The 55,427-nt window shown below is 60.6% G+C and carries 55 protein-coding genes (1 of these 55 running past the window's edge); 31 read left to right on the plus strand and 24 right to left on the minus strand.

Annotated elements, in window-relative coordinates; genetic code table 11:
* The 3 genes from D1222_RS09655 to D1222_RS09665 all read left to right on the plus strand — a co-directional run.
* The coding region (locus tag D1222_RS09655; protein WP_119454063.1) for a ribonuclease E/G at positions 1-929 on the plus strand (929 nt) is incomplete at its 5' end.
* Positions 926-1,111 (plus strand): DNA gyrase inhibitor YacG, encoded by a 186-nt coding sequence (locus D1222_RS09660; protein WP_119454064.1) that lies wholly within the window; start codon positions 926-928, stop codon positions 1,109-1,111. The genes D1222_RS09655 and D1222_RS09660, both read left to right, overlap by 4 nt.
* A gap of 57 nt (positions 1,112-1,168) precedes the next feature.
* Entirely contained in the window at positions 1,169-1,567 is a 399-nt protein-coding gene (locus D1222_RS09665; RefSeq protein ID WP_119454065.1) for a hypothetical protein, read from the plus strand.
* 7 nt (positions 1,568-1,574) lie between these two features.
* Here D1222_RS09665 and D1222_RS09670 read toward each other — a convergent pair whose 3' ends face one another.
* Complete coding sequence (locus tag D1222_RS09670) at positions 1,575-3,251, minus strand: diguanylate cyclase domain-containing protein (protein ID WP_119454066.1); 1,677 nt, start codon at positions 3,249-3,251, stop codon at positions 1,575-1,577.
* 191 nt (positions 3,252-3,442) lie between these two features.
* On the opposite strand from D1222_RS09670, the gene D1222_RS09675 reads away from it, so the two are divergent.
* The 3 genes from D1222_RS09675 to D1222_RS09685 are packed head-to-tail and all read left to right on the plus strand — an operon-like array spanning position 3,443 to position 6,962.
* On the plus strand, positions 3,443-5,614 hold the full coding sequence (locus tag D1222_RS09675; RefSeq protein WP_119454067.1) for a TonB-dependent receptor: 2,172 nt from the start codon (positions 3,443-3,445) through the stop codon (positions 5,612-5,614).
* A 17-nt stretch (positions 5,615-5,631) separates the two neighbouring features.
* Positions 5,632-6,768: a PepSY-associated TM helix domain-containing protein gene (locus D1222_RS09680; RefSeq protein WP_119454068.1), complete on the plus strand. Its 1,137-nt coding sequence runs from the start codon at positions 5,632-5,634 to the stop codon at positions 6,766-6,768.
* Positions 6,765-6,962, plus strand: a complete 198-nt coding sequence (locus D1222_RS09685; protein WP_119454069.1) for a hypothetical protein — start codon at positions 6,765-6,767, stop codon at positions 6,960-6,962. Before D1222_RS09680 ends, D1222_RS09685 begins: the two co-directional genes overlap by 4 nt.
* Positions 6,963-6,983: 21 nt before the next feature.
* On the opposite strand, the gene D1222_RS09690 is transcribed toward D1222_RS09685, so the two are convergent.
* The 4 genes from D1222_RS09690 to D1222_RS09705 all read right to left on the minus strand — a co-directional run bounded on the left by D1222_RS09690 (position 6,984) and on the right by D1222_RS09705 (position 12,674).
* On the minus strand, positions 6,984-8,843 hold the full coding sequence (locus D1222_RS09690; protein WP_119454070.1) for a putative bifunctional diguanylate cyclase/phosphodiesterase: 1,860 nt from the start codon (positions 8,841-8,843) through the stop codon (positions 6,984-6,986).
* 93 nt (positions 8,844-8,936) lie between these two features.
* Positions 8,937-9,605, minus strand: coding sequence for a protein kinase family protein (locus D1222_RS09695; protein ID WP_147371854.1), 669 nt, complete (start codon positions 9,603-9,605; stop codon positions 8,937-8,939).
* A 121-nt stretch (positions 9,606-9,726) separates the two neighbouring features.
* The gene (locus D1222_RS09700) at positions 9,727-11,814 is read right to left on the minus strand and encodes a DEAD/DEAH box helicase (protein ID WP_119454072.1); all 2,088 of its coding nucleotides are present in this window, start codon (positions 11,812-11,814) and stop codon (positions 9,727-9,729) included.
* Positions 11,811-12,674: a HamA C-terminal domain-containing protein gene (locus D1222_RS09705; RefSeq protein ID WP_119454073.1), complete on the minus strand. Its 864-nt coding sequence runs from the start codon at positions 12,672-12,674 to the stop codon at positions 11,811-11,813. Before D1222_RS09705 ends, D1222_RS09700 begins: the two co-directional genes overlap by 4 nt.
* A gap of 293 nt (positions 12,675-12,967) precedes the next feature.
* On the opposite strand from D1222_RS09705, the gene D1222_RS09710 reads away from it, so the two are divergent.
* On the plus strand, positions 12,968-14,401 hold the full coding sequence (locus D1222_RS09710) for an amidase (RefSeq protein WP_119454074.1): 1,434 nt from the start codon (positions 12,968-12,970) through the stop codon (positions 14,399-14,401).
* Positions 14,402-14,549: 148 nt separating this feature from the next.
* Positions 14,550-15,008, plus strand: a complete 459-nt coding sequence (locus tag D1222_RS09715) for a response regulator (RefSeq protein WP_119454075.1) — start codon at positions 14,550-14,552, stop codon at positions 15,006-15,008.
* Here D1222_RS09715 and D1222_RS09720 read toward each other — a convergent pair.
* Positions 15,001-15,417 carry a response regulator gene (locus tag D1222_RS09720; RefSeq protein WP_182481942.1) on the minus strand — a complete coding sequence of 139 codons (417 nt, stop codon included), beginning with the start codon at positions 15,415-15,417 and terminating at the stop codon, positions 15,001-15,003. The genes D1222_RS09715 and D1222_RS09720 overlap by 8 nt on opposite strands.
* Positions 15,407-16,993 (minus strand): sensor histidine kinase, encoded by a 1,587-nt coding sequence (locus D1222_RS09725; protein WP_119454077.1) that lies wholly within the window; start codon positions 16,991-16,993, stop codon positions 15,407-15,409. The genes D1222_RS09720 and D1222_RS09725 overlap by 11 nt, the downstream gene beginning before the upstream one ends.
* A 148-nt stretch (positions 16,994-17,141) precedes the next feature.
* Between D1222_RS09725 and D1222_RS09730 the strand changes: the two genes are divergently transcribed.
* Together D1222_RS09730 and D1222_RS09735 are read left to right on the plus strand one after the other, a co-directional pair.
* Positions 17,142-17,429, plus strand: a complete 288-nt coding sequence (locus D1222_RS09730; RefSeq protein WP_119454078.1) for a hypothetical protein — start codon at positions 17,142-17,144, stop codon at positions 17,427-17,429.
* Between the two features lie 126 nt (positions 17,430-17,555).
* Positions 17,556-19,658, plus strand: coding sequence for an ATP-binding protein (locus tag D1222_RS09735; protein WP_119454079.1), 2,103 nt, complete (start codon positions 17,556-17,558; stop codon positions 19,656-19,658).
* Between the two features lie 19 nt (positions 19,659-19,677).
* Here the strand turns inward: D1222_RS09735 and D1222_RS09740 are convergent, their stop codons facing one another.
* On the minus strand, positions 19,678-20,874 hold the full coding sequence (locus D1222_RS09740; RefSeq protein ID WP_119454080.1) for a PrnB family protein: 1,197 nt from the start codon (positions 20,872-20,874) through the stop codon (positions 19,678-19,680).
* A 100-nt stretch (positions 20,875-20,974) separates the two neighbouring features.
* Complete coding sequence (locus tag D1222_RS09745) at positions 20,975-22,693, minus strand: M20/M25/M40 family metallo-hydrolase (protein WP_233348657.1); 1,719 nt, start codon at positions 22,691-22,693, stop codon at positions 20,975-20,977.
* A gap of 202 nt (positions 22,694-22,895) precedes the next feature.
* Here D1222_RS09745 and guaB point away from each other — a divergent pair, with 202 nt between their 5' ends.
* Positions 22,896-24,350, plus strand: coding sequence for an IMP dehydrogenase (guaB, locus tag D1222_RS09750; RefSeq protein ID WP_119454082.1), 1,455 nt, complete (start codon positions 22,896-22,898; stop codon positions 24,348-24,350).
* A 120-nt stretch (positions 24,351-24,470) separates the two neighbouring features.
* Here guaB and D1222_RS09755 read toward each other — a convergent pair whose 3' ends face one another.
* Positions 24,471-24,644 (minus strand): N-acetyltransferase, encoded by a 174-nt coding sequence (locus D1222_RS09755; RefSeq protein ID WP_119454083.1) that lies wholly within the window; start codon positions 24,642-24,644, stop codon positions 24,471-24,473.
* On the opposite strand from D1222_RS09755, the gene D1222_RS09760 reads away from it, so the two are divergent.
* From D1222_RS09760 to D1222_RS09780, 4 genes are all read left to right on the plus strand, one after another.
* Positions 24,643-25,149: a hypothetical protein gene (locus D1222_RS09760; RefSeq protein WP_147371855.1), complete on the plus strand. Its 507-nt coding sequence runs from the start codon at positions 24,643-24,645 to the stop codon at positions 25,147-25,149. The two genes, D1222_RS09755 and D1222_RS09760, sit on opposite strands and share 2 nt — an antisense overlap.
* 484 nt (positions 25,150-25,633) lie before the next feature.
* Positions 25,634-26,941, plus strand: a complete 1,308-nt coding sequence (locus D1222_RS09770; protein WP_119454086.1) for an RsmB/NOP family class I SAM-dependent RNA methyltransferase — start codon at positions 25,634-25,636, stop codon at positions 26,939-26,941.
* A 27-nt stretch (positions 26,942-26,968) separates the two neighbouring features.
* On the plus strand, positions 26,969-27,496 hold the full coding sequence (locus tag D1222_RS09775; protein ID WP_147371856.1) for a hypothetical protein: 528 nt from the start codon (positions 26,969-26,971) through the stop codon (positions 27,494-27,496).
* Complete coding sequence (locus D1222_RS09780) at positions 27,493-27,933, plus strand: hypothetical protein (RefSeq protein ID WP_147371857.1); 441 nt, start codon at positions 27,493-27,495, stop codon at positions 27,931-27,933. The genes D1222_RS09775 and D1222_RS09780 overlap by 4 nt, the downstream gene beginning before the upstream one ends.
* Here the strand turns inward: D1222_RS09780 and D1222_RS09785 are convergent.
* Positions 27,930-28,934 (minus strand): hypothetical protein, encoded by a 1,005-nt coding sequence (locus D1222_RS09785; protein WP_119454089.1) that lies wholly within the window; start codon positions 28,932-28,934, stop codon positions 27,930-27,932. The two genes, D1222_RS09780 and D1222_RS09785, sit on opposite strands and share 4 nt — an antisense overlap.
* A 135-nt stretch (positions 28,935-29,069) precedes the next feature.
* The gene (locus D1222_RS09790; protein ID WP_182481943.1) at positions 29,070-30,260 is read right to left on the minus strand and encodes an aspartyl/asparaginyl beta-hydroxylase domain-containing protein; all 1,191 of its coding nucleotides are present in this window, start codon (positions 30,258-30,260) and stop codon (positions 29,070-29,072) included.
* Between the two features lie 76 nt (positions 30,261-30,336).
* On the opposite strand from D1222_RS09790, the gene guaA reads away from it, so the two are divergent.
* On the plus strand, positions 30,337-31,920 hold the full coding sequence (gene guaA / locus D1222_RS09795; protein WP_119454091.1) for a glutamine-hydrolyzing GMP synthase: 1,584 nt from the start codon (positions 30,337-30,339) through the stop codon (positions 31,918-31,920).
* Between the two features lie 50 nt (positions 31,921-31,970).
* Positions 31,971-32,861, plus strand: a complete 891-nt coding sequence (locus D1222_RS09800; RefSeq protein ID WP_119454092.1) for a formyltransferase family protein — start codon at positions 31,971-31,973, stop codon at positions 32,859-32,861.
* Positions 32,862-32,951: 90 nt separating this feature from the next.
* Here D1222_RS09800 and D1222_RS09805 read toward each other — a convergent pair whose 3' ends face one another.
* Positions 32,952-34,394 (minus strand): amidohydrolase family protein, encoded by a 1,443-nt coding sequence (locus D1222_RS09805; protein ID WP_119454093.1) that lies wholly within the window; start codon positions 34,392-34,394, stop codon positions 32,952-32,954.
* Between the two features lie 85 nt (positions 34,395-34,479).
* Here D1222_RS09805 and D1222_RS09810 point away from each other — a divergent pair, with 85 nt between their 5' ends.
* Genes D1222_RS09810 through D1222_RS09820 form a run of 3 tightly spaced genes read left to right on the plus strand, consistent with a single transcriptional unit; the run spans position 34,480 to position 35,336 of the window.
* Entirely contained in the window at positions 34,480-34,719 is a 240-nt protein-coding gene (locus tag D1222_RS09810) for a hypothetical protein (RefSeq protein WP_119454094.1), read from the plus strand.
* 18 nt (positions 34,720-34,737) lie between these two features.
* The gene (locus D1222_RS09815) at positions 34,738-35,151 is read left to right on the plus strand and encodes a hypothetical protein (RefSeq protein ID WP_119454095.1); all 414 of its coding nucleotides are present in this window, start codon (positions 34,738-34,740) and stop codon (positions 35,149-35,151) included.
* Positions 35,152-35,159: 8 nt separating this feature from the next.
* The gene (locus D1222_RS09820) at positions 35,160-35,336 is read left to right on the plus strand and encodes a helix-turn-helix transcriptional regulator (RefSeq protein ID WP_407646740.1); all 177 of its coding nucleotides are present in this window, start codon (positions 35,160-35,162) and stop codon (positions 35,334-35,336) included.
* A 3-nt stretch (positions 35,337-35,339) separates the two neighbouring features.
* Here the strand turns inward: D1222_RS09820 and D1222_RS09825 are convergent, their stop codons facing one another.
* The gene (locus D1222_RS09825; protein ID WP_119454097.1) at positions 35,340-35,579 is read right to left on the minus strand and encodes a hypothetical protein; all 240 of its coding nucleotides are present in this window, start codon (positions 35,577-35,579) and stop codon (positions 35,340-35,342) included.
* 211 nt (positions 35,580-35,790) lie between these two features.
* Between D1222_RS09825 and D1222_RS09830 the strand changes: the two genes are divergently transcribed.
* Both D1222_RS09830 and D1222_RS09835 read left to right on the plus strand, forming a co-directional pair.
* Positions 35,791-35,985 (plus strand): hypothetical protein, encoded by a 195-nt coding sequence (locus D1222_RS09830; protein WP_119454098.1) that lies wholly within the window; start codon positions 35,791-35,793, stop codon positions 35,983-35,985.
* Positions 35,986-36,089: 104 nt separating this feature from the next.
* Entirely contained in the window at positions 36,090-36,584 is a 495-nt protein-coding gene (locus tag D1222_RS09835) for a hypothetical protein (protein ID WP_119454099.1), read from the plus strand.
* A 15-nt stretch (positions 36,585-36,599) separates the two neighbouring features.
* On the opposite strand, the gene D1222_RS09840 is transcribed toward D1222_RS09835, so the two are convergent.
* Positions 36,600-37,151, minus strand: coding sequence for a prepilin peptidase (locus D1222_RS09840; RefSeq protein ID WP_119454100.1), 552 nt, complete (start codon positions 37,149-37,151; stop codon positions 36,600-36,602).
* A gap of 158 nt (positions 37,152-37,309) precedes the next feature.
* On the opposite strand from D1222_RS09840, the gene D1222_RS09845 reads away from it, so the two are divergent.
* The gene (locus D1222_RS09845) at positions 37,310-38,290 is read left to right on the plus strand and encodes an NADPH:quinone oxidoreductase family protein (RefSeq protein WP_233348659.1); all 981 of its coding nucleotides are present in this window, start codon (positions 37,310-37,312) and stop codon (positions 38,288-38,290) included.
* Here the strand turns inward: D1222_RS09845 and D1222_RS09850 are convergent.
* Entirely contained in the window at positions 38,271-39,473 is a 1,203-nt protein-coding gene (locus D1222_RS09850; protein ID WP_119454101.1) for an FAD-dependent monooxygenase, read from the minus strand. The two genes, D1222_RS09845 and D1222_RS09850, sit on opposite strands and share 20 nt — an antisense overlap.
* 130 nt (positions 39,474-39,603) lie before the next feature.
* Between D1222_RS09850 and D1222_RS09855 the strand changes: the two genes are divergently transcribed.
* From D1222_RS09855 to D1222_RS09880, 6 genes are all read left to right on the plus strand, one after another.
* Positions 39,604-40,191, plus strand: a complete 588-nt coding sequence (locus tag D1222_RS09855) for an NnrU family protein (protein ID WP_119454102.1) — start codon at positions 39,604-39,606, stop codon at positions 40,189-40,191.
* 110 nt (positions 40,192-40,301) lie between these two features.
* On the plus strand, positions 40,302-41,147 hold the full coding sequence (gene panB / locus D1222_RS09860) for a 3-methyl-2-oxobutanoate hydroxymethyltransferase (protein ID WP_119454103.1): 846 nt from the start codon (positions 40,302-40,304) through the stop codon (positions 41,145-41,147).
* Positions 41,148-41,236: 89 nt separating this feature from the next.
* Positions 41,237-41,986, plus strand: coding sequence for a tetratricopeptide repeat protein (locus tag D1222_RS09865; RefSeq protein WP_119454104.1), 750 nt, complete (start codon positions 41,237-41,239; stop codon positions 41,984-41,986).
* A complete protein-coding gene (locus tag D1222_RS09870) occupies positions 41,983-43,326 on the plus strand; it encodes an outer membrane protein assembly factor BamB family protein (RefSeq protein ID WP_119454105.1) in 1,344 nt (447 codons plus the stop codon). Before D1222_RS09865 ends, D1222_RS09870 begins: the two co-directional genes overlap by 4 nt.
* 61 nt (positions 43,327-43,387) lie before the next feature.
* The gene (der, locus tag D1222_RS09875; RefSeq protein WP_119454106.1) at positions 43,388-44,968 is read left to right on the plus strand and encodes a ribosome biogenesis GTPase Der; all 1,581 of its coding nucleotides are present in this window, start codon (positions 43,388-43,390) and stop codon (positions 44,966-44,968) included.
* 111 nt (positions 44,969-45,079) lie between these two features.
* Positions 45,080-46,690 (plus strand): TIGR00341 family protein, encoded by a 1,611-nt coding sequence (locus D1222_RS09880; RefSeq protein WP_119454107.1) that lies wholly within the window; start codon positions 45,080-45,082, stop codon positions 46,688-46,690.
* Here D1222_RS09880 and D1222_RS09885 read toward each other — a convergent pair.
* Genes D1222_RS09885 through radA form a run of 4 tightly spaced genes read right to left on the minus strand, consistent with a single transcriptional unit; the run spans position 46,687 to position 50,811 of the window.
* Positions 46,687-47,391 carry an SDR family NAD(P)-dependent oxidoreductase gene (locus D1222_RS09885; RefSeq protein WP_119454108.1) on the minus strand — a complete coding sequence of 235 codons (705 nt, stop codon included), beginning with the start codon at positions 47,389-47,391 and terminating at the stop codon, positions 46,687-46,689. The genes D1222_RS09880 and D1222_RS09885 overlap by 4 nt on opposite strands.
* Positions 47,392-47,420: 29 nt before the next feature.
* On the minus strand, positions 47,421-48,860 hold the full coding sequence (gene purF, locus D1222_RS09890) for an amidophosphoribosyltransferase (RefSeq protein ID WP_119454109.1): 1,440 nt from the start codon (positions 48,858-48,860) through the stop codon (positions 47,421-47,423).
* Between the two features lie 53 nt (positions 48,861-48,913).
* Entirely contained in the window at positions 48,914-49,438 is a 525-nt protein-coding gene (locus D1222_RS09895; RefSeq protein ID WP_233348661.1) for a CvpA family protein, read from the minus strand.
* On the minus strand, positions 49,435-50,811 hold the full coding sequence (gene radA / locus D1222_RS09900) for a DNA repair protein RadA (RefSeq protein ID WP_119454111.1): 1,377 nt from the start codon (positions 50,809-50,811) through the stop codon (positions 49,435-49,437). Before radA ends, D1222_RS09895 begins: the two co-directional genes overlap by 4 nt.
* 162 nt (positions 50,812-50,973) lie before the next feature.
* Between radA and D1222_RS09905 the strand changes: the two genes are divergently transcribed.
* Together D1222_RS09905 and D1222_RS09910 are read left to right on the plus strand one after the other, a co-directional pair.
* Positions 50,974-51,303, plus strand: a complete 330-nt coding sequence (locus D1222_RS09905; RefSeq protein ID WP_119454112.1) for a UrcA family protein — start codon at positions 50,974-50,976, stop codon at positions 51,301-51,303.
* A 124-nt stretch (positions 51,304-51,427) separates the two neighbouring features.
* Positions 51,428-52,624: a TIGR03862 family flavoprotein gene (locus tag D1222_RS09910; protein ID WP_119454113.1), complete on the plus strand. Its 1,197-nt coding sequence runs from the start codon at positions 51,428-51,430 to the stop codon at positions 52,622-52,624.
* A 126-nt stretch (positions 52,625-52,750) separates the two neighbouring features.
* Here the strand turns inward: D1222_RS09910 and D1222_RS09915 are convergent, their stop codons facing one another.
* The 4 genes in view from D1222_RS09915 to D1222_RS09930 are tightly spaced (at most 42 nt apart) and all read right to left on the minus strand, a layout consistent with a single transcriptional unit that may run on beyond the window.
* Positions 52,751-53,515: an ABC transporter ATP-binding protein gene (locus D1222_RS09915; RefSeq protein WP_119454114.1), complete on the minus strand. Its 765-nt coding sequence runs from the start codon at positions 53,513-53,515 to the stop codon at positions 52,751-52,753.
* A complete protein-coding gene (locus tag D1222_RS09920) occupies positions 53,515-54,330 on the minus strand; it encodes an MlaE family ABC transporter permease (RefSeq protein ID WP_119454115.1) in 816 nt (271 codons plus the stop codon). Before D1222_RS09920 ends, D1222_RS09915 begins: the two co-directional genes overlap by 1 nt.
* Positions 54,308-55,369, minus strand: a complete 1,062-nt coding sequence (gene alr, locus D1222_RS09925) for an alanine racemase (RefSeq protein WP_147371858.1) — start codon at positions 55,367-55,369, stop codon at positions 54,308-54,310. Before alr ends, D1222_RS09920 begins: the two co-directional genes overlap by 23 nt.
* Positions 55,370-55,411: 42 nt before the next feature.
* Positions 55,412-55,427 carry the final stretch of a replicative DNA helicase gene (locus D1222_RS09930; protein ID WP_119454117.1) on the minus strand. 1,472 nt of this gene lie beyond the right edge of the window, so only the last 16 of its 1,488 coding nucleotides appear in the window; its start codon lies beyond the right edge, outside the window; the stop codon is at positions 55,412-55,414.

Here is a 55,427-nt window from a genome sequence, read left to right on the forward strand (position 1 = left end):
GGCTCGGCGACGTGGTCGACGCCCGCCTCCGCCGCCGCGCACCAGAGCAGGGCGGGGCGTTCTTCGAAGCTACCTCTGGTGAAGAGATCTTCGTGCGCACGGGTGACACCGGCAAGCTGACCGAAGGAGCAAGCGCCCCAGTCGAGATCGTCATGGAAGCCCGCCGCGACAAGCTCGCTCGCGGCAAGCTCAGAAAGTCGCTACCCACCGATACCGTCCCCGCAATCGATCGCTGGCGCACCTCTATCTCTGAGACCGCAACCTTCGAGACCGCAGAAACTACATCTGACTATGACCAGATCGACAGCGCCTTCGATGAAGCGCTTGCCAGCTGGTGCCTGCTACCCGGCGGCGGCAATCTCGGGATAGAGCGCACCCGCGCCCTCACCGCCATCGACATAGACACCGCAGGGCGCATCTCAAAGGGCAGCGCCGGCGCCCGCGCCTTCAGCGTCAACCGCGAAGCCGTGCAGGAAGCCGCACGCCAGCTTTCGCTGCGCAACCTTGGCGGGCTTGTCGTCCTTGACTGCGTCGGCCCCATCACGGCATCGACAGCCGACAAGCTGCGCGCAGGGCTTCACGAAAGCTTCGCGGCCTGTTCCACCCGCCAGATCGATGTGCTGAAGCCATCGCCCTTCGGCCTCTTGCAGGCAAAGCTCGCCTGGACGCATGCTCCGCTGGAGGACCGGCTTCTCGACGCGCAGGGACAGCCAACACCAGAGACCGAACTCCTCGCCCTCTTCAGGGCCGCTGCCCGCGAAACGGCTGCCAATCGCACCGGCTTCTACAGGCTCACCCTGTCGGCCCGTGCGCTGCAGGCCTATATTGCGCGGCGAAAGCAATGCGACGACCTGCTGCGCGAGGCCTTTTCAGGCCGGGTGAAAATCGCCAGCGGCAAGGGCGAGAAATCCGTGGTGAGAAAAGAATGAGCAAATCGACCTGCCCGATCTGTGAAAGCCGGTCAGCCGATCCGAAATTCCGGCCCTTCTGTTCCAAACGATGCGCCGACGTGGACCTGTCGCGCTGGCTGAAGGGCGGCTATGCCATCCCCGGACGGCCGTCAGATCAGGCTGAGGAAACGCCGAGCTACAAGGAAGAGCGCGACGAGTAGCGGCCACTCCGTTTTGGTGGCAGTCTGACGCCTGCCTCAAACAGAAAGCCCCTCGCCATGCGCCCATATCTCCTTTCCGCCAGCTTCCTCCTGCTTGCTGCCTGCGCTGTGCCCGGCGAGACATCGCCAGATGACGCCAATCCCGCCACCCCCTATGAGCGCATCACGTTCGCAGGCGAATTCGCCACCCCGGCAGAACGCGCGCGCTGCGAAGCGGCTGGAGGCACGGTCCAACGGGCCGGCATGCGCGGCTGGGAGAATTGCATCCAAACCTTCGCAGATGGCGGTAAGACCTGCTCTGACAGCTCCGACTGTATGGGCCAGTGCCGCAACACCGGCGAGTTTGCAGAAGCAGGCGAGCCCGCGACCGGCCAATGCACCATGAATGACAATGTCTTCGGTTGCTATCAGACAATCGAGAATGGCACGGCTGGCGGCGCGCTCTGCGTCGACTGATTGACGATCAGCTAGGCCGGGTCCGCATGGCGCCTGGCATCTCGTCATGGGTCAACTCGTCGGCGTGGGTCCACGTCTCTATCAGGATGTCGGCCGTATGCGGTTGCTTGGCCATATAGGCGAGCTTGTCGGCCGCCCCCATCAGGCTTGAGAAGCTGACCCCATCCGGTATCGGCCCCATGATCGCGCCGATATTCGCCGCGACCTGACAGCTGGCGCCTGAATAGCCGACCGGTTGGCTGACAAGCTCGCTGACCTTGGCCAGCAGGTTCTCAACCTCGGCCGGCGGGAAGCCTGCGCGTATCAGGATGATGAATTCATCCCCGCCGATACGGAAGAAGTGCGTCTGCTTGGGCAGCACCGCCGAAATGCGGCGGCTGACTTCACTGAGCACGTGGTCGCCCGCCGCGTGCCCGTGCGTGTCGTTCACGGATTTGAACTTCCGAAGGTCCATCAGGGCGAGTGCGCTCAGGTCCAGATTGCCGCTATCAAATCGCCGCGCGCAGTCCGTCATCGCCCGCCGATTTGGAAGGCCGGTCAGGCTGTCGGTCCGTGCCGCGCGGGCCTCGCCTCGATATTTGAGCGCAAGAACCGCATTGAACCGGAGCGCCGTCAGAAACAGCCCCAGCCCGACAAGGTGATGGTTGATCGGCAGATAGGGCGTGATGTTGATCAGCCGGCCATAGATCCAGACGGTAGCGAGGATTGTCGGACACCAGCCAATGAGCAGGCCAGCGGCCCGACCCTGACGCTGATAGGTCAGGACACCAAGCAGGCCGAGGATGATGAGCGGCGCAACGATGAACGCGAAAAGAAAGGCCAGCGACGCGCTCGCGGCGCCGAGGAATGGCGCAAGCAGCGTCGGCAGCGCCGCATATTGCAGGGCGCGGAACGCGCCATCGATCAGGGGCGGCGCGGCGGGTCTTATATTCGCCCGCAGGAAGATCACTGCCGTCCAGAGTAGAATGGCCTGAGATGTGAGAAGCAGGTGCCTTGTGTCCATTGCCGCGCCGCGAAACAGGCTTCCCATCAGCCCGCTGGAAATGAAGACATAGACTGCTGCGCTGACGGCAAAGCCAATAAAGGCGGCCGTGTCTGAGCGGTCCAGCACCCGGCCAAGTGCAGCTGTCTGGAAGGCGATTGCCAGAAACAATACGATCAGGGCGACGCTGATGACGCCAAAGACCGAGACTTCGCTAATAATGCGGGAGGGGCTCGCGATCTCGAATGGCAAGATCAGAAAGTCAGAATGCGCGATACGCACATAGTAGTCGGTGCTTGCGGCCTGGTCTGGCACCGGCAACGCCCAAACCGGATACTGCAAGGGCAGGGGCGCGATTTCCTTCACCGCTTCACGGCCATCCGGGGAGATCGACACCGCGTGCAGCGTCACATCTTTCAGGTAGGGGTATTTCAGCTGCAGCCATTGCGGTTTGTCGCAGACGCCTTGCCCCTCATGCGCAAATTTCAGCCAGAGGACGCCCGTTGAGCTGCGGCCTTCGAAAAGTCTGCCATCTGGGTCGCTGACGGCGGCGAAGGCGTTTGAGCGTGATGCAATGGTACGATCATCGACAGCCGGATCGGCATCCTGGTACACGCTGGCGCTGTAGTCACAACTTTGCGCGCTGGCCGCGGCAAAGCTCGCGGACAGGATCAGTGTGACAATGAAAATCACTGAGCGCATCAAGCCGTCCTTCGGCCGCGACCCTATCAATTCTACGTTGCGCCTGCGTTAAGGGACTGAGCAAATTGCTCAGGGTTCTCGGATCTATTTACGGAATACACCTGGCGGGTCTCAGCTGTGCAGGCCCCTTGAGTTGCGAATGAATTGCATTTACGTGCCGGACTGTTCTTATTTTCGAGGGGTCTTGGCGAATGCTGAAGAGACAGAAATCAATGCTCGTGGCCGGCGCGTCGGTGCTGGCCTTGGCACCAGTCGCAATGGCGCAGGATGAAGCTGGCGACGAAGCGCGGCTCGACACGGTGATCGTCACCGGTGAAGCCTCGCAGGTTGAGCTGCTGGAGGCATTTGAAGGTGGGCAGGTCGCACGCGGTGGCCGCGCCGGTCTTCTTGGCAATCTCGACTTCCTCGACGCTCCCTTCGCAGGGACCGCTTACACCTCGGATCTGGTAACGGCGCAGCAGGCTGACAGCGTCGGCGACGTGCTGCAGAACGACCCGGTCGTGCGCATCGCCAAGGGCTTTGGCAACTTCCAGGAAGTCTACGTCATCCGCGGCTTCCCGGTCTATTCAGACGACGTCACGCTAAACGGTGTGTACGGCATCCTGCCGCGCCAGTTCGTGGCGGCAGAACTGTTGGAGCGCGTTGAGGTCTTTCGCGGTGCAAATGCCTTCATCAATGGCGCGGCCCCGGGTGGCAGCGGCGTTGGCGGCACCATCAACCTCGTGCCAAAGCGTGCGCCAGACGAGGGCATCCGCCGTGTAACGGTCGGCTATGAGAATAATGGTCAGGCCTATGGCGCCGTTGATCTTGGCACGCGCTTCGGCCCGATGGGTGAGTGGGGCGTGCGCGTGAACGGCGTGCTGCGCGACGGCGAAACCTCCGTTGATGGTCAGGACCGCTCGCTGGGCGTCGCATCCATTGGCACGGACTATGATGGCGAACGCTTCCGCTTCTCTGCAGATTTTGGCTATCAGGATAACCGCATCGACGCGCCGCGCCCCCAGGTGACACCGCTTGGCGCTATCCCGAACGAGCCTGACGCAGACAGCAATTTCGCACAATCCTGGACGTATACGGACGAAGAACAGATCTTTGGCGTTGTTCGCGGTGAATACGACCTCACCGACAATGTCACGCTTTGGCTCGGCGGCGGCGCGCGAAACGGCGAAGAGGCCAACGTGCTCGCCAATCCGAGCGCAGCGGCGGACGGCTCCCTGACCGCCTATCGCTTTGATAATACGCGTGAGGATGATGTGGTCTCGTTCGATGGCGGCCTTCGCGCCGAATTCGAGACGGGCCCAATCGAACACCGCCTCGTTGTCTCGGCGTCGACCATTTCCTCGGAATCGAAGAATGCCTACGCCTTTTCGAACTTTGCGGGCTTCGCCACCGACCTTTATAACCCTGTCGATGTAACACCCCCGGCGGCAAATTTCTTCATTGGCGGCGACCTCAATGATCCGCTTGTCACGGAAGAAGTCGACAACCAGTCATTTGCAATTGCCGACACCTTGTCGCTCTTTGATGACCGGCTGCTCGCAACGATCGGCCTGCGCCAGCAGAAGATCGAAACGGCGACGTTCGACTACAATACCGGTGCCCGCCTCTCAGGCTATGAGGATGAGAAGGTGACGCCCGCACTTGGTCTTGTCTGGAAAGCCAGCCCTAACCTCTCTTTCTATGGCAACTATGCTGAGAGCCTTCAGCCCGGCCAGATTGCGCCAGCCACAAGTGGCGGGACGCCAATCCTGAATGCGGGCGAAGTGCTTGAGCCTTTCACTGGCGAGCAATTGGAGGTCGGCGCAAAATACGATGCTGGCAATTACGGCGCGACCGTCTCGGTCTTCCAGCTCAGCCGTCCGAACGCAATCGTCGCCAATCAGCGTTTCACCGCATCAGGTGAGCAGGAGAATTCCGGCGTTGAGTTCAGCATCTTTGGCGAACCTGTCGAGGGCCTGCGTGTCATCGGTGGGGCAACTTTCATCGATGCAGAACTCTCTCGCACCCAAGGCGGTGTGGACGAGGGCAATACGCCTATTGGTGTCCCGGAAATTCAGGCGAACCTGAATGCTGAATGGGACGTCGCCGCGTTGCCGGGCCTCACGCTTGATGGCCGTGTTGTCCATACGGGCGATCAGTATGTGAACACTGCAAATACGGTGGAGCTCGATGGCTGGACGCGTCTCGATATCGGTGCACGCTACACCACGGAATTTGCAGCCCGGCCTGTGACGCTCCGTGCACGGATCGAGAATGTGACCGATGAGGCCTATTGGGCATCTGCGGGCGGCTTTCCGGGGGCGAATTACCTTATCCTCGGCAATCCCCGCACGCTTATGCTGTCGGCTTCGGTGGACTTCTAGGCACCTGAGGACAGGGTATGGGAAAGCAGACGATCAAGGCATGGAGCTGGGTCCACAAGTGGACAAGCCTTCTGTGTACCCTGTTTCTGCTCATGCTCTGTCTGACCGGCCTGCCGCTCATCTTCCATGATGAGATTGACGGCGCTCTGAACCCGGACAGCTGGACGCCTGCCAATCCGGCGGCAGAGCACCTGACGCTCGATGAAATCCTCGATACGGCGCTCGAAAGCCGGCCGGGCGAAGTTCCGATCTTCATGAGCTTCGACATCGAGCGGCCCGTCGTGAACGTCACAAGTGGGCCAAGTGCTGATGCACCCGGTAGCGCCATGCACTTTGCCTCCTTTGATCTCACCAGCGGCAATCTCGTCCCCCCCGCCGACAATGGTGAAAGCGTGATGGAGTTCATCCTCCAGCTTCATACGGACATGTTTCTGGGCCTGCCGGGCATGCTTTTCCTGGGGTTTATGGGGATACTCTTTGCACTTTCCGTCGTATCCGGCGTGGTGCTGTACGCCCCCTTCATGCGCAAGCTCGAGTTCGGGACCGTCCGGCGCCAGCAGTCGAAACGGCTGAAATGGCTCGACTATCATAACCTGCTTGGCATCACCGCTGTGGCTTGGTTGCTCGTCGTGGGTTTGACCGGCGTCATCAACACATTGGAAGAGCCGATCATCGAGACGTGGAAATCGCAGGAACTGGCGGACCTCGTCGCATCAAATGAGGGTGTGGCCGCCTCGGCCTCGAGGGCCTCTCTAGATGCTGCCGTCAGCGCCGCCATCGAAGAAGCGCCGGACATGGAGCTCCAGTTCGTTGCTTTCCCGGGAAGCGGCTTTTCGACGAAGGCCCATTATGCCGTTTTCCTGCATGGCCGCACCCCGGTCAGCGAGCATGTCATTGCTCCCGTCCTCATCCATGCCGGAACCGGTGAGGTCGCCGGACTTCGTGAGATGCCCTGGTATGCAAAGGCGCTGTCGCTCTCGCGGCCCCTGCACTTTGGCGATTATGGTGGTCTTCTCCTGAAGCTAGTCTGGGCCGTCCTCGACCTGCTCACCATCTTCTTGCTCGTAACCGGCGTCTACCTCTGGCTCGCCCGCGGCAATCGCCGCATGCGGGTTGAGCGGCAGCTAGATAATGGCGAGGTCCTTGAGGCATGAGCGCCAGCAAGCCCCGCGTGAAACTGTCCGCAAAGCGTCTCGGCGCCATCTTCGCGGTGCCGGCGATTGCTTTTGCCGTCAGCCTGGCTGGACTGATTGCCGCGCTCCTCGTCGAAGGCCGGGCCGACCTATTCTTCGCTATTGCATCCGGATTTGGGCTGATCATTGCCGCAGCAGTGATTTTCCGGAAATAGCAGGAAGCGACTGGCTGGAGCTTAGGAAGCAAGCTTCACAGGTGCGGAGCCCGGGGTGACGAGCTGCGGGCGCCCGACCCAGAAGCCCTGGATCTGGTCAGCGCCGAATATCTTCATCTGGAGCGCCATCTCTTCAGAGCTGACGCCCTCGGCGCACGAAACCAGACCCAGCTCATGCGAAAGCCTCAACGCACCGCGCAGTATAGCCGTTTCCGTCGAGTCGCCGTTGCGGCTCGCCGCGTGCACGAGGCTATGGTCGATCTTGAGAATATCGAGGGGCAGGCGGCTCAGAAGAGAAAGAGAGGAATAGCCCGTCCCGAAGTCATCGAGCGCGATTTTCATACCCGCGCGCCGGGCCTCCTGAAGCGCTTCAGCGTTTGCTGAGAGGTTTCGAAGCGCCACATTCTCGGTGATCTCGAGAACGAGGTCGCCAGCAGCAAATCCATGCCGGTCGATGATACGGCGCAGCTTCGGAACAAAGTTATGGGTCTGCAACTGCCCAGGCGAAATGTTAATCGACACCGAGCGGCTAGTGTGCGGCCAAAGCTTCAGCGCTTGATCGAGTGTCGTCCAGAGAAGCTCATTCATCAGGCCGAGCTTTTCGGCGACGGGGATGAATTCGCCGGGTGCCGGCTGGCGCATTCCGGTTGAGGAAGTCCAGCGGGCCAGAAGTTCGTGGCAGACAATTTCTTTCGACCTGGCGTCCACAATCGGTTGCAAGGCCGGGCGGATATGACCGGCGGCGAGGGCCGGAGGAAATGAGATGGCGAGGCGTGAGGCGGAAATCGCTTCGGCATCAATGGCGGCGGTGTAGCGGCCAAAACCGCCGCCCGCCGCTTTGACCCGCCGCATTGCAGTATCGGCGCGGCCCAGGCAGGCCTGGATATCGCCTTCGGCCCCGCTCGTCGCGGCGTAGCCGAGGGAAACGCCGACATGAATGAGGCGGTCCTGCCAGCTCACGTCGTGGACGAGGGATGCGTAGATCGCGGCGATGGCCTTGTCGGTTTCTTCGGCTGAGAGGTCTGGATCAATGATCGCAGCGAATTCATCACCGCCGGGCCGGGCGGCAGAAATCACGGCTTCATGACTTTCCAGCCGGGCAGCGATTGCCTTCAGAACAGCGTCGCCAGCGGCGTGGCCGAATTGATCGTTGAGCGGTTTGAAGCTGTTGAGGTCGATAAAGGCGAGCGTCAATTCGGGATGCTTGCCAGCGCTGCTTTCCAGCATCTCAAGAAATGCGCGCCGATTGAGAAGGCCGGTCAGCGGATCAGTGGTCGCGAGCCGGTTTTTCTCAATGATTACAGCAACCAGCCGCTCATCAGTCTTCTGCCGGGAAATCTGGACCAGCGCCAGCAGCACGATGAGCAGCGCACAGAAACAGGCCATCGTGGCCGTCAGGATCTGCTGCTGGAGCAGTGTTTCCGCGCCGAAGGGGACAACCTCGACATAAAGCGGTGTCACCAGCCAGATCATGACGCCGTGCACCGGGGCGAGGGCGAGCTGGAGGCGGTAATCAAGGCCGATGGCGATGAAGACCGGAATGAAGATCGGATAGAGCAGCGTATCGACCGCGATATCGCCCATCCGGAACTCGGTATAGGTAAACGCCCAATAGGCGAGGAAGAGCAGGGTCAGCCCGGCATGCAGGACAAGGCGAACCCTGAAATCGCGGTGCGCCGAGAGCGCGATGGCCGCCAGAATGACGGTATAGATCCCCGCCTCGAGGAAGGATTCAGCGTTCACCCCGCCGGTAATGACCGACACGAAAAACGCTGCCCCGACGAGAACAAGCCCCACCAGACCGACGCGCAAGGCGATCCGGCGGAAGCGATCGTGCAGCTCCGCCAGGCCTAAGGGCCGCTCTATGGGTTTCCTCTCCATCCATCATCTATGGCATGAAGCGGTAAACTATGCGTAATCAGATAGAGAATTTCGACGGGGCGCTGGAGAGAACTCGTTAAGCACCCCCGGCCGTCACCCCGTATCATACCAGCCGACAAGCGCCCGCGCGACGCGTTCGGGCAGGGTGGCGGCGATGAGAGAGATCTCTTCACTGGCGCGCTTCAGATTGAGCGGCATGAGGCAGAGCGGGCGCGGGGCGCCGGCGGCGCGAAGGCGCGCAAGCGTAAAGGCCATGCGCCGGGCGGCACGTTCGGGGCGGCGGAGTACATCCATGATGGTGCAGTAGCGGTGTACCAGCGGTGTTTTTGAGCGGAAGGCAGCTTGTGGCCCCGAATGCTCGGCCGACAGGAGGGCAAACAGGTCAGACCCTGGTGGGGTGCGCTCTCTCAAAAGGGGGAGGAAGGGGAAGCCTCGCTTGCGGGGGTGTTTGGGGTGTGAGGGTGCAGGGGTAGGCTGAGAGGGTGCGGTTTGGTTGGCCGAGATCCCCGCCTTCGCGGGCCCTTCGACAGGCTCAGGGTGCGGCGCGCTCGCTTTCACGGACACCTCAATTGAGGCCGCCATCAGAATGAGAAGGCGGCGCAGTAGTGTCTCGATCAGGATGAGGCGGGCGCGCAGCTGCGCATAGAGCCGCCGGCCCAGCCCGCCCCCACCAGAGGAGAGGCCCGCCATGAAGTCGAGATCGGCCATCTCTTCGCGCAAAGCCCGAAGACCCGCCGCCACAAAGCTGGATGTGTCCTGCATGGCAGAGAGAATAGGGCGGGGCGCTATACGGTGGGAAAGTGTGGTTGATTTCGTACTAGAAATGAGTGGCTGAAACCGACGGTCACAAGCCTACAGTTGGCCTCTGTTCTTCTCAATCCAATTATAATGTCAGGCTGAGAATTTCTCTTTCCACTCTGGAGAGCGAAGGTTGCTGTTCCTCGACGATGCGTCGAATATCCGCTGCTGCTTCTTCATAATCGTCCACGTGAATCAGATCGATGAGTTTTCGAATTATGGGAGACGGCACGCCTATGTCTTCTAACGCTTTAGATCTCCCCGGAAGCCCCCACGATGTAAGATCGCCGAGGAACTTAGAATAATCTGCAGCAAGCGGATTACCAACAATAGCAGCCACCATCTCCTGCAGCATTTCTAGTGGCTGAATATACGAGTATTCGGCTCCCTTAAGAAAGTTGAATGCTAGATCGAGAGACTCATCAACGTCGTCACCATTGGCAACTTCAGAGAGAAAGTCTGCAATTGACGAACTCCGGATTAGTTTGTTCGCGAAAAATGCGAACTGCCGAGCTGATCGAATGCCGTGTTTGTCAAATGGGATGCGTCCCCAGATCGCTTCCATAGTTGGAAGGATGTTGCGGTATGTTCCGATGCCCGACCAAAGTAGATCGTCATTCCCAGAACTTAAAAGTTCATCGAGTTCAAAATAGCACTTTTCAATTTCCTGAACGCCGAAGCGGGCGTATGTGGTTAGAATATTTTCTGGAACGAAAGCGCGTTCAAGCACCTGAGCCCTTCGAATTCTGTTGTCACCGGAAAGTCGGTCAGGGCTGAGCTGAAGCAGTGCTTCATCCGACATCATGTCTTTAGACTGTAGGATCGGAATATCTAGACTATCATATACTTGTTCAGGCGCTTCGTTAAAAAGATATATGCGGCCAACGAAATGCTCGCCCATTCGGCCGGCCCGGCCTTTGATGTTATCAAAAGTAAATCTGTCCAACTTCCGTGTGCTGATATACTTATCGTATATAACTACAACTTCCGCGACCGTGTTCACGCCTTCAATCAGCGACGATGTGCACAAAAGTATTTTGATTTCACCGGCATTGAAAAGGCGAACCATTAGGTGTGCGATAGCGCGGGGGATACGCCCATGATGAATGCCTATCCCGGCCTCTAAGGCGTCAGCAACGTACCAGTTGGGATGATAACTGGATCTCATCCAATCAGCAATTCGTCGGAGAAGGTCGCTGGTTGATGTGACCCCTCGCGCAATTTGTTCGCGCGCGACAGTTCGCGCTGATTTCGGCGATCTGCAATAGACTAAGCAACTAGCGCTGCTTTCGTTGTTGAGCACCTGCGCTAGCTTATCAGGGTCTGTTCCTGGAGGGTCCAGCTTAATTATATCAGCAGCAACGGGTGAGTAATCGGTCCTAACAAATTCTATGTTTTGATGTATTTGCTCATTTATTGGATTCTTTTGAATAGACGGACCCAGTAGATATATTTGCGCTGCGCTGTCGATGTAATTCGTAAGTAACAAGTTCAAACTTTGGGCCCGCATGTCTCCACTGGTGAGATCGAGCTTGTAAAACTCATCAATTATGAAGAGGTCGACGTCAGGTACATAATGTCGTTCCAAAATACGTTCTTGTGTACCGACGATGATCGCTGGGCTTTCAGAAAGTTCTTGGAATGTTTGGGTGATGATTTGATAATCTGGAAAGCGCTTGCTTAGAGCGCGCCGACGCTCTTCTAGAAGCGCGATCGTTGGCACGGTAATTAGAACTCGCTTCGGCCTCTTCGAAGCTATCAAAGCATCAACAAGCAAGGTTTTTCCAAAACTTGTCGGTGCGGATAGGATGACGTTGTTACCGTCTAAGAGCTTTTGGAAAATTCGCCTCTGTTCGGCGTGGAAGACCATTTGTTCAAAGTTTGGGACCCGGTGTGCTTCAATCGCGAGCTGATCACGAAACAAGTCGGTCGCTTTAATGTACGGAAATAGGCCAGCTTCGCGAGCTAATGCGTCTATTACTGACCTTGAGCCAGGGAGCACTCGTTCGAAATCATCCGAACGGCGCAACAAGCGCACAACAATTTCTGCGTCTTCAGAGATGCTTCGTGTGCCGTCAAGCCAAGTCCGTGAGGCGCGATCGAGGATCTTGACTATCGCATCTGGTTTTGGGTCGGGGGCGGTAATCAATTGCAGCAAGCCCTGATCGATCATTCGTAGGCTCCCAGCTTTCGCTTGAATTCAGCTTCTAATTCACTTTTGGAGGCGAGCGGAACGTAAAAAGCGACAACACGGACGGTGTTGGCAATCGGCGACTGGGCGAGCCGTCGCACAACGTAATCGTACTCCTTTATGACGAGTCCTTGATACGTATTCTCACAACCAGAATAAGACTGAGCGGCAGCGGACTCTGAGGCAATGAGAACTGGTACGACAATTCGAGAGACGATTTCGTCTAGTTTGTTTCCGTCATTGAACAGCCACTGAAGTTTTTCATATCCGGGGGAACTCGGTTCGATCTTTGGGCCGACCAAGATTTTGGTTTCCTCCAAAAAACCGGCGTCGAGATGCGCTTTGAGACTCGTAAGCGCCGCGGATACACCGTCGCTTACATTTTGATAAAACTTTGCTTCTCCGAGCCAAAGTTCGACATCTTTTGTCCGCTCGTCATAAGTAACCAGCGTCGAGTCGAAGCCGGTCACCTGATCATTGGTTCGCATTTTATAGAACAATCGAGACACAAACGCCTGCGCTCGATACTGAGTGACGCCAATTATGTGGAGCAGGAGTTCGCCAATTTCGCCGCGCCGTTCGGCATTTGCGGACTTAAATACTGAATGGGCTGCGTTCTTGAGAAGTTTGAAATGGTTGTTGGTGCCAATAGCTTCAATCTCGGAAGGCCTGAGTGCGAAATGCGGAAGCCAATTTAAAAGATGTTCTGCCAGCTTTTTTGACCGCCAGCTATTAAGTTCAAAACCCGCGCACGCTATGAGGCCATCAACCCCTGATGCATCATTTTTCACTTGATGAACGATTTCCAGAAACTCATCAGGGAGGTTTGTTTGATCTACCATGCCATTACTTTCGCAATATGTTGCGAGCTATCGCTTACTATTTTCGGTTGCGCCAAAATTAATGTTCAACTTTCTCGTGATTCACAATAATTCGAAGTACTTTTGCCCACAACCACGATCGAGATACTAGAGGTAGAGTTTCGACGTGTATGTCAGGTCGCTGTTTCAGTGTCGACAGGCGTCGACTTGCGTCTTCCCCACCCCACACTTGCCGCCGCTGCCCACTTCCGCCAAGCTTCCTCCCATAACAGCGCCTGCCCATGAAGGTCGGCGCGTGATCAGGAGGAAAGCCAATGACCATCGAGAATTATGCGGAGCTTGATGCCACGGCGCTGGCGGGGTTGGTGCGCTCTGGTGAGGTGAGTGCGCTGGAGGTGCTGGAAGAGGCGATTGCCCGGGCCGAAGCGTATAATCCGAAGCTCAACGCGATCACCTACAAGGCCTATGACGAGGCGCGGGCGGCGGCGTCTGGCGGCGGGCTGGCGGACGGCCCTTTCCGAGGTGTGCCTTTCCTGATCAAGGATATTGCGAGCCCGGTGAAGGGCTGGCCGCAGACGAGCGGCTCGCGTTTTCTGGGGGATGATATTGCGCCCGAGGATGGCGCGCTGACGCGGCGCTTTCGCGAGGCGGGGCTGAACCTGTTCGGCAAGACCAATACGCCGGAGTTTGGCATCACCGGCACGACGGAGGGCGCGTTTCACGGGCCCTGCCGCAACCCGTGGAATACCGATCATATCACGGGCGGGTCGTCCGGCGGGGCGGCGGCGAGCGTGGCGGCGGGCGTGTTGCCCATGGCGCATGCGAGTGATGGGCTCGGCTCTATCCGCATTCCGGCGGCGTGCTGCGGCCTGTTTGGCATGAAGACGACGCGCGATCGCAACCCGAACTCTTCCTATGATGATGCGGCCGCGATTGGCATGACGGTGGAGCATGTCGTCTCTCGCAGTGTGCGAGATAGCGCGGCGCTGCTCGATGCGACGGGGTATCCGGAGCCGGGGGCGCCCTTTGCCTATCCGGCCAAGACGCGGCCCTATGCCGAGGAGGTTGGCGCGCCAGTCGGGCGGCTGCGGGTGGCGTTCCACTCCGAAACGCCGAGCGGGCGGCCTGTGCACCCGGAAATCCGCGCGGCGCTGGAGGAGACGGCCAAGCTGCTCGAGGCGCTTGGCCATGATGTGGAGGAGCGGGGGCTGGGCGTTGATTACCGTCGGCTCTACCTCGCGCAGCGGGCTGTTTCGGGGAGCAACTTTGCGGCGACGGTGGACGGGCTGATCGCGGCGAAGGGGCGCGAGCCTGAAGCCGATGAGATGGAGGCGCTGACCTGGCGCAACTATCGCGGCTCAAAAGGGCTGACGGGGGCGCAGGCGATGGCGGGCTGGGCGACGCTGCGCAGTATGAGCCGGGAGATCCTGTCGCTGCATGAGACGTATGACGTGATCCTGTCGCCTGTGCTGGCCGAGCCTGTGCCGAGGGTGGGCGAGATCGACCCGGTGAACATGGCGCCGCGCGATGTCGACAAGCGCCAGGCAGAGGTGTTCCCGTTCACGCCGCCGCAGAACTTTACCGGTCAGCCGGCCATGTCGGTGCCGATGGGCCTCGATGGCAATGGCCTGCCGGTGGGGATGATGTTTGCCGGGCGCTATGGCGATGAGGGCACGCTGTTCCGGCTGGCGAGCCAGCTGGAAGAGGCGCGGCCCTGGCAGGCGGTGCGGCCTCCGCTCTGGGGCTAGTGGGGGCGGTCTGGGGGTAGGCGCTCTGGGGCTCAATTTTCACGCTCCGGTTTATGTGCGCGGGGCCTGAGATAGAGAAATTAGATATATCATTGGACGAAGAGATACGAATCAGGGCCGCGTAAACCGATTATCCGGGGAGGTCTGCATGAGCGATTTCAGAAGCTTCGAGTCTGGCCTCGACGATAATCTCTTCACGCCGAATGCGCATCTGAAGGTCGCCGTCATTGAGGACGACCCGGTGGATGCGTTCCTGATGAAAATCCTGGTGAAGGAAATCGGCGGCTGGCTGGGCGTGGTGGAGTGCTTCAGCAGCGTCGATGAGATCCTGTCGGTCGATGCGCCGGAGTTTGACGTTATCGTGCTGGACCGGATGCTGGGTGATGGCAGCCTGTCGGAGGGGCGTATCAGGGAGCTGCGCGCGGCCTGTCCGCAGGCGGGGCTTGTGATGCATACGAGTGCGCTGACGCCGTCATTGCGGGCCTGCGCCATTCAGGAAGGCGCGTTTGCCGTCATGGAGAAGGGCTCGCTGGAGCCCGAAGAAGTGTGGCTGCTGCTGCAGTCGGCGGCGGTGCTGGGGCCGAAGCTGGCTAGACCGCTCAATTAAGGCGGGGCAGCTCTGCCGTCTTTGTCCAGAAGTCGATAATGGCGCGGCCAACCTCAATATAGTTCGCCTGTGAGGATGGCTTCACGATATAGGCGTTGGCGCCTTCCATATAGGCGCTGCGAATGTCCTGCTCATCCATCGAGGTGGAGTAGGCGACGACCGGGACGCAGCAATATTTCGGAGTGCCGCGAATGAGGTCGACCAGCTGGTGGCCATCGATGCCGGGCATCTTGATATCGGTCACGACGAGGTCTGGCACGCCTTCCCGGCTGAAGGAGTCGAGCGCTTCCACGCCGCCATCGGCAATCCGGATATTTATGGTATCGCTACACTTGCGCAGGGCAGAACTGATGAGGCGCTGATCGATCGGATCATCGTCAACCACAAGAACGTTCAGCTCACGAGCCATGTCCCAATACTCCTGAAACGGGAAACTCCAAGACGAATCTTGTGCCCGATTTGTAGGCGGAATCAATAGAAACGTCGCCGCCATGCGCAGTCATGATACGCGATACGATGGCGAGACCGAGGCCCGTGCCTTCGCCTGACTTGCCAGCTTCGAGGCGCGCAAACGGTTCAAAAATGCGTTTGTGCTGGCCCTCGGGAATGCCGATGCCGTTGTCGCTGAAGTAGATTTTCTGGCGCTGGTTCGGGACATCCAGTTCTGCGTCGACATGGATGGCCACGCTGTCGCCATCGCGGAAATTGCAGGCATTGCGAAGGAGGTTGGACAGGACATACTCGACCAGCCGTTCTGACCCCGTGATCTGCGGTATAGGCGCAACGCTGACGTTTGCATTGGCTTCGATGAGGAGGTCTTCGTGCGCGCGCTGGACCCTGTCCATCACGATATTGATGTCGACGGGGAGACGCTCGATCGTCCGGCTTTCCAGCTTTGAAAGCATGTGAAGATCGGAGACCATCTTCTCCATCTTGTTGAGGGTGACGGTGATATGTTCGAGCGCAAATGTCCCGTCATCGGAAAGCTCAACGCCCGCGCCACGGACTTCGCTGAGCAGCATGTCCATGAGGGCGCGCGTCTGGCGCAGGGGGCTGCGAAGGTCATGCGCGGCGATGGAGGCGAACTGGCTTGAGGCTTCGGACAGCTTTTCAAGCTTGGCTGCCTGTTCCTTGAGCTCGGTGATGTCTGCTGCGACGACGAGAAGTGTGCGGCTGCCATCCTCGAAACGCATCGGGATCTTGTCCGTTTTCACCCAGCCTGTCGGCCTGTCCTTGGGGGCGTAGGCCTCGACGATGCCGAGCTCTGGCACACCGCTATCTATGACCTTGAGATCATCCTTGTGATACTTCGCGGCCATGTCCGGAAAGAGGTCATAGGTATCGGCCCCTTTCAGGTCTTCGGCATTCATTCCGAGATTATCGGCCGCCAGTTTGTTGGCGCGGAGGATGATGTTCTTGTCATCCTTGTAGAAGACCTGGAGCGGCATCGCGTCGAAGATGAACTGTAGCTCTTCTTCGGAGGTCTGTTTGTCCTTCAGGGCCTGTTCGAGCTTTTGCCGGCTCTCACGCTCAGATGCCTCCAGAGAGATCTGGTCACTGACATCGCTATTGAGAACGAGCAGCCGCGACGGCAGACCGCCCGCATCGAGAATAATCATCCCACGGGTGCGGATATGCAGCCATTCGCCGTTCTCCATCCGGTAGCGGACGATCTGGTCAATGCCGACATCGGGGTCCTGGACAGCCTTTTCGACAGCTTCGTAGAAATTCTGGCGATCTTCGGAATGTACGCGGCTGTGCCAGTCCCGGGCTTCCTTTGAGCCAGCATCGATGCCCAGCATTTCCCAGAATTTCGGGCCGACAAACTGACGCGAGAAGTCCTTCAGGTCCCAATAGAAGACACCGTCAAAGCAATGCTGAAGGACGAGGTTTACGGCACGGGCATCGCTCGCAAGTAGCTGAAACAGCTCTGTTCGCAACTCCTCGGGGCCCGTGAATTGCGGCATCTGGGCGTCTCTCAACATTGCGGTCTCCCGAGAATATCCTATCGCACTAGCGAAATTCGCTTGATCCGCAAATGCTACGACTGCGAGTAGCCTGACTGGACTTGTTACCGGCTGGTGGGTTGCATGTATGCTTCCGCGCCTCAAAAGCTCGTGCTAATCTTCAGTTATGTCCTACGACGTGAATGATGGCGATCTGGTGCTGTGCGTCGATGCCTCTCCCAACCATGTAACGGGGGAAGCGGTGCCGCTTGTTGCGGGAGAAACCTATCGCGTCTGGACGGTATTGCCGTTTCTTTGCCCGTGCGGACGATCCGATGCGCTATTGGATGTCGGGGTTGGTTTCGCCTGGTGCCAGACGCGCTTTCGTCTGCTGCCGAAGCCGAAGTCCCGCAAGAAGGTCGAACGCAAGGAGAGCGCACCGAAAGAGCTGGAACCGGTAGATCGCGGCGGCTGATCTCGGCGCCCATACCGTCACAGGAGCATTGCGTCCTGACGCAGTTGCATTAAGCCCTTGTTTTACATCCGGAGATTGTGAGTGATCGGTGATGCATCCAAATGCCGTGGGCTATGAGACCTGCCTATGAAGAAGAGTAATGCCAGGTGGCTGGTCGGCGACGGCGAGATGGCAGAGCGTATTCGCGCCTATGATTGGAGCTCGCATCCGTTCGGTCCGATGGACGAGTGGCCGGACGCTTTGCGCATCGTCCTCAGCATTGCGCTTAACTCCAACATGCCGACCGCGATCTATTGGGGCCGCGACCTACGTCTTCTCTATAATGATGAATGGTCCGGGGTGCCGCGAGACCGCCACCCTAAGGCGCTCGGTCAAAAGGCCAGCGAGGTCTGGACAGATATCTGGGGCGTCGTTGGCCCGCAGTTTGACGCTGTGTTGAACCATGCCGAGTCCGTCACCTCGTTCGACCAGCTACTTGAGATCGAGCGCGGCGGCATCGCCGAGGAAACCTACTGGAACTATTCGCTGAGCCCAATTTTGGGAGCTGACGGCGAAGTGCTCGGCGTGTTCAATCAGGGGCATGAGGTCACTGACAAGGTTCTGGCCGCGCGCGAGAGAGCGGCTGAGATAGACAGGATGCGCGATCTATTTGCGCAGGCTCCGGGGGCAATCGCCGTCCTCAAAGGGCCTGAGCATGTTTTTGAGATCGCCAACAGCGCCTATCTCGATCTGATCGGGCAGCGCGACAGCGTTCTCGGCCACGCCGTATCTGACGTTCTGCCGGAAGTTGTTTCGCAAGGCTTTGTTGATCTGCTCGGTGAGGTTTACCGCACCGCAAAACCCTATGTCGGCTCGGAAGTGCCGATCGAGCTTATGCGTGATGGGCAGGCCGAGACGCGTGTCGTCGATTTCGTCTATCAGCCGACGCGGGATGCGGCCGGCCAGGTGGACGGCATCTTTGTTGAAGCGTGGGACGTCACCGACCGGAGCCAGCTTCTGGATGAGCTGCGCCATCTCACGACCACGCTCGAAGAACGCGTTCAGAGGGAAGTGGCCAAGAAGCTGGAGGCCGAGGAAAAACTGAACCGGGTGCAGCGGCTTGAAGCTATCGGGCAGCTGACAGGCGGAATCGCCCACGATTTCAACAATATGCTGGCGGTCATCATCAGTGCCCTCAACATCCTTCGCCGGCGCCTTGGAAGTGAAAGCGCAGATCATGTCCGCCTGATCGAAGCGGCCGAGGATGGCGCGCACCGTGCTGCGAAACTGACCCAGCAATTGCTCGCCTTTGCGAGGAAACAGTCGCTCGCGCCGAGCCGCGTCAATCCGGGCGAACTGGTGACGTCGATGGAGGAATTGATCGCACGTGCCATCGGCGAGCAGATCATCATCAATGTCGAAACAGACCCAGACGTCTGTGATATCCTTGCTGATGCCACGCAGCTTGAAAACGCGCTTCTGAACCTGGCGATCAATGCGCGCGATGCCATGCCTGAAGGTGGCAGTCTCCGACTTCGCGTGAACAAGCAGGCTATCGGTGAGACCCGCGCGGCTGAGCTGGAGGTTGAGCCTGGAGACTTTGCCTGCATTTCGGTCGAGGACACCGGCACCGGCATGTCCCCAGAGATTGCCGGAAAAGTGTTCGACCCATTCTTCACGACCAAGGAAGTCGGGAAGGGCACCGGACTGGGCCTTAGCCAGGTGATCGGCTTCATCCAGCAGTCGAAGGGACAAATTGTTCTCGATACCGAGGAGGGCCGGGGCACCAGGTTCAGCCTGTATCTGCCGCGCTGCAAGGAAGGGGCAGTGAGCGCTGAAGCGGCTGTCCATGTCGACGGCGCGCAGTCTGGTCGTGGTGAGCGCATCCTGGTGGTTGAGGATGACGAGCGGCTGAGAGGGTTTACCGGTGAAGCGCTGAATGAGCTCGGCTACTCGGTCGAGACGGCGCCATCGGGCGACGAGGCGCTCAGCCTGATTGCTTCAGGATATAAGCCCGATCTGGTGCTGACCGACATCATCATGCGCGGTATGACCGGCCACGAGCTTGCGCGGAAGTTGAAAGCGTTCGATGCGGGTTCAAATGTGGTTTTCATGAGCGGTTATGCCCACGATGCCACCTCAGCCGCCGATGTCCCGAGCGTTGAGCCCCTGATCAAGAAGCCTTTCACCATCGAAACACTGGCATCGACAATTTCGGTTGCTCTTCGACGGAAGGGCGAGCACGACTGATACGATCAGTGAAAAGGCCTTAGCTCACGCCTTCCTTCTCCACATCGAGCAAGTGCGCTTCGGCTTCGTCGCGGTGCTTTTTCAGGTATTTCATGAAGGGCGTGCCGCCGGTGCCGACATCGGTGTCGTTGCCGGGGGAATTGCCGGCCTGCTTGTTGATATAGGTCGCCGCATATTCGAGGTGGCGGGTGCGGAAGCGGGCAAGCTTCATGACATTGTCATTGTAGAGCTGGCGGGTGGCCGCGTCGCCTTGCTGGCTGACCCAGTCGCGAAGCGTGGAGGCAGCGCGCACATCCTCGATGAAGGCGCGGTGGCCCGTCGGGCGATAGGCGTGAAGCTCTTCGAGGTAATGGCGAAGCGGGTCGTCGGCGTGACTGATGGAGAGGAAGGCGTCCATGGTCGGCACGATGGAGGATTGCGAGCCGGTCTGGCCGCGGAAGGCCTGCGGCTTGTTCTCACCAGCCGGGACGCCCTCATAGATGAGGCCATCGCCAAGGGCAGGATTGTCCTTCCAGCCATGGATGTAAGGGCGCACGCGGTTGAAGTAGATGTAGGGGTCGCAGCGCTCCGGCATGCGGTCGAAGATGGCGTTGACGGCGTCCCAGCCCTCCGACATGCGCGCAAGGCCCGCAGCGACGGCGGGCGCGTCATTGGCCTCGCAGGCGGCGATCACTTCGGGGATGGTGGCCAGCATATCGCCCGCGCGTGCCTCGATGGCGACTTGGACGAGGACGAACCAGGCCTCATCCTCCCCGGAGAGGAAAGGCTGGATCATGTAGACGTTGGAGAGGTCCACCGGGCCGTCCGCGTCAATCTTGGCCCAGTTGTCGAGGACGTAGGTGGCATATGTCAGCAGCGGCTTGGAATCGAGCGCGTCGGCCAGCTGCCAGGCAGGCTTTGCGAGGCATTCGGGCAGGGAGATTGGCGCGTCACGCTCGCCCCAGACCCAGGACTGGATCATGAAAGTGTAGTGGACGAACGCCTTGCGGATCTGCTCATCGCTGGCGGTCTCGCAGAAGCTGGTGACATCGATGACAGGCAGGCGGGCGAGGATCTCACGCACGCGGCCGGTGACGATGGAGTGGGGGAGAGCCATGGCCGCGTCCACGGCGGGCTGCAGCTCTGCCGGAAGGGTGACGGCGCCCGCATCATGGCGGCAGAGAAAGCCGCGATCGCGCGAGATGTCGTACTGGTCGAGTGGTTTGAGCGTCGGCATGGTGTCCCCCTGATAGTTTCGTTTGAAACTATCTCACACCGAGTCGACGTAAGGTAAAGCCCCAACCTTCAGGCTGGGGCTTCGTGGGGGCGCCGCTGTCCTAGTCCCGCGCGGCGGCACTCTCATTGCGGATGTCGACGAACTCTGAGGTTTCCTTGATCGCTGGCCACTTCGTGGAGTTTGCAAGCTGGCGGGTCATTTCGAGGATAAGCTCAACATCCTGCGCGGCGCCGCGAAGGTCCCAGTCAGGGTCCCAGGCGTCGTTCTGGTTGTGGTAGCGGTTGGCGATATAGCCAGCGACCCATTCTGCGCCGGCTTCACGCCCGCCCTCGACGAGGTCCGGCCCGCCTGCAATGCCCATGATGAGGATGACCGGCACGCCGCGCCGGGCGAGCGAGAAATGGTCTGCGCGATAGAAGAGCCCGTTCTGAGGCAGGCCTTCCGGCGAGACATAGCGGCCCTGCGCGTCGGCGGCCTCGGCCATCATCTCTTCAAGCTCACTCTGGCCCTCACCAACCTGAATGACATCTTTTGCAGGACCGGCCGTGTTGAGGATGTCGAGCGTGAAGTTGGCGACCGTGGTTTCAAGCGGATAGATCGGGTCCTGCGCATAGGCTTCCGAGCCGAGAAGGCCGCTTTCTTCAGCGGTCCATGCGGCGACGACGACCGTACGCTCCAGCGGTTCACCTGCTTTCAGGATGCGGGCGATCTCCATGATGCCGGCCATGCCGAGCGCGTCGTCATTGGCGCCGGGCATGACGGTGCGGCCCTGCGCATCGGCGATCCCCTTGCCATAGGCGTCCCAATGGCCAGACAGCATGATGGTCTCATCCGGGCGCTCTGTGCCCGTGATCTTGCCGAGGACGTTCTGGCTTTCGATCCGCTCAACCTCGAGGCCGAGGTCTGCATTGAAGGTGAGGCCCTCGAGCGTGAAGGCTTCGAAATCCTCGCTGCGGGCGGCGATGCGAAGGGCGTCGAGGTCCTGACCAGCCGCTTCCATCCATTGCTTTGCCATATCGAGGTGGAGCCAGCCCTGAAGGTCGACCGATGGCTTGCCGGCCCCGTCGCTGGCGACGGCGTAATTGTCGCCCGGCCCGGAGGCGGCGACGTTCCAGCCATAGCCTGCGGCTTCTGTCTCATGGATGACGAGGGCAGCAGCGGCGCCGCGGCGGGCAGCTTCCTCGAACTTGTAGGCCCAGCGGCCATAATAGGTCATCCGGTTGCCGCCAAAGCGGCCTGCGACCGGGTCATCCTCTGCAACGCCGAAATCAGGATCGTTGACAAGGAAGAGGGCGACTTTGCCGGTGAGGTCAATGTCGCCATAATCGTCCCAGTCGCGTTCTGGCGCGCTCGCGCCGAAGCCGACAAAGACGATAGGGGCGTCTTCAATCGCAATTGTCTCGCGCGGATTGGCGGAGCTGATCTCGATGTCGCGGCCCTGACGCATGTCGAGCGTGGTGCCTTCCGCTTCAACATTGAGCGTGCGAAGGTCGACGACGCGCGAGTGGAGGAGGGTGACTGGATCGGTCCAGCCGCCATCGCGTCCGCCGGGCTCCAGGCCGATCTCCTCGAACTTCTCGATGAGGTATTCGACGGTTTTGGTTTCACCTGGCGTGCCGGGGGCGCGGCCTTCAAACTCGTCGGAGGCGAGCACCCTGACGATTTCGGAGAGGTTCTCTGTGCTGACCGCTGCTGCCTCAGCCGTGGCCGCGTCCGGTTGCGGGGTGGCGGCGGATTCGCTCTCTGGCTCATTTGCGGGCTGGGAGCAGGCGGCGATGAGGGCTGCCATGCCTATTGTGCTGATGAGTGTCCTGATCATCGGTGAAACCTCCGCTTGCGACCCGTCCGGATGGGTCAAACCACGAGGGTGTAACGGGTTTTTCGTGCGGACCAAACTCCGGGCTGAGGTTTGATCGCGATGAGCGGCACGGCAAGGCCGCGATCGGTTTCAGTTTTCCTTGCAAAAGGGGGTTCCAGAAAGCCCGCGACTCTATTATGGGGCCAAAAAGGGAGCTCCCCACATGAAAATCCGACAAGCCATTACCTTCGATGACGTGCTTCTGCAGCCCGGCCCGAGCGAAGTCATGCCCGCCAATGTGGACACGTCGACCTGGCTGACCAAAGCCATCCCACTCAATATTCCGCTACTGTCCGCCGCGATGGATACGGTGACCGAAGCCCGCCTTGCCATTGCGATGGCGCAGGCCGGCGGCATTGGTGTCGTGCACCGGAACCTGACCGTTGAGGAACAGGCCGGTCAGGTCACGCAGGTGAAGAAGTATGAGAGCGGCGTCGTGATGAACCCCATCACCATCGCCCCGACGGCGAGCCTGAAAGAGCTGAACGACATCAAGGCGCGCACCGGATTCTCTGGTGTGCCCGTGGTCGAGGCCGATGGTACGGTGGTTGGCATCATCACCAATCGCGACACCCGCTTTGTTGATGACCTCAACGCCAAGGTCGCGGAGCTGATGACACGCAATGTCGTGTCGGTCACGATGGAAGAGCCGATCGAGGCTGCCCGCCAGCTTCTCCACAAGCACCGCATTGAGCGTCTGGTCATCACCGATGACGCTGGCAAGTGTGTTGGCCTTCTGACAGTCAAGGATATGGAAAAGGCGCAGCTCAATCCGAACGCGGCCAAAGACGATCAGGGACGCCTTCGCGTCGCTGCAGCGTCGACCGTGGGCGATGCAGGCTTTGAGCGTACGCAGGCGCTGATCGAGGCAGGGGTGGATGCCGTCGTGATCGATACCGCCCATGGCCACTCGCAGTCCGTTCTGGATGCGGTGACGCGCGCGAAGAAGCTCTCCAACTCTGTCCAGATCATCGCAGGCAATGTCGCGACCGGCGACGCCACCAAGGCGCTGATCGATGCGGGCGCAGATGCGGTGAAAGTGGGCATCGGCCCAGGCTCCATCTGTACGACGCGCATCGTTGCCGGTGTGGGTGTGCCGCAGCTGACGGCCATCGAGGACTGCGCCAATGCGGCGGCGAAATCAGGCACGCCGATCATCGCTGATGGCGGCATCAAATTCTCTGGCGACTTTGCCAAGGCGCTGGCAGCAGGGGCATCGACAGCGATGATGGGCTCTGCCTTTGCCGGTACCGAAGAGGCACCGGGCGAGGTCTTCCTGTTCCAGGGACGCAGCTACAAGGCCTATCGCGGCATGGGCTCGCTCGGCGCGATGTCCCGCGGCTCTGCTGACCGGTATTTCCAGAAGGAAGTCTCAAACGACAAGCTGGTGCCGGAAGGCATTGAGGGCCAAGTCCCGTTCAAGGGCCCAATCGGCAATATCCTGCACCAGATGGTCGGCGGCCTTCGCGCAGCGATGGGCTATGTTGGCGCCAAGACGATTACCGAGCTGCATGAGAAAGCCGAGTTCGTCCAGATCACCGGCGCGGGCCTGTCTGAAAGCCACGTCCACGACGTGACGATGACGCGCGAAGCCCCGAACTACTCGATCGGGCGGTAGGGTTTTACCCAATCTATCAACCCGTCATCCCGGGCGCGAAGCGACCCGGGATCCAGAATATTGATTGGGCTGGGTCCCGGATAGCGCCTGGCGGCGTTTCCGGGATGACGCTGTGAGAAGTTAGCGAGGCTCACGCCACATCGGGGCCATGGGTGGGCTTTCGTTCAGGACGCTGAACTCGCCGATCTTTTCGAAGCCGAATGAGGTGTAGAAGCCGTGATTGGCGGGGTTCGAGTTCTCCAGATAGACGGGCAGGCCTTCCCGGTCGGCGGCGGCGAGGACAGGGGCTAGCATGGCCTTGCCGAGGCCTTTGCCGCGCGCGGGCTTTCCTTGTCCCGATCGTGAAAAGATAGATGTGCGGCGCGTGCGGGTGGTGTTTTTCGAGCGCTTCGCCTGCGGCCATGCCTCGCTTCATCGCGCCTTTCTTCCCGTGGATCATCTGGGCCGTCATGAGCTGGAACAGCGAAAGCGGCGGGAAGCGCAGATTGGACTCGTGGGTGGCCCACATGGTCGCGGCCTCATCGCCGTGCAGGTGGCAGAAACCTTCCTTCAGATAGACGTCGCGTGCCATGATGCGGAAGAGGGGGCGCAGCGCACGCCCGCCGCCGAAAAGCCAGAGATTGAACGGGTCCTCGGCGAAGGCTTCAGCGGTGACGTCGCCGATCTGGCGCCAGTCGCGGCGGGTGGCTGGTCGTATGGTGGCGGGGAGGTCGATGTTCATGGTAGTCTCCAGACCGCGCGCGCTCGTGCTTCGACTTCGCTCAGCATGAGCGCGGCACAGATTTCAAGATCAATTTGATCGCCTGTTACTGGGCATTGCTCTGTTGAAATTTTCAGTCACGCACGATCCGATAATCAATCACTGTGTTTGCTTCATCTGTTTTGAAAACAAGCCATTCGCTATCGATGCTGATAAGGCCTCGCTCTGACCCAAGTTGGTAGACTATGTCCCAATCAGAAAAATAAGTGGTCTCAGGCGGGAGACCCAAGATGTTTTCGACGTCTTCGCGTGTCCGACCCGCGAGTTCACCTGTTTCAACGTAGCGGTCCGCTATTCTATGGCGCCGATGGCGCGGATCGTGCCAATCGGTGCGGTTCCATCGAGCTTCGGTGAACGTTAGAGGCATTTGATAGAGCGACCAGTGAATGTTCCACGCCGCAAGGCTGAATCCTAAGCCGACTAGAAGGGTCCACGTGGTCCGATTGAGTCGCATTGTGAGCCTCTTGGTTTCAATCTTGTTCGGACAAGGATAACACAGCGCATTTGGACTGAGGCCAATAGAATGCGCGACGGTGGACGGATAGCGGCGGCGATTGATGTGCTGGGTGATGTGCTGAACCGGCACCAGCCTGTGAAGTCTGCTGCGCGCGACTGGGGCAAGCGGGCGCGGTATGCGGGCTCCAAGGACCGGGCCTGGGTGTCGGGGCTCGTGCTCGATGCCCTGCGCAAGAAGAACTCGATTGCCCATGCGATGGGCTCTGATGAGCCGCGCGCGCTGGTGCTTGGCGCGCTGAGCTTCGCATGGGGCTGGGACATCATGAAGATCGACTCTGCTATGGATGAGGAGCATGCGCCGTCCAAGCTGACGCTGGAAGAGCGCGAGCGGCTGGTCATGGCGCCGGATGTCACGGCGGAGCCGTGGGTTTCGGGCGACTATCCTGACTGGATGGAGCCGATGATGGACCGCGTCTTCGGTGAGGAAAAAGTGGTCGAGGCGCAGGCCATGGCGGTGCGCGCCGATGTCGATATCCGGGTGAACACGCTAAAAGTCGACGCCGAGAAGGCGGGCGGGCCGATGCGGTCTGCGAATGCTGAAAGCTCACCGCTCCTGAAGAATGCTTATCATATTCCAGCCCGTGATCCGTCCGAGCGCGAGGCGTCTCTGGAGAGCATTCCGGCCTATTCGAAAGGCTGGGTCGAAGTGCAGGATGCGGGCTCGCAGATTGCAGCGGCAGCATCGAATGCAAAGCCGGGCGAGCAGGTGCTGGACTTTTGCGCGGGCGGCGGCGGCAAGACACTGGCCATGGCCGCGATGATGGAAGGCAAGGGGCAGGTCCATGCCTATGATATCGATGGGCGGCGGCTGTCGGCGCTGATCCCGCGGCTGAAGCGGTCTGGCGCGCACAATGTGCAACTGGTCCATCCGAAAGAGCCTGAAGCGCTTGAGGCGCTTAAAGGTCAGATGGATGTGGTCTTCGTCGATGCGCCGTGCACCGGGACGGGCACCTGGCGTCGGCGGCCGGATGCGAAGTGGCGGCTGAAAGACAAGCAGCTTGCCAAGCGGATCGAGGAGCAGACCGAGATCATCGCGGCGGCGTCTGCCTTTGTGAAGCCGGGCGGGCGGCTCGTCTATGCGACGTGTTCCTTCCTGATGGAGGAAGATGAAGACCGGGTTGCTGGCTTCCTGGCAGAGCACCCTGAGTTTGCAGAAGAGAGCGCGGCGGATGCGGCGATTGCCTCTGGCCTGTTGACCGATGAAGGCGCGGCGAAAGTGAAAGCGGGCGCGAAGGGCGGCAAGTCGGTCCGGCTGACACCGCGCAAAGCTGGCACGGACGGCTTCTTCTTTGCAGTGATGCGCAAGGCCCGCTGATAGCGCGCGGGCTGGAATCAGTGCGATATGAGCACCATGCTGAAACCGCTTCCAGAGACTGTGCACCTGCGCGCCACGAACCGGCAATATCTTGTGCTGGCGAGCGCGAGCGCGCTGCTCGCGGCGATGCTGGCTTTTACCAACTGGACCGGAAATGGGCCGGCAGAAGAGATCAGCGTCTGGCTGACGGTGTTCTTTGCCATGACGACGCTGGTCGGGGTCTGTGCGGCGCTGTTCAGGCATGGCTGGCTGACGCTGGACCGGGACGGATTTGAATCAAGCGAGTTCAAGTCGCTTGGAAAGATCGGCTGGTCTGAAGTGTCGGAGTTCAGCCTGCATTATTCAGGTGGCAAAGGCATGCCTGCCTCAAGGCAGGTGGCGTTCAAGCTGACCGAGGAGAAGCGCAAGGCCCTGCCGCGCCTGTCGGGCATCCTGATGTATGGGCGGGTGCGCCTGACAGAGCCTTACAAGGTGCGCGGGTCTCAGCTGGTGACGCTGATGAACCGGTTTCGTGAGCGCGCGCTTGGGACTGCTGGAGCCAGTGAAGCGGCATGATGGTCTGGGTCATCATCCTCGCGTTTCCGATCTTTTTCGGGGCGATGTGGGTGGGGATCGTATCCTTCCTGTCATGGGCGAGCGGATGGCGAACGCTGGCGCGGGTCTATCAGGCGGATGTGCCTGAGACGTTTGCGGGCAAGCGGTTGATGCTGGTCACGCTGGGCCGGGGGCGTTTCCCGCGGGTGCATTATCGCGGCATGCTCTGGGCGGAGTTCGGCGAGGAAACGCTGTGGCTGAAGCCGCATATCCTGTTTCGCTGGGCCCATCCTGCGCTGGCGATCCCGCGCAATGTCATCACGCTGGAAGAGCGCAAGGGCCTGTTGCGCCGCTATGTTGACCTGAAGACCCGGGCCGATGAGGGGATCAGCTTTCACCTGCATCCAAAGCAGGTGAGCTGGATTGATCCGAATGGTGGGCCCGGCGAGACTGGCTAAGCCGCCGCGAGACCGCTGGACGCGCCCGCTTCTGCTGTCTGACGGCGGGTGTTGAAGCAGAGCATGGAGATCTGGTCATCGGTCAGCGGACGCGAGAGCCGGATGCCTGCATAGCAGTCATTGGTCCAGACAACATTTCCGCGCAGCCAGGTGTCGCCAAGCTCAAACGAGATCGAGCGCTTTCGAGTGATTCTGCCATCGTGCTTCATGCGAAGGCCGCCGATATTGAAGTCAACAATGGTCAGATCCCGGATGTCAGCGCCCAGTCGCACAGGAACGCGGCGATAGCAGACATGGCGCTCTGCGCGCTTTTTCCAGCGGCGAATGCGCGGGCGGCACCAATAGGCCGCGCCGCCCAGGAGGGCGAGCGAGAGGATGAGCGGAAAACCAAGGGCGGCAAGGCTATCTGCCCGGCGGCCTGACGATTGGTCTGTCTCTGCGCCAGAGGAATGGGGGCGGTGTTGCTGCTGAGGCCAGGCGCGGCTGGCGGTCTCGCTCTCACGGATGAGATTGTCAGGCGTACGCGCGGCATAGCCCAGCGTGCCCGGTGTCGTGACTGAGTGGCGAACCTGCGGCTCTTCAGTCCAGCTATCGCTGACCCGGCAGGCGAGATCCTTTTCGAGGCGGGCAAGCTCTGTGCGGACAAGGCGGGGGACACCGCGGCCCAGTACGTCGAGCGCGGCTTCCTTCGCGTCGCTGTTGTAGCGCTCCATCGCCATGGTCAGCTCGCCGATGAACAGGATCATGGCCGTCTGGCTGACGCTGACCTCATCGGCCTCCATGCCGCCATAGAGATCGAGCAGCGAAACGCCTTGCAGGCTGTCTTCCAGCTGGCTGACATAAACGAGCTTGCCGCGCTGGGTTGGCTCCAGCGAAATTTCGTAGGCCGTATCCACTGTGCGCAGAAGCGGGGTCAACGAGGCACAGGCGTCGTCGGCATGGGCTGCGCTGGCACCTGCGATCGTCAGCAGGAGGGCGGTTATCAGGCGTTGTGCGAACACGTTTTCTATATACTGGCGAACAGTTTATAAAATGTTGTTCTAAAACAACGCAGAGGGCGCATACACCTCAAGTTGTGAGAACGCTTATGGTTACCGGGTTATACGCAAAATGCGCCCCCTTTGGGTAGAACCTGTTCAGCCTGCTGACGAGACCTGGCTTTGCCCAAGTTTGAAGAATTCGGTGATGAGGCTGCGCTGGCGGTCTGACAGGTCCGGGTGCCAGATCTCGAAGATGAGCACGTAGCGTGCCTTGTCACTGCGATTCCAGGCTTCGTGCTCAATCGTGTCATCGAAGACGAAAACCTCGCCATCCTTCCATTCGCGCGTCTCGTTGCCGACCCGGAAGCCGCAATCGCCCGGCAGGATGATCGGCAGGTGACAGATGAGCCTCGTATTGATCTGTCCGTGATGGGGCGGGATGGCAGCGCCCGGCTCAAGCCGCGAAAACAGGACCGAAGGGGCGGGGGCCGGGTTTACGGCCTCGCCAATGGCTTCGATGGCCGCCCATGTCTTCGGGCAGCGGGCGATATTCTCTTCGACGCGTTTGCCCTGCTTGATGAGGTAGAAGGCGCTCCAGTCTGGATTGTCGAGCAGAGGGTGGGAGACGCCAGCGCCTTCGCGGCCAGCCGATTCGACATAAGGGGTGAAGCCAGCCTCGGCGGCAGCTTTTTCGCTGAGCAGGGTTTCAAGTTCGCTGCGGATTGCGCCCGTCTCGGCGGCGAGGGCGTTTGTCCAGCTGAAGGCGTCCAATGGGTAGAATTGCCGGTTCGGCAGGCCCGGATAGAAGTAGCGTGTTGGCTGGGACGGATAGAAGGTGGCTTTGCCCGTCAGGAAATCGAGGCTCTGGCGGAAGAGGTCGTCATCGGGGGCCGTGCCGAGATCGTGATCCTTTGCGAACTTGTCGAGCGTCACAGAAAGCTCATCAGCGGGGGAGGGCGTCTGCTCACCGGGTCCGGCAAGGAAGGTTTCGGCCGCGGTGATGAGCTGATGGATTTCCTGTGTCCGGATGAGGTGAGGCGTGATGTCGGAAAGTCCGCGGCGGAAGGCGGCTTCGGCATCCTTTGGCCGGCCCGAGCCGACGAGCGCCTGACCATAGTGGAGCCGCGCACGTACGCTGGACGGGTCAACCTGTATGGCTTTTTCAAGCGAGGCGACGCGGCCGGCCATGTCGCCCTGAAGGGATTTGGCAAAGGAGAGCGCGACCCAGATATCCGGACCGGGCCAGCCAAGATCAATCGCGCGCTGCAATGCTGTTTCAGCCGCAGGGCCATCCTGTTGCTGAAGCGCCTGCATCCCTTGCGCGGCGAAGTCTCTGGCTTGTGTCATGCGGCATGTCCTTTCCGGTGCATGGGCTGGTCGCATTGGCCCTTCCAGCCCCCGCCATTAGCGGTTAGGAGGCTGCATGGCCAGTTCACCCGATTCCGTTGCAGACAAGCACGAGCACGTCCTGATTGTCGATTTCGGCTCACAGGTTACCCAGCTGATTGCGCGGCGCCTTCGCGAAAGCGGCGTCTATTGCGAAATCCACCCTTTCAACAAGGTGGATGGCGCGTTCCTGGACAGCTTTGACCCCAAGGCGATCATCCTGTCCGGCGGGCCTGCGAGCGTCACATGGGATGACAGCCCGCGCGCCGATCAGGCGGTGTTTGAGCGCGGCGTGCCGGTGCTTGGCATTTGCTATGGCCAGCAGGTCATGATGCAGCAACTTGGCGGTCGCGTAGAAAGCGGCACCAGCCGTGAGTTCGGCCGCGCCTTCATCGAACAGGTGACGGATAGCGAGCTGCTGGAAGGCCTGTTTGGCGGCAAAGACGGCAAGGAAGAAGTCTGGATGAGCCATGGCGACCATGTCGCTGAACTGGCGCCTGGCTTTGGTGTGATCGCAAAATCGCCGGGTGCGCCGCTCGCCATCATTGCGGACCTTGATCGCCGCTTCTATGGCACGCAGTTCCATCCCGAGGTCGTGCATACGGTGCATGGTCGGGACATGCTGCGCAATTTCACGCACAAGATTGCCGGGCTTTCCGGCGACTGGACAATGGCGGCCTATCGCGAGGAAGCGATCGAGAAGATCCGCAAGCAGGTTGGCGACGGCAAGGTGATCTGTGGTCTTTCAGGCGGCGTGGATTCGTCTGTGGCTGCGGTCCTCATCCATGAGGCGATCGGCGACCAGCTGACCTGCGTCTATGTCGATCATGGTCTGATGCGCCTCAATGAGAGCGAGGAAGTCGTCGGGCTCTTCCGCGACCATTACAACATTCCGCTCGTCCATGTGGATGCGAGCGAGACCTTCCTCGGCGCGCTTGAGGGGATTTCCGACCCCGAGAAGAAGCGCAAGACGATTGGCGGGCTCTTCATCGATGTATTTGAGGAAGAGGCAAAGAAGATTGGCGGGGCGGATTTCCTCGCGCAGGGCACGCTCTATCCGGATGTGATCGAAAGCGTCTCTGCGATTGGCGGGCCATCCGTCACGATCAAGTCCCACCACAATGTTGGCGGCTTGCCAGAGCGCATGAACATGAAGCTGGTCGAGCCGCTTCGTGAGCTGTTCAAGGATGAGGTTCGCGCGCTTGGTCGTGAACTTGGCCTGCCGCAGAGCTTTATCGGGCGTCATCCGTTCCCGGGGCCAGGCCTTGCTATCCGTATTCCGGGCGAGATCACGCGCGAGAAAGCCGACACGCTGCGCAAGGCGGACGCGATCTATATCGAAGAGATCAAGAATGCCGGCCTCTATGATGAGATCTGGCAGGCTTTCTCTGTGCTGCTGCCTGTGAATACCGTTGGTGTCATGGGCGATGAGCGCACCTATGAGGCTGTTCTGGCGCTGCGCGCGGTGACGTCCACTGACGGTATGACGGCCGATTATTACCCCTTTGACCACGCCTTCCTTGGCCGGGTCGCGACCCGCATCATCAATGAGGTCAAAGGCGTGAACCGTGTCGTCTATGACGTGACCAGCAAGCCGCCCGGCACGATCGAGTGGGAATAGGGACCACCCGATCAGGGGCCAGATTTGCTGATTGACTGGAGGGGAACAGGATGAGCAACGCCGTACTCTACATCATGACGCAGAAGGGCTTTGAAGTCCTTCGCCGCCTGACCTCGACCTATCCTGGCGTGATCGAACGCGTCGTGATTGGCAAGGACTCCAATATCGAGAATGATTTCAGCGAAGAGATCTCAGTGCACTGCCGTGCTGCTGGTATCGCTTTTGACTTCAGGGGCGCGGAACCGGCGCTGAGGGGCGGTGAGTATGTTTTCGCGATCTCCTGGCGGTGGCTCATCAAGCATCCGGTGGAGCGGCTGATCGTCTTCCACGACTCGCCGCTGCCCCGTTACCGGGGCTTTGCGCCGCTGGTGAACATGCTGGTCAATGGTGAGAAGGAGATCGGCGTCACGGCGCTGTTCGGCGCGAGCGAGTATGATCGCGGGCATATCATCGGGCAGCAGACCAGCCCGGTCACCTATCCGCTCAAGATTGCCGACGCGATCGAGCTGAACAATCGAAACTATTGTGATCTCGCCGAAAGCATCGCCGCAAGGATTGCTGCTGGCGAGGAGATTGTCGGGGTTCCGCAGAAAGAGGCGAATGCGACCTATTCGATCTGGCGGGACGATGATGACTACGCCATCGACTGGTCAAAGAGCGCTGAGGAAATCCAGCGCCTCGTCGATGCGGTCGGCTCGCCCTATCTCGGCGCGCGCTGCAGGACGTCGAAAGGCCAGGAGCTGATCGTTGAGAATGTCGAGATGGTCGAGGATGTGCATTGCGAGATCCGCGATGTCGGCAAGGTCATCTTCATGCGCGAGGGGCGTCCGACCGTGATCTGCGGCAGCGGCCTGCTAGAGCTGACCGATGTGTGGCTGGTGACAGAAGAGGGGCGCGAACCCTTCCTGCCCATGAAGTCATTCCGTGTGCGTTTCTGCTGACAGGTCGCCAGCGCGGCGGAACTGGAATGTGAGCGACGCCCGGCTTCTGACTGAATTCCGGGCGCCGCCACTTTACACTGAACTGCTTGTTTATTCGCCTGCGGGGGCGTCGTCCCAGCTGCTGGTGAGCTGCTCGAACGTATAAGCGTCTCCATTGTTGATGACGGTATGGACGCTGCCGATGGCGCTGATGTCCTCGACCGGATTGGCGCTCAGGAAGACAATATCGGCTTCGAGCCCCGGTTCGATGCGGCCTGTGCGGTCGGCGATACCGAGATGCTGCGCGGTCGAAGACGTCGCCATCTTCAGGACGTCCCAGACCGGGAGACCCGCTTCCGTATAAAACCCGGCTTCCATCGCATAATAGGGCAGGCCACCTGAGGCGTCTGTGCCGATCATGATGGGCAGGCCCGCATCATAGAGACGCTTGCCGAATTCGAGCACGCGCGGAAACGCGGCGCGGGCGCGCTTGAAGTCTTCTGGCGTCCAGCCATAGACGCTCGCGGTGGTAAACTCCCTGAAGCCTGTCAGGATTTCCGGGTGGATAAAGGGCTCCCACGCGGCCGGTATGAGGTCCGGATCATCGGCATTGTAGACGAGGTGGTTCACAATGAAATTGAAGTTCAGGACCGTCTGGTTCTCGACGAGCGTGTCGACCAGTTCCTGAAAGAGCGGACCGTCATAATCGGCGAGTTCAAACCATTCGTACATGTACTTTGAATTGGGGCCGAACCCCGCGACGTATTCCTCGCGTGCACCGGGTTCCAGAAGGTCCGGACTGGTCGGCAGGGCGTGTTCAATCCCGTGCAAGCCAAGCGCTGCCGCGTCCGTCCAGCTGACCATGTGGAGATGGGCGATGGGTTTCAGGCCGGCGCGCTCGGCCGCAGCGACGCCCTTGGCGAGCTCCTCCTCGGTCAGGCTGACATAGAGCTTGAAGTAATCCATGCCGGCATCCGCCTGGCGCTGGGCTTCAGCGTCCCATTCGGCGTCGGTTGTCGGGTAGGCGAAGGCTGCGCCGCCCATTGGTGGGGGCTGGATGACAGAGCCTGCGTGGAAGGCTTCCGGGCCGATCCATTCGCCGCTTGCGATTTTCTGGTCATAGGCCTGATTGGCGAGTGTGCCGCCGCCCGGATTGCGCACCGTCGTGATGCCGAAGGCGAGGGCCATGCGGGCATTGAACTCAGTGATGTCGTCCCGGCTTTCAATCGTTACGAGCGGCGCGCCGTCGACGAACTTCGTCTCATGTGGGCCGGATGTGATGTGGGCGTGCGAGTCGATCATGCCGGGCAGGGCGTAGAGGCCCGACATATCGTGTGTCTGAGCGAAGGCCCGGTCGGGTAGGTCGCCTGCACCCGTCGCTGTGATCGATGCGCCGTCGACGATGACCCACGTATCCTCAATGATCTGTTCGCTGACCGGGTCGACATGGGAAAAGCCGTAATAGAGCTCCGCGGTGCCCGGAGCAGAATTGGTCTGGCAGCCGACGAGCATCAGTGCACCGATGGCGGTACCGGAGAGAAGAGGTTTGAACATTGAGGGCTCCTTTGATTGTAAAGAGCTCTTGACATCATGCCGAGCTGATCGTATGTCAAGAGCTCTTTACAAAAGGAGTTTTGAAATGGGTTGGAAATCGATTGCGCTGAGTGTGATCTGGGCTCTGGTTATCGCGGCGTGGGTCGGCGTGTTTGCCTATAAGGCGACGGATCCGTCGACCGAAGCGCTGGTCATCGCTGTGACAGCCCTCGCAGTTGGAACCGAGGCTGGCTTCTGGCTCACGGCAGGGATTCTGGGTATCGGACTTCTGGAGAGCCGCAAACGTGTCTTCGCGATGGTCTCACGACCGTTCAGACGCCAGTAGAGCAAAGGCAGGAATGATATGGATCCGGAAACGCAATCCTTTGAGGCAGGCCGGCGGCGCCAGAGCGCGATCTACTGGCTGACGGAATGCGTCATGGCGCTTCTTTTTCTCGGCGCGCTCATGGCCTCGCAGACTTGGTCGACAGGGGAGCAGTCGGCAAGCGATGTCGCCCTCGCGCTCCTGCCGGTTCTGGTGATTACGGTTTGGGGCGGCCTGGCGGCGCGCAGGGTGCTGGCGCTTGAGGAGTTCGAGCGGCGTGTGGCCGTCAATGCGCTCGCCATCAGCCTGTTGATGACCGTGTGGCTTGTGACGGTCTGGTCGCTGCTGGCGCAGTTTGCCGGCATCCCGCCATTTGCGAGCATCTTTATCGCCCCGGTCGCCGCGGCGATCTGGCAGGTCAGCTGGTTTGCCCTGCGGGCCCGCTACCTATGAAGAACCGGATGAAAGAGCTGCGGACCGAACGTGAGTGGAGCCAGGCAAAGCTCGCTGAGCTGCTTGGCGTCTCGCGGCAGAACATCATCGCGATCGAGAAGGAAAAGTACGATCCAAGCCTCGCGCTTGCCTTGAAGATCGCGCGGTTGTTCGAGACGTCGGTTGAGGCGATCTTTCTCGAATAGGCGCTAGGCCTCGCTCGCTTTTTTGCGGCGATTTATCGGCTCAGCCTTGAGCGTATCCCAGTTTTTGCGGTCGACGGCCTGTTCGATGTCGTCATCCTTCGGTGCTGGTTCGGGCGGAAAGTCGCCTGAGCGGCGCTCAGCCTTCTTTTGCTCAATCTGGTCGTCGGTAGATGCGGTGGTGCGGGGCTTCGCCTCCTTATCCAGTGTGGTTTTTCTCGCTGAACTGTCCTGACGGTTTTCCACGATATTTCTCCGATGTGTCGCCAGATCTGGCGTGTCTGTTCAGTTGTAAGAACACCTGGGTCTACACGACCGTTCCACCGGAGCCGGCGCGGCGAGCTCTCATAAAAACTTTTTGCGCCTGACGCCTTGCGCGTGGCTCGCAACTGTGTTGAGAATGCGAATAAGTCGCAAATAAGTGCATTTGCGTTTTTTAGTCTGGAGCGGTGGTCTCATGCGTCTCTATTTTGAGGATCTCTACACGATTGGCTGGCTTCGCTCGCAGCTCGAAGAGTTGCGCACGTGGCAGACTGAATTGCGCTCTCAGATCGGTGCGAAGCCAGGCGAGGCGGCGCGCATTGAGATGCATTACCGCTGGCTGAGAGTCGAAATCGAAAATCTTGAGAGATTGCCAGACCCGGTGGCCTGACCTCCGCCACCTGGTCACTCCACTGGCTGTGGCCCGGATCGAAATGCGTTTCCTTCCAATCGTTAGATCCGGGCCGCAGCCTTTTTTCCTGCAGAGGGCAGAACATGAACGATCAATTCCTCGATGACGTCTTCCTTCCCGATCTTGGCATTGCTGCTGGTCTCGCTGTTTGGGGGTTCCGGGCCTGCGCACGAGGTGGGGCAGGATGCTGCACAGTCGTTTCAGGCTTCTCGCGAGCATTTGGTGAGCGAAACGGCCCGCGAGTTCTGGGAGACGTCCTCAACTTCGCACGCTTCATCGGCCATTCCGGCCGCCGCAAAGTTGCGCTGGCCATGCCGGGATGTGCGCGGCTTTCAAGCGATGAATTGTCAATCATTGCGTGTCTGGCTGCAGGGCAGGCAGGTGACCGCGCTTTGATGGATGCACATCTGACCTGGCTGATGGCGTCGTCTCCGCCAGCCGATCTCAGCGACACGGTGCTCGCGATTACCTCGGCATTTCAACTTGCTGGCCTCGAAATCGAGATGCCGGAACTTGTCGTTTCCGCTTCGCGTCCAGCGAGATCCTCAATCGTCGCCGTGGAGAGCGGGCACGCCTGATCGAGTTGGCGATGGTTAGATGGCGGCCAATCCAAGCCAGCAGATCCAGCCCGATAGCGCGATCCAGGGGCCGAAGGGGACGGGGGTGTCGCCGGTGATCTTGCGGCGCAGAAGGCCTGAATAGATGAGGACGCCGATGAGGCCTGATGCGGCGGCGATGAGGAAGAGAAAGGGTAGCCCCTGCCAGCCAAGCCAGAGGCCGAGAGCGCCGGCGAGCTTTGCGTCGCCGCGCCCGAGCGCGTCTATCCCGCGCACGTGGCGATAGAAGAGCTCAATTCCGAGGAGTGCGAGATAGGCGGCCGCGCCGCCAATCAGATGGTCCAGCCAGTCGGAGCGGGCGTGCTGCCAGACCATGAGCAGGCCGAGCAGTGCGAGAAGCGCGTTGAGCGGGTCTGGGAGAATGAAGGTGCGCCAGTCGGTACTGGCAAGCGCGAGGAGGACCGCCCCCATCGCAAGCGTGAGCAGCAATATGCCGGGCGGGGCAAAGAGCCAGGCTGTGACGCCAATGCCTGCGGCGAGAAGGCCGTGGATAAAAAGGGGCAGGGCGCGCGTCATCGGCCAGCCCATACCGGGTTTTCCGGGGCTTGGCGACCTGCAGGCAAGCCCGCGCTGGGCGGAGGACCGGCAGGGGGCCGTCGCGTCAACATGGCCGAGGGGGCGTGCGGTCTCTAGATAGGTTGGACATCCGATGAAGCGTGAGGAAAATGATGAGCCTGCCCCAGAAAATGAGAGCCCTTCAGGTCGAAGAACTCAGCGAGAATTATCAGGGTGTCCGGCTGAACGAGATTGACGTGCCGCAGCCGGGAAAGGGCGAAATACTTCTGAAGATACGGGCCGGGAGCCTTGGTTTTCCAGACCTTTTGATGACGCAGGGCGGTTATCAGCATAAGCCCGACCTGCCTTTCATTCCGGGCGGCGATGTGTCTGGCGAAATCGCGGCGCTGGGCGATGGCGTGAGCGCGTTTGCGGTTGGCGACCGGGTGGTGACGAGCCGCCTCGGCGGGGCGTTTGCGGAGTACAACACCTACAGTGCGGCGACGGTGAGGAAGATCCCTCAGCACCTTGATTTTGCGTCTGCTGCGTCGGTCGGGTCCGCCTATCTGACGGCTTATGTGTCCCTGGTGCGCCGGGCCAATATCCAGCGAGGCGAGTGGCTGCTGGTGCATGGGGCGGCAGGCGGCGTTGGCCTCGCGGCGGTGGATCTTGGTAAGCATCTTGGCGCGAAAGTGATTGCGGCAGCGTCTAGGGATGACAAGCTGAAAGTCATTCAGGACAAGTATACGCCGGATGCGGTGATCAATTCCTCGAACGGCTTCCGGGAAAAAGTAAAGGAGATCACCGATGGCGGCGCCGATGTGATCTATGACCCGGTTGGCGGGGATGTGTTCGATGAGAGCGTGCGCTGTATTGCGTTTGATGGCCGGCTTCTGGTGGTTGGGTTTGCGTCCGGCCGTATCCCGGAGGTCAAAGTGAACATGCCGCTGATCAAGGGCTTCTCGGTCGTCGGCGTGCGCGCAGGCGAGTATGGCCGCCAGTTCCCGGAGAAGGGCCGCGAGAATATGGAAGCGGTCTGGAAGCTGATCGAGGACAAGTCAGTCACGCCGCATGCGCATGGCGTCTATAGCCTTGATGACTGGCGCAAGGCCTTTGCCGAGATGGAAGAGCGCCGCGTGGTCGGCCGGGTGATTATCGACCCGTCGCTGTAACGTCGTGGCCGTAAATCCAGTCGAGGCGTGAGCGAACCACGCCGGGCAGGAGCTGGCCCGCGATCCACATGGGCCCATAGGTCGCCGCCTGTTCGGCGGGTGAGCGCTTGTGGAAGGTCTTCATATTGGCGCGGGACGCTGCCTGAATACGGGAGGTGCGCGGCTTGCGTGCCTCCTCATAGCTGCGCAGGGCGGCGGGGATGTCGCCGCCCGCTTTCACCTTGCCGGCGAGCACGTAGGCGTCTTCTGTAGCCTGGGCTGCGCCTTGCGCCTGAAATGGCAGCATGGGGTGGCAGGCGTCGCCGAGCAGGGTGACGGGGCCGTCGCACCATGTTCCGAGCGGGAGTCGGTCAAAGAGCGCCCAGCGATAGTGGCTGTCGGCGGCTTCAATGAGTTCCGTCAGCGTGTCGTTCCAGCCTGCAAAGTCGCTGAGCGCTTCGGCTTTCGTGCCTTGTTCGGTCCAGCTTTCGCCCTGCCAGTCATGGCGCTCCACGATGCCGACGAAATTGGCGAGCGTGCCACCGCGCAGCCGATAGGTGACAGCGTGGCGGCCAGGGCCCGCCCAGACGCAAGCGGTTGGCGGAGGCGGCGAAGCAAGTTTGTCCAGCGGGACAGTAAAACGCCAGGCGAGGTTGCCGGTAAAACGGGCTGGGACATCGCCCAGCATCTGTTTGCGCAGAATGGAGTGGAGGCCGTCGGCCCCGAGGAGCAACTGCCCAGTGGCGCTCGTGCCGTCCTCAAACAGGAGGCGCGCAGTCGCGCCATCGGTTTCGTAGTCCGCCGCTTTCGCCCCAAGTTGAATCTTGATGGAGCTGTTCGCGCTTGCCGCTTCAGCTAGGATATCTAGCAGATCGGCGCGGTGGATATGGATATAGGGCGCGCCCCATGCCGGGGCCGCGCGCTGATTTACCGGAATCGAGAAGACGCGGCGTCCCGACTGGCCGAGCCGTAGCTCCAGCGCTTCGGGGGCAAAGCCTCGCTTAGCAATCTCGCCAGACAGGCCAAGCGTGTCGAAGACCTTCATCGCGTTCGGGCTGAGCTGGAGGCCTGCGCCAACTTCGGTGAGGGCGTCTGCGGCCTCATAGACATCAACAGTCCAGCCGGCGCGCGCGAGGCAGAGCGCGGCGGTGAGGCCGCCAATGCCGCCGCCTGCGATCAAAGCGTGGGTGTCCGTCTTCGTCATGGCGTCACTCTTGGCGCTCGCTGGGGGCGGGGGCAAGCATTGGCGTCAAGCGAATTGCCGCATAGGAAACCTTCTTGCTGGTCTCACGCTTTGGAGCCATTCTGCCACCATAAGAAAAGGGGAGGCAGGCATGGTCTATATGCTGGCGGGGATCGCGCTGTTTTTTGGCGCGCACATCTATTCGGCGCTGAGAACGAGGGCGCCGGAAAAGCGGATCGAGGCGAAGCTGGGGGAGGGCCCGTACAAGGGGCTCTACACGCTCGTTTCCATTGCGGGGTTTGTCCTGATCGTCTGGGGGTATGGCGCGATGCGTCCGGCAGCCATTATCTGGCAGCCTCCGGTCTGGACCGTCCATCTCAACATCCTGATCCAGCTGATCGCGATGCCGATTCTGGTCGCGGCATATGTGCCTGCCGGTTACATCAGGAAGACGCTGAAACACCCGATGCTGGCGGCCGTGAAGGTCTGGGCGCTCGGCCACCTTCTCGCCAATGGAGAGCTCAATTCGATTTTGCTCTTCGGCAGCTTCCTCGTCTATGCCGTGTTTGACCGGATCATGCTGAAAAAGCGCGGCGACAACGGTTTGCCGCCCGACGCCAGAGTGTCTGTGGTGGGAGATGTTCTTGCTGTACTGATCGGGCTCATCATCTGGGGCGCGATGATCTTTGGCCTGCATGAAGTCCTGTTTGGGCAGCCGGTGATTGCTGGCATGGGCTGAGGCACACTGACCACGCTGCGCTGTGATGCCTTCGGTTTCGCGCTTGGCGCTGGGGGACGGGCTCTGTTAGGAGACGGGCGTTCAGTTCTTTTGATGGAGATACGCCGCCCGTGTCCGCACAATCCCAAGTCAGACGAAAGACCGTTCGCGATATCATGTCCGCCAAGCAAGGCGAGCCGCTCGTCTGCCTGACCGCCTATGATGCGCCGACGGCTGCAATCATGGACCCCTATTGTGACCTGCTGCTCGTCGGCGACAGCGTGGGGATGGTGGTGCACGGCCTGACATCGACTGTGGGCGTCACCATGGAAATGATGATCCTGCATGGGCAGGCCGTGATGCGCGGGTCCGACAGGGCGTTTGTTGTCGTCGATATGCCGTTCGGTTCCTATGAGACGAGCGCGGATCAGGCGTTCCTGAATGCGTCGCGAATCATGAAGGAGACGGGCTGCCAGGCCGTGAAGATCGAAAGCGGCACCTATGCGGCCCATCAGATCGAGCACCTCGTCGAGCGGGGCGTACCTGTCATGGGTCATGTTGGCCTCCGTCCGCAGGCGATCAATGTCGTTGGCGGCTTCAAGGCGCAGGGCCGCGACGATGTCGAGCGCGAGCGTGTCATGGAAGAGGCGCGCGCGGCCGAAGAGGCAGGCGCGTTCGCCATCGTCATTGAAGGCGTCGCTGAGGATCTTGCCGACGAGATCACGAAAACGCTGTCGATACCGACGATTGGCATTGGGGCTTCAGCCTCCTGTGACGGGCAGATCCTGGTGACGCAGGACATGCTGGGCATCTTCGACTGGACACCGAAATTCGTGCGCCGCTATGGCGACCTGCAGTCCGAGATCGCAAAATCGGTCGAGGCGTATGCCCGTGATGTGCGCTCGCGCAGCTTTCCGGCAGAGGCAGAAACCTACAAGCTATCCGGTGGCGGCAAGGCGAAGCTGCCGAAAGGGTAGACGAAACAGTGATCGCGCGTTGCCGCAGACTGGGACCCCGGTTAGGGTGCGCGCTGATTTGATGTCCATTATCCAGTGGAGTAGGCCAATTGGCTGATATCTTTGAGGAAGTTGAAGAAGGCCTGCGCCAGGACAAGGCGGCGCGCCTTTGGAAAAAATACGGCGTCTTCGCCTATATCGCTGCGGGTCTGCTGATCGGCGGCGTGGCTTTGAATGAGTATCTCGATAGCCAGCGGTCGCAGGACCTCGAAGCGCAGTCGATCGCCTTTGAACAGGCTGATCGCGCGCTTGCAGATCAGGATTATCAAGCGGCGACGACCGGCTTCGACGATCTGGCCCAGTCAGACGTTGAGATCGCCCCGCTTGCGGCCAATTTTCTGGCCGAAACGCGTCTCTCGGGTAATGCTGACCGGGATGCGGCCATCGCAGCGCTTGAGCTTGCGGCAAATTCTGAAACGCCGATTGGCAAGCTGTCGCTCATGAAAGCGGCCTATCTGAAATCGCAGACTGCGAGCCGCGCCGAGCTGGAAACCTATCTCGGCACGCTGCCTGAGGAAGAAAGCGAGTTTGGCGCACTGGCGCTGGAGCTGATCGCGTCGAAAGCCGCGCAGGAGGGCGACACTGAGTATGCCCGCCAGGTTTTCAATGAGCTGCGCTTCCTTGCCAATGTGCCTGAGGGTGTATCGCAGCGCGCCGTCCGGGCGCTTGCGGCCCTGCCAGCGGCTGCCGCTTCTGAGGGTGAAGCAGCGCCAGAGGCCATGCCTGCAGAGACAGTTGAGACTGACGACATTCCGGAAGCCGGCGAAGCCGCTTCCATCGACGGAGACCAGCCAGAATGATGAATTTGACCTTCCGGGCAGCCATGCTCGGCACGCTCGCCATGAGTCTGTCGGCTTGCTCCTATATCAGCAATTTCCGCGCTGAAGAGCAGCGCCTGACCGCTGCGGAAAAAGAGGGCCGCATCGAGATGGTGCTCGGCGACGAGACCATCGAGGCTGATCCGGCGCTTGCGACACAGACGATCACGCTGCCTACGGCAACGCAGCTGGCGAGCTGGCCTGAAGCAGGCTCGCGGCCGGTGAAATCCGCTGGCCATGTTGCCGCGGCCGCCGACCTCGAAATCGCATGGTCAGTGGATGCCGGTCGCGGCACTGACCGCAACGGCGCGCTGACGACGCCGCCTGTGGCCAGCGAGACGGCGATCTTCGTCGTCGACGCCAGCCAGACCGTTCGCGCATTCAGCCTGTCGAACGGTTCACGCATCTGGAGACGAGAGCTCAAATCCGGAAATGACCGCGACAAGCGTGGCATCGGGTCAGGTCTCGCCTTTTCCTCGGGTCGTCTGATCGTGGCGAGTGGCTTTGGTTTCGTTGCGGCGCTGGACGCTGAAACGGGCCGTGAAATCTGGCGCCGTGACATGGAAGCGCCGATGACTGGCGCACCGACCATCGCTGATGGCCGTATTTTTGTGTCGTCCAATAATAATGAACTTTTCGCGCTGGATCTTGATGACGGCCGCGTGCTCTGGTCGGATCAGGCGATTGCCGAGACCGCCCGTGTCCTTGGTTCCTCCAGCCCAGCAGCTGTCGAAGATATTGTGATTGCGCCTTACAGCTCTGGTGAGATCATCGCGTATCTGGCGGCGAACGGCCGTCGTCTCTGGACCGAGGCGCTGTCGCGTCCTGGGCGTTTCACGCCAATTTCCTCGATCAACGACATCGCATCGCGTCCCGTCATCGGCAACGGTCTTGTCTTCGCGGCAAACCAGTCGGGCGTCATGGCGGCGATTGATGGGCGCAGCGGTGACCGTGTCTGGGTTCAGCCAATCGGCTCTACTTCGGCGCCTGCGCTCGTTTCCCAGTATCTCTTTGTCTCTGGCACGAACGGCCGTGTTGCCGCGATCAATGCCGGCACCGGCCAGGTGTTCTGGGTGACGCAGCTGCGTGAGTTCGAGCGCCAGGAAAAGCAACGCGGACGCATCTCATATGCGGGGCCAATCGTCGCTTCCAATCAGGTTCTGGTTGCGTCTTCGCGTGGATCGGTCATCGCGCTTTCGCCGCAGACCGGGGAGCGTATCGGCTCGCTTGAGCTGAAGGATCCGGTCTATCTCGAGCCGATCTCGGTTGGCGACAAGGTCTTCGTGCTGACAGACGATGCGCGGCTGATTGCAATCCGCTAGGATAGAGCAAGATCAGCCTGCGTCCTGAACGGTCAGGACAGGTTTCACGAAAGGACGGCGCATGCCGTTGAAGATTGCCATCGTCGGACGCCCCAATGTGGGTAAGTCGACGCTGTTCAACCGTCTTGCCGGTAAGCAGCTTGCGCTGGTCGATGACCAGCCGGGGGTGACGCGCGACCGCAAGGAAGCGCCGGGACGGCTCGCCGACCTGCCGCTCATCCTGATCGACACCGCGGGCTTTGAGGATGTCACTGACGACTCACTGGAGGCGCGTATGCGCCAACAGACCGAGATCGCCATTCGTGAGGCAGAGCTTGCGCTCTTCCTGATCGATGCGCGCGATGGTGTGACGCCAATGGACGAACGGTTCGCTGACCTGTTGCGCCGCGCCGACTTGCCGATTGTGCTGGCTGCCAACAAGGCCGAAGGCCGTCAGGGTGATATCGGTATCGCAGAGGCCTGGGGGCTGGGCTTTGGTGAGCCTGTGGGCCTGTCAGGCGCACATGGCGAAGGCATGGGTGAGCTTTACGGCGCTATCCGCACCGCGCTGGGCGAAGAGGCGTTCGAAGCTGCCTTCGCAGAGGAAGACACCGCGGAAGGCGATGGCTTTGACGATGAGATCCTCGACCGCATGGCCGAGATCGACATCGATGATCCGAACCTCACCGAAGAAGAGCTGAATGCTGCCCTCGAGGCAGCAGGTATCGATGATGCCGCTGAAGCCGAGGCGCAGCTTGCTGCGCGTGAGGAAGCACGCAAGAAGCCGATCCGGCTCGCCATTGTCGGGCGGCCGAATGCGGGCAAGTCGACACTCATCAACCAGATGCTGGGTGAGCAGCGTGTCCTGACCGGCCCGGAAGCGGGCATTACGCGCGATTCTATTTCGGTCGACTGGATGTATGAGGGCCGCAAGGTCAAACTGGTCGATACGGCTGGCCTTCGCCGCAAGTCCAAAGTCCAGGAGAAGCTGGAGCGGATGTCCACCGGCGAGACGGTGCGTTCGCTCAAACATGCCGACGTCATCGCGCTGGTCATGGACGCGAATGAAGCGTTCGAGAAACAGGACCTCCAAATTGCCGACCTAGCCGTGCGTGAGGGGCGGGGCCTCGTCTTCGTGATTTCCAAATGGGATACGGTCGACAATCACGCGCAGAAGATGCGCGAGCTGTCAGAGATGGCCAAAGTCCTGCTCCCGAATGCGCGCGGTGCGCCAGTCGTGACGCTGTCGGGCCTGACTGGCAAACGCGTGGACCGGTTCATGCCAGCCGTTGCCAAGGTGTACCAAGACTGGTCTGCGCGCGTGAAGACGGGTGATCTCAACCGCTGGCTTCGCTACACGATCGAGCGCCACCCGCCGCCGTCCGTTCACGGCAAGCGGATCAAGCCGCGCTATATGGCCCAGATGAAGGCGCGCCCGCCGACCTTCGTGCTGATGGCATCGCGCGCCGAGCACATGCCAGAGCAGTATAAGCGTTTCCTGGTCAACGGGATCCGCGAGGCCTTTGACATGCCGGGCGTACCAATCCGGCTTTTCGTGCGTCAGAGCGCCAACCCTTATGGGGACAAGTACAAGCCGCAGAACCAGAAGAAGACGAGCGGCCGCGGCAAGGGCAAGACACGCAGCATCAACAAGCGCAGCTAGGTTCGATCTGCTTTTGAGGCTGATCGGCGAAGGCCGTGCGGGTTTGACGTGACCCTTTTCATGCCTGCTCTATAATCCGGTCCGAGATCCGATTTTATTATGAGAGCCTGAATGCCTAAACAGATGTTTGGCGGCGTAAATGACCGCGCGGCGAAGGAAACACGCCGGGCCCGGCTCTGGCTGCGGTCGCTGGCCCGCCGCATCGACCATGAGGAAGTGGTCGAGCACGTCCATGAAGAAGGTCGCATGTCCGGCCGGTACATCTTCATGATCATCATTTCCGGCGCGATTGCGACGCTGGGCCTTCTGCTGTCTTCGCCAGCTGTCGTCATCGGCGCGATGCTTGTTTCACCGCTGATGGGGCCGATCATCCTGATGGGGTTCTCCCTGTCGATTCTTGAGGTCGCGGCACTTCGCCAGTCCATCGTGACGCTGACGGTCGGCGTGTTTGCAGCGATCGCTGTGGCCTACCTGATTACGGAATTTTCGCCGCTGACAGAGCCGACGCGGGAGATCATCGCGCGCACGCGGCCAAACCTGCTCGACCTGCTCGTTGCGGTCTTTTCTGGTCTTGCAGGCGGCTATGCCGTGATCCACCGTAAGGGCGAGACGATTGTCGGCGTTGCCATCGCGACGGCGCTGATGCCGCCCCTGGCGGTCTGCGGCTATGGTCTCGCTATCGGCTCGCTTGCCTATGCAGGCGGCGCGTTCTTCCTGTTCATGACGAACCTGCTCGCCATTGCGCTAACGGTGACGGTGCTTTCGCGTATCTATGGCTTCGGGGCTGAGCACAGCCCTCGTCACACGCTGATGCAGACGCTGTTCATCGTTGTCGTGTTCGCGGGTCTTTCCGTGCCGCTTGGTTTCACGCTGCGCGACATCGCCTATGAGGCGACCGTAACCAATCATGTGCGCGCCAATATGCTGGAGCCGTTCGACGATGACATCACGCGCATTGGCGACCTCAACATCTCTTTCCCCGCGGGGCGCGATATACAGGTTGAAGCGACGGTGTTCACGATTGACCGCAATCCGAATGCCGGCCGCCAGCTCGCGGAGAGTTTTTCCAGCCGGTTTGGCCGCGGTTTCGCCGTCAATCTCAACCAGGTTCTGATCGACGAAGAGAGCAACACTGAGGACATTTTGCGGCGTGCTGACTCCTCGCTGGCGGCACCGCTGCGGGAGGAAATCTCCCGGCTGGAGCAGATTGCCACGTCGTCGGTCGCCGCGCGCCAGCGCGAAGCTGACATCCGCTCCTCTCTTGCCTTCCCGGTGCTTGCCGCTGACATCGAGGCTGAGGCACGCCGGGCGACTTTCATCGCAGAGCCGTCTGATGATTTCAGCGTCGCGGCTTATCGCGCCATGGAGACGCGCCTCGCGGAGAACTTTGCTGACTGGCAGCTCCAGGTGGTGCCGCCCGTCGTTCGCCTGCCGGAGATTGGCTTCATCGCTGCGGGTGAGGCGCTCGCCGAGGAGGGTGAGACGGCGCTCACAAACAGTCTCTGGGCATTTGAGCGTTGGGGCACAGGACGTGTCGAAATCGTCGTGCGTGGACCGCGCGTGCCCGCGACGGGGACGCAGGCTGATTTGCTGGCCGCGCGGCTGGATGTCCTGCGCCAACGTCTGGAAGATGAAGGTCTTTCTGTCGAGACCAGCCGGCTTGTCCAGGAAGGTGAGCCGGGCGCTAGTGGACCGGTATTCAGTCTTCGGCCTGTCGGCTAGGTTTGCCGTTCAAACGTGATGCGGGCACCCGTGCGCGTTTCGCCTTCTTCGAGGAGAGGGGCGAGCTGTTTGACGACATCTTCTGGCGTCGGCAGCGTCATCGGGTCTTCGCTTGGCATGGCTTCGGCCCGCATGCCCGTGCGCGTCGCGCCGGGATCAAAGATGTTCACCCGAAGCGGCATCTTCTCATTCTCATCGGCCCACGCATAAGCAAGGCCTTCAAGCCCCATCTTGGAGGCCTGGTAGGGGCCCCAGAAGGCGCGTGGGCGTGGAACGACACCGGATGACACAAACACCGCCCGCGGCGCTTCAGAGCGCTGCAGGAGCGGATGCATGGCGCGAATGAGGCGCCAGTTGGCCGTTAGGTTCACCTCAATGGTTTCCTCGAAGCTGCGCGGCCCAACGGCCTGCAGCGGGCCAAGCGAGCCTAAGACGCCGGCATTGCCGAGCAGCCCGTCGATACGTCCGAACTTGGTGGCAAGCGCCTGACCGGCGACCTCAAAGGCGGTCTTTTCCTTCAGGTCCATCGGGATCAATGTTGCGGAGCCGCCGACGGCGTTGATCTCGTCATCCAGCTTTTCGAGCGCAAGCTTTGAGCGTGCGGCAGCGACGATGTGGTGGCCACGGCGCGCAAGCTCTAGGGCGGCAGCCTTGCCGATCCCGCGCGAGGCGCCGGTGATGAATGTAATACGCTTGTCCATGAGGGGCGGGTTAGCCTGTCAGGGCGTGCCTAGTCCAGCAGTGAAAGCTGTCTGTCCTTACCGCCTTCTTCCTGCATCTGATCGACGAGGCGCGTTGGATAGCAGCCCGTAAAGCAATGATCGGAGAATTGCGGCATGGTCATATCGCGCTTGATACCGATCGAGGCGTAGAGGCCGTCGACCGACAGGAAGCCCAGCGTTTCCACGTTGAGGAAGTTGCGCATCTGCTCCAGCGAATTGTTGGAGGCCAGAAGCTCACCCTTGGTCGGCATATCGATGCCGTAGAAGTCGGGGTTGACGATCGGCGGGCTGGCAGAGCGCAGATGCACTTCCTTGGCACCGGCGTCGCGGACCATCTGGACGATCTTCTTGGACGTGTTTCCGCGCACGATGGAGTCGTCGACCAGCAGGACACGTTTGCCTTCCAGGACCGACTTGTTCGGAGAATGTTTCTTCGAAATGGATTTCTGGCGGCCATGCTGGGTCGGCTCAATGAAGGTGCGCCCGACATAGTGGCTGCGGATGATGCCGAGCTGAAATGGTATGCCGCTCTGTTCGGAAAAGCCGAGCGCCGCAGGCACGCCGGAATCAGGGACCGGAACAATCACGTCCACATCCGCCGGGTTCTCACGCGCGAGCTGATGGCCCATGCGACGACGGACCTGATAGACGCTGCGGCCCTGGACGATGCTGTCCGGGCGGGCGAAGTAGACATATTCAAAGAGGCAGGGGCTTTCCGGGCGTTCCGGGAACGCGCGGAAGCTTTCGACGCCTTCTTCGCTGATGATGACGATCTCGCCGTTTTCGATCTCGCGGATGAACTCAGCGCCGATCATGTCGAGGGCGCAGGTCTCAGAGGCGAGCACCCAGCCCTGGCCAATCTTGCCGAGGACGAGCGGGCGAAGACCAACAGGGTCGCGCGCGCCAATCAGCTTTTTATTAGTGAGACCGACAAAGGCATAACCGCCTTCGACGGCCTGAAGCGCTTCCATGAAGCGCTCGCGCATGAGGCGGCGATTGGAGCGAGCGACAAGCTGCAGGACGACTTCGGTGTCCATGGTCGACTGGAAGATGGCGCCCTTGCTGATCAGCTCCTTGCGGAGGGCAACGGCATTGGTGAGGTTGCCATTGTGGGCGAGGGCGAAGCCTGTGTTCGCGAGATCTGCGAAGATGGGCTGGATGTTACGCATCGCTGGCTTACCAGCGGTGGAGTAACGATTGTGACCGATGGCGGCGCTGCCGGGGAGGCGGGAGGTCAGGTCACCGCCGAAATTTTCACCGACGAGGCCCATATGGCGCTCATTGTGAAACTTCTCACCATCGTAAGTGGTGATGCCACAGGCTTCCTGTCCGCGATGCTGGAGGGCGTGAAGACCGAGAGCGACGAGTAGCGACGCCTCCGGATGGTTGAAGACGCCTACAATGCCGCATTCTTCGCGAGGCTTGTCGTCATCATGGTCCCAGATCATCGACACCTCACGAGCTAGCTATGGCGCGCAAGTATGCCTCTGGCGAGGATTCGTCAAGGTTGCTCGGCTGCAGGGCTGCGTGCGAGCTCCGGCGCGCTTTCGGCGACATAGTCCGCGCCGCTCTCCAGAAGGGAGTAGGATTGGGCCGTGCGGATCCATTCCGGGATGCGGTCCTGGTCGAGCGCCATGCGCAGGAGAAAGACAAAGAATACAAGGATGACCGCGCCGCGGATGAAGCCGAAGGCTGCGCCCGTGATCCGGTCGAGAAAGCCGATGCCTTCAACGCCCTGAATGGATCGCGAAAGGTTTGCGCCGAACCAAGCCACGATGACGTAGACCAGCAGGAAGAAAGCCAGAAACAGGATCAGGCTGGGCAGATAGGCCGGTGTGTCCTGCGGCAGGAAGCGGGCGAACGCGGCATGAAGGTATTTGTTGGCGTAGTAGGCCGCTGCCAGCGCGGCGATGAATGCGCCAAGCGTCGCAAGCTCTCTCATGAAGCCGCGCGCAAACGCCATCAGCGTGGACAGGATCAGGAGAACGACCACGATGGCGTCGAAGGCTGTAATGGCGTCCATCATGGCTCTGGGTCCGGACCTATTAAATCTACCAGATCAGATAGGCGCGATAGAGGCTTCACGGTCAACCCTTCAAACGATCCGGTGCTGCCTTCGGGGACGAATGCATTCCTGAAACCAAGGCGCTGCGCTTCTTTCAGGCGCTGGTCCATTCGGGCGACGGGACGGATGGCGCCGGAGAGGGCGACTTCGCCGAAGAAAACAGATTTTTCTGGCGGTGGCCGGTCCGCCAGCGAAGTGAGAAGGGCGGCGGCGGCGGCGAGGTCGCCTGCAGGTTCTGCCATACGATAGCCGCCTGCAACCGAAAGATAGACGTCGCGGCCAGCCAGAGAGACGCCGCAGCGCGCTTCGAGCACGGCAAGGACCATTGCGAGGCGGTTGGCGTCCCAGCCGACGATGCTGCGCCTTGGCGTGCCATAGGCGGAGGCGGCGACCAGCGCCTGTACTTCGGCAAGGACGGGGCGCGAGCCTTCCATGGCGGCGAAGACGGCTGTGCCGCCAGATGTCTCATCTTCGTTTGACAGGAAGAGGGCCGATGGCTCTCGCGCAGGGGCGAGGCCGTACTGGTGCATTTCGAAGATGCCGATTTCATCTGTGGGGCCGAAACGGTTCTTCACGGCGCGGAGGATACGAAACTGGTGGCCGCGCTCGCCTTCGAAATAGAAGACGGTGTCGACCATGTGCTCGACGACGCGGGGGCCTGCGATCTGGCCTTCCTTGGTTACGTGGCCGACGAGGATGAGCGCGGCGCCGGACTTCTTGGCCCAACGCGTCAGCTCCTGCGCGCAGGCGCGGACCTGAGCAACAGAGCCGGGAGCTGCTTCGAGGCTATCGGACCACATGGTCTGGATGGAGTCGATGACGACAAAGTCCGGATTGGCAGACTTGAGCGCGGACATGACTTTGCGAAGATCTGTTTCGGTCGCGAGTTCAACCGGGCTCTCGGAGACTTTGAGCCTCCGGGCGCGGTCCTGTATCTGGGCGGCGGCTTCCTCGCCTGAGACATAGACGGTGGACAGGCCGTTGCGGGCGAGCCGTGCAGCGACCTGAAGGAGAAGCGTGGACTTGCCGATGCCGGGATCACCGCCAATCAGCGTGGCAGAGGAGGGCACAACGCCGCCACCAAACACTCGGTCCAGCTCATCGACGCCGATCATGTGCCGGGTAGGTGCGTCCTCGACAGCGTTCAGCGTGGTGAACTCCGCCTTTCCGGCCTTGCGGGAAGATGACTTCGGCGCAGCCAGACCCCCGGGCGCCGCCGAAGAGGTCTCCTCCACAAGTGTATTCCACTCCCCGCAGGCATCGCAGCGCCCTGACCATTTCAGATGGACGGCGCCGCAGGACTGACAGGTGAAGACGGTGTTCGCTTTGGCCATGGCGATGAGACGTAAACTGTTGCTCCGTGTGGGTGAAGCGGGTTTTGCGGACTTGTTTCATATCGAATTACGATAATTTAATTATCGAAAAACAATAATTATGGTAAGACGGAGTCGCTCAGGAACAGGGTCAATAACAAGAAAAGAGAAGGACCCATAATAATGAAAAAGAAGAGCGTTATCACCGCAATCGCCCTCACCGTCTGTGCAGGTTTCGCTGCACCAGCTTTCGCCGGTAGCACACAGCCCGCGAACTCTGTCGAAGCAGACATCACCGGCCTTGATCTGACGACCCCTGAAGGCCGCGCAAAAGTGGAAAGCCGCATCGAACGCGCAGCCGAACATGCCTGTCTTGCTCGCAGCGGCCCGCAGCCACTGTCGTACCAGCGTGCCACGGCCATCTGCGTCGATGCCGCGGTGAAGGATGCGATGGGCCGGGTTTTCCCGAAAGCCGAACGTGTCGCAGAAGCCAAAACGACATCTGAAGGCTAAAGGGGCGTGACCCCGAATAAATAGCACGGCCGGCCCTGACCAAGGCGCCGGCCGTTCTGCTTCGGGGCGCTGCTTTGCGGCAGTGCCACTGGCAAGGTTTGCCACCGCTAGCTAGAGAGGCGGTGTGAAACACATCGCGATCATCGGTGCCGGGCCGGCAGGGCTCATGGCAGCAGAAGCCGCTATTGAGGCAGGCGCGCAGGTTTCGATCTATGACGCCATGCCAAGTGTCGCGCGCAAATTCCTGATGGCGGGCAAGAGCGGTCTGAACATTTCTCACAGCGAGGAGGCGGCGCTTTTCCGGTCCCGCTACCGCGCGCCGGGTTCGCGGCTGCATGAGATGATTGCTGCGTTCGGGCCGGGCGACGTTGAGCGCTGGATGAACGGGCTAGGTATTGAGAGCTTCACGGGGAGTTCTGGCCGGGTCTTTCCAGCAACGATGAAGGCATCTCCTCTGTTGCGCGCCTGGCTGGCGCGGCTGCGAGAAGGCGGCGCGCGCATCCATGTGCGCCATCGCTGGCAGGGATGGGACGAGGCAGGGGCGCTGGTGTTTCAGGCGCCTGATGGAGAGGTGAGATTGAAGCCCGATGCGGTCATACTGGCGCTCGGCGGCGCGAGCTGGTCGAGGCTCGGGTCTGATGGGGCATGGGCTGAGCTGCTCGCGGAGAAAGGTGTCGAGCTTGCGCCATTCCAGCCGTCCAATTGCGGGTTTGAGGTGGCGTGGTCGAAACGTCTGCTCGACGGATTTGAAGGCGCACCGCTGAAAGGGGTGAAGCTGTCGGCAGGCCAGCAGGCTGGGCAGGGCGATGTCGTCATCACGAGGCGCGGTATTGAGAGCGGGGCGCTCTATCCTCTGTCTGCGGATTTGCTGCGGCAGATTGAGGAAACCGGTTCGGCACAGCTGAAGGTCGATCTTCTGCCTGATGTCGATATGGATGGGCTGAGACGGCGTCTGGCCGCTGCCAATCCAAAAGATTCAAGCTCCAACAGGCTACGTAAGGCAGCGCGGCTCGAGCGGACCAAGATTGCGCTCGTTAACGAGATTGCGCGGGGGGCGCCACCTGCAGACGCAGGTGATCTTGCTGCGTTCCTGAAGGCCTTGCCAGTTCGCATCGACGCGCCCGCGCCGATGGATGAGGCCATCTCGACGGCGGGCGGGGTGTCATGGGACGCGCTTGATGAGCGGTTGATGCTGAAAGCGCTGCCCGGCGTTTATTGCGCAGGCGAGATGGTCGACTGGGACGCGCCGACAGGTGGCTATCTCCTGACGGCCTGCCTTGCGATGGGGCGGGCGGTGGGCAAGGCGGCGGCAGCTAGTTAGCTATGGCTTCGCCCACTTGATCGACCTCGTCCTTCGACAGGCTCAGAATGAGGTCTATGGGGTGGTCGAGCGAGACCCTGTGCTGCTCATTCTGAGCTTGTCGAAGGATGATGCCGAAGCGGCGTCCTAAAGCGATGGCTGGATCGGGCCGTCGGCGCGGCCGTGGACGAACTGGTCGACATGGTCATTGCCGGACCGGTCGATCTCGCTGGCAGGGCCACGCCAGATAATCTTGCCCTCGAACAGCATGGCGATCTCGTCAGCAACCTTGCGGGCCGAAGCCATGTCATGGGTGATCGTCACGGCGGCGGCGCCGAGTGCCTTTACCTGCTCGAGAATGAGATCATTGATTGCGTCGGCTGTAATCGGGTCGAGGCCCGTCGTCGGCTCGTCGAAGAAGATGAGATCCGGCTTGGTGATAATGGCGCGGGCGAGGGCGACGCGCTTTTGCATGCCGCCTGAAATCTCTGCGGGTCGTAGCTCTGCAACAGAGGCGCCGAGGCGAACCTTTTTGAGGTTTTCGATGGCCTGCTCTTTCGCGTCGGACCGCTTTACCTTGTCGGCATTGAGCAGGCGGAAAGCGACATTTTCCCAGACGGTGAGGGAGTCGAAGAGGGCGCCGGACTGAAACAGCATGCCGATACGAGAGCGCATGGCTTCGCGGGTCTTGCCCTGATCCTTTGTGACGTCCTTTCCGTCGAACAGGATCTTGCCGGCATCTGGGGTCATCAGGCCTAGCGCGTTCTTGAGCATCACTGACTTGCCAGAGCCAGAGCCACCAAGCACGACAAGCGACCGCCCCGGGGCGACATCGATATCGACGCCGCGAAGGACATGGTTCGAGCCGAAGCTTTTCTCGACGCCTTTGAGTTCAAGGATAGGCTGCGTCATCAGATGCCGATCTGCACGAAGAAGGTGGAGAGGATGTAGTTGGCGGCAAGGACCAGAACCGCGGCGCCGACCATGGAGAGGGTCGCGGCGCGTCCGACGCCTGTCGCGCCAGCCGATGATTTCGAGCCTTGATAGCAACCCATCAGTGCGATCACCATGCCGAAGATGACGGCCTTGATGAGGCCGACAGCGACGTCCTCCATCGTCAGGAAGTCCATAGTGTTGCGGATATAGGTCGTCGAGTCGAAGTCGAGCGCATAGACGCTTACCAGCCAGCCGCCCATGACGCCGATAATATCGGCGATCAGGACGAGGAGTGGCAGGGTAAGAGCGGCCGCGAGGAAACGCGGCGCATAGAGATAGCGGAACGGATTGGCAGAGAGCGTCTTCAGCGCATCGATCTGCTCTGTCACTTTCATGGCGCCAATTTCTGCGGCGATACCCGCCGTGACGCGGCCTGCCAGCATCAGACCGGTAATGGTCGCCCCAAGCTCTCGCGTGATGCCGAGGACGACGATGTTCGGAACGAATTGTTCTGCGCCGAAGCGATTGCCGCCGGTATAGATGTTGAGGGCAAGCGCCGCGCCGATGAAGACGGCTGAAAGGCCGACAACTGGCAGTGAGTAAAAACCGATCGCGATGATCTGCTTCCAGAGCTGGGCAAGGTTCCAAGGCGGCGTGAGGGCAGAGAGAGCTGTGCGACCTGAGAACATCGACAGGCGGCCGATTTCTGCGAAGAGCGCGAGGGTGCCGCGCCCTGTCCAGGCGAGCGGGTTCGGAAAGCCGCCGGATTTAGTCGTAGATGCGTCTGACACGATGGCCCAGTCCTGTTACGAGTTCATAGCCGACTGTGCCGGCGCGTCTGGCCTGCTCTTCGAGCAGGACCTCAGCCCCGATGAATTGGGCGAATGCTCCCGGCTTTGCAAGGTCTCGTGCCTGCGTCACGTCGATCGTAATCAGGTCCATGGAGACCCGCCCGACGATCGGGCAGGTGATGCCGCCCAGCGAGGCCATTCCCTTATTGCTGGCTGAGCGCGGGAAACCGTCGCCATAGCCGAGCGCCACGGTCGCCAGGGTGCGCGGTGTGTCGAAGGTGTAGGTCGCGCCGTAGCCGACCGTTTCGCCGGGCTGAACGGTCTGTACCGTCAGGATCGGCGCTTCCAGCGTCATGCCGGGCTTGAGGAAGACGCCTTCTGGGAGGGGCGGGCCGCCGCCATAGAGGCCGATGCCCGGGCGTGCCACGTCAAACCCGTAATCCTGCCCCATCAGGCAGCCGCCAGTGTTGGCGAAGCTTTTCAGGGCCTGTGGGAAGTTGGAGGCGGCTTGCCTGAAACGCTCAAGCTGCTTGGCGTTGATGGCGCGCGAGCGGTCGTCTGAATCAACGAGGTGAGACAGGATGTGAACGGGCGGCTGGCCGTCCGTGAGTGCTTTCAGCTCTGCCACGTCTTCCATCCGAACGCCCAGCCGGTTCATGCCCGTGTCGATATGAACGGCGTAATCGGGGACGTCCATGAGGGCGAGCCAGTCCTTGATGGCTGGCAGCGCGTTCAGGACAGGCGTGATGTTATTTGCGCGGGCGAGATCTGCATCAGATGGCTCCGCGCCATTGAACGCCAGAATGGACGCGTCTTCGCCGATGGCGGTGCGGAGCTCTGCGCCTTCCTCGACATAGGCGACGAAGAATGTCCGGCAGCCCGCTTCATATAGGGCGGACGCGACAGGAGCGACGCCGTGGCCATAGGCGTTGGCCTTTACGACCGCGCCAGCCTCACTCTCAGGGATGAGAGCGGCAATCGTGCGCCAGTTGGCGACGATGTTCTGTAGATGCACGCGGGCGCGGGGGCTGAAACTCATTGATGCGGCATAGTCTGCCGCGAGGCCCTGCCGCAACCCATTCTAGCCGAAGTCTGGC

Origin of the sequence: Henriciella algicola (assembly GCF_003576245.1) — a bacterium.
Lineage (GTDB): Bacteria > Pseudomonadota > Alphaproteobacteria > Caulobacterales > Hyphomonadaceae > Henriciella > Henriciella algicola.

Excerpts from the sequence above, each read along its gene's own strand:
- D1222_RS09805 (WP_119454093.1), bottom strand. The coding sequence starts at position 34,394 with ATGTTCAAACCTCTTCTCTCCGGTACCGCCATCGGTGCACTGATGCTC.
- D1222_RS09850 (WP_119454101.1), bottom strand. The coding sequence starts at position 39,473 with ATGACGAAGACGGACACCCACGCTTTGATCGCAGGCGGCGGCATTGGC.
- D1222_RS09770 (WP_119454086.1), top strand. The coding sequence starts at position 25,634 with ATGCGCGACGGTGGACGGATAGCGGCGGCGATTGATGTGCTGGGTGAT.
- D1222_RS09700 (WP_119454072.1), bottom strand. The coding sequence starts at position 11,814 with ATGATCGATCAGGGCTTGCTGCAATTGATTACCGCCCCCGACCCAAAA.
- D1222_RS09670 (WP_119454066.1), bottom strand. The coding sequence starts at position 3,251 with ATGCGCTCAGTGATTTTCATTGTCACACTGATCCTGTCCGCGAGCTTT.
- D1222_RS09780 (WP_147371857.1), top strand. The coding sequence starts at position 27,493 with ATGATGGTCTGGGTCATCATCCTCGCGTTTCCGATCTTTTTCGGGGCG.
- D1222_RS09685 (WP_119454069.1), top strand. The coding sequence starts at position 6,765 with ATGAGCGCCAGCAAGCCCCGCGTGAAACTGTCCGCAAAGCGTCTCGGC.
- D1222_RS09855 (WP_119454102.1), top strand. The coding sequence starts at position 39,604 with ATGGTCTATATGCTGGCGGGGATCGCGCTGTTTTTTGGCGCGCACATC.
- guaA (WP_119454091.1), top strand. The coding sequence starts at position 30,337 with ATGGCCAGTTCACCCGATTCCGTTGCAGACAAGCACGAGCACGTCCTG.
- D1222_RS09725 (WP_119454077.1), bottom strand. The coding sequence starts at position 16,993 with ATGTTGAGAGACGCCCAGATGCCGCAATTCACGGGCCCCGAGGAGTTG.
- D1222_RS09735 (WP_119454079.1), top strand. The coding sequence starts at position 17,556 with ATGAAGAAGAGTAATGCCAGGTGGCTGGTCGGCGACGGCGAGATGGCA.
- D1222_RS09810 (WP_119454094.1), top strand. The coding sequence starts at position 34,480 with ATGGGTTGGAAATCGATTGCGCTGAGTGTGATCTGGGCTCTGGTTATC.
- D1222_RS09705 (WP_119454073.1), bottom strand. The coding sequence starts at position 12,674 with ATGGTAGATCAAACAAACCTCCCTGATGAGTTTCTGGAAATCGTTCAT.
- D1222_RS09800 (WP_119454092.1), top strand. The coding sequence starts at position 31,971 with ATGAGCAACGCCGTACTCTACATCATGACGCAGAAGGGCTTTGAAGTC.
- D1222_RS09845 (WP_233348659.1), top strand. The coding sequence starts at position 37,310 with ATGAGAGCCCTTCAGGTCGAAGAACTCAGCGAGAATTATCAGGGTGTC.
- D1222_RS09820 (WP_407646740.1), top strand. The coding sequence starts at position 35,160 with ATGAAAGAGCTGCGGACCGAACGTGAGTGGAGCCAGGCAAAGCTCGCT.
- D1222_RS09880 (WP_119454107.1), top strand. The coding sequence starts at position 45,080 with ATGCCTAAACAGATGTTTGGCGGCGTAAATGACCGCGCGGCGAAGGAA.
- D1222_RS09830 (WP_119454098.1), top strand. The coding sequence starts at position 35,791 with ATGCGTCTCTATTTTGAGGATCTCTACACGATTGGCTGGCTTCGCTCG.
- D1222_RS09740 (WP_119454080.1), bottom strand. The coding sequence starts at position 20,874 with ATGCCGACGCTCAAACCACTCGACCAGTACGACATCTCGCGCGATCGC.
- D1222_RS09815 (WP_119454095.1), top strand. The coding sequence starts at position 34,738 with ATGGATCCGGAAACGCAATCCTTTGAGGCAGGCCGGCGGCGCCAGAGC.
- alr (WP_147371858.1), bottom strand. The coding sequence starts at position 55,369 with ATGAGTTTCAGCCCCCGCGCCCGCGTGCATCTACAGAACATCGTCGCC.
- D1222_RS09720 (WP_182481942.1), bottom strand. The coding sequence starts at position 15,417 with ATGGCTCGTGAGCTGAACGTTCTTGTGGTTGACGATGATCCGATCGAT.
- D1222_RS09695 (WP_147371854.1), bottom strand. The coding sequence starts at position 9,605 with ATGCAGGACACATCCAGCTTTGTGGCGGCGGGTCTTCGGGCTTTGCGC.
- D1222_RS09870 (WP_119454105.1), top strand. The coding sequence starts at position 41,983 with ATGATGAATTTGACCTTCCGGGCAGCCATGCTCGGCACGCTCGCCATG.
- guaB (WP_119454082.1), top strand. The coding sequence starts at position 22,896 with ATGAAAATCCGACAAGCCATTACCTTCGATGACGTGCTTCTGCAGCCC.
- D1222_RS09905 (WP_119454112.1), top strand. The coding sequence starts at position 50,974 with ATGAAAAAGAAGAGCGTTATCACCGCAATCGCCCTCACCGTCTGTGCA.
- D1222_RS09715 (WP_119454075.1), top strand. The coding sequence starts at position 14,550 with ATGAGCGATTTCAGAAGCTTCGAGTCTGGCCTCGACGATAATCTCTTC.
- D1222_RS09760 (WP_147371855.1), top strand. The coding sequence starts at position 24,643 with ATGGCCTTGCCGAGGCCTTTGCCGCGCGCGGGCTTTCCTTGTCCCGAT.
- D1222_RS09790 (WP_182481943.1), bottom strand. The coding sequence starts at position 30,260 with ATGACACAAGCCAGAGACTTCGCCGCGCAAGGGATGCAGGCGCTTCAG.
- purF (WP_119454109.1), bottom strand. The coding sequence starts at position 48,860 with ATGATCTGGGACCATGATGACGACAAGCCTCGCGAAGAATGCGGCATT.
- D1222_RS09730 (WP_119454078.1), top strand. The coding sequence starts at position 17,142 with ATGTCCTACGACGTGAATGATGGCGATCTGGTGCTGTGCGTCGATGCC.
- D1222_RS09835 (WP_119454099.1), top strand. The coding sequence starts at position 36,090 with ATGAACGATCAATTCCTCGATGACGTCTTCCTTCCCGATCTTGGCATT.
- D1222_RS09895 (WP_233348661.1), bottom strand. The coding sequence starts at position 49,438 with ATGATGGACGCCATTACAGCCTTCGACGCCATCGTGGTCGTTCTCCTG.
- D1222_RS09680 (WP_119454068.1), top strand. The coding sequence starts at position 5,632 with ATGGGAAAGCAGACGATCAAGGCATGGAGCTGGGTCCACAAGTGGACA.
- D1222_RS09775 (WP_147371856.1), top strand. The coding sequence starts at position 26,969 with ATGAGCACCATGCTGAAACCGCTTCCAGAGACTGTGCACCTGCGCGCC.
- radA (WP_119454111.1), bottom strand. The coding sequence starts at position 50,811 with ATGGCCAAAGCGAACACCGTCTTCACCTGTCAGTCCTGCGGCGCCGTC.
- D1222_RS09660 (WP_119454064.1), top strand. The coding sequence starts at position 926 with ATGAGCAAATCGACCTGCCCGATCTGTGAAAGCCGGTCAGCCGATCCG.
- der (WP_119454106.1), top strand. The coding sequence starts at position 43,388 with ATGCCGTTGAAGATTGCCATCGTCGGACGCCCCAATGTGGGTAAGTCG.
- D1222_RS09710 (WP_119454074.1), top strand. The coding sequence starts at position 12,968 with ATGACCATCGAGAATTATGCGGAGCTTGATGCCACGGCGCTGGCGGGG.
- D1222_RS09690 (WP_119454070.1), bottom strand. The coding sequence starts at position 8,843 with ATGGAGAGGAAACCCATAGAGCGGCCCTTAGGCCTGGCGGAGCTGCAC.
- D1222_RS09675 (WP_119454067.1), top strand. The coding sequence starts at position 3,443 with ATGCTGAAGAGACAGAAATCAATGCTCGTGGCCGGCGCGTCGGTGCTG.
- D1222_RS09840 (WP_119454100.1), bottom strand. The coding sequence starts at position 37,151 with ATGGGCTGGCCGATGACGCGCGCCCTGCCCCTTTTTATCCACGGCCTT.
- D1222_RS09915 (WP_119454114.1), bottom strand. The coding sequence starts at position 53,515 with ATGACGCAGCCTATCCTTGAACTCAAAGGCGTCGAGAAAAGCTTCGGC.
- D1222_RS09665 (WP_119454065.1), top strand. The coding sequence starts at position 1,169 with ATGCGCCCATATCTCCTTTCCGCCAGCTTCCTCCTGCTTGCTGCCTGC.
- D1222_RS09755 (WP_119454083.1), bottom strand. The coding sequence starts at position 24,644 with ATGCTAGCCCCTGTCCTCGCCGCCGCCGACCGGGAAGGCCTGCCCGTC.
- D1222_RS09745 (WP_233348657.1), bottom strand. The coding sequence starts at position 22,693 with ATGATCAGGACACTCATCAGCACAATAGGCATGGCAGCCCTCATCGCC.
- D1222_RS09885 (WP_119454108.1), bottom strand. The coding sequence starts at position 47,391 with ATGGACAAGCGTATTACATTCATCACCGGCGCCTCGCGCGGGATCGGC.